The following is a 56,052-nucleotide window of genomic DNA, read 5'->3' on the forward strand; positions in this document are numbered from 1 at the left end:
GTTGTTTTTTTTTTCAGAGCAAAAGCAGTCATCTGGGATGTAGAGAGAGTTGGTGGTGTCGGAAATGTGTATAAGCGCAAGTTGCCGGCGCGCGCCGCGGAGAGGACTTCAGCGGGACGCTGCCCGTCTTCCCCGCCGGGCCGCGTCCCGCTGAAGTCCTCCCCTCGGCGCGCGCCGGCAATCCTTGAGCGTTGTCACTCGAAAGAGCGGTGTTGCGCGTGTGAAGACGCATATCGAACAGGATTTCGATAGCGTGGGGGTCTGAACGTCACGTACCAGGGGGTGCGGCACATGGCCAGGCGCGTCGAAGTCACCGGAGCGGGCGGCCTCCCGCTCACGACGTGGGAGTACGCCGACGGGTCCGCTCCCGGGCCCGCCTCCGAGCCCGAGGAGGCGCCGCGGCCCGCCGTCCTGCTGCTGCACGGCCTGATGGGACGGGCCTCCCAGTGGGCCGGTACCGCCCGACGGCTCGCCGCCCGCCACCGAGTGGTGGCCTTGGACCAGCGCGGCCACGGACGCAGCGCCAAGCCCGAGGGGCCCTACACCCGTGACGCCTACGTGGCCGACGCCGCCGCCGTCGTCGAGCAGCTGGGGCTCGCCCCGGTCACCGTCGTGGGGCACTCGATGGGCGCCCTCACCGCCTGGCAGCTCGCCGTGCGCCGCCCGTCGCTGGTGCGGGCCGTGGTGCTGTGCGACATGCGCGCGGTGGCCCTCGGGGAGGCGAGCCAGCGCTGCTGGGAGGACTGGTTCAGGGCCTGGCCGCTGCCCTTCGCCGGTCCCGACGCGGTGCGCCGGTGGTTCGGCGAGGAGGATCCCTGGCTGGAGGGCTCCCGCCCGGCCCGCGGGGAGTTCTTCGCCGAGGTGATGGAGGAGCACGCCGACGGCTGGCGCCCGGTGTTCGAACGGCGCCACATGCTGCGCTCCCGGGAGTCCTGGATCCACGACGCCCACTGGGACGAGCTGGCCCAGGTGTCCTGCCCCGCCCTCGTCGTGCGCGGCTGGGACGGCGAGCTGGGCCGCGCCGAGGCCCAGGAGATGGTGCGCGTGCTGCCCCGGGGCTCGTACGCGGAGATCCCCGACGCCGGGCACCTCGTCCCCTGGGACCAGCCCGAAGCCTGGTACGCGGCGGTCGAGACCTTCCTGGCGGACGTCGCCGGCGTGCCGGTCTGCCAGGCCTGAGGCCCGTCCGGGCCGGCGCCCCGGCCTGCTCCGGGGGCCGTCGGCCTGGTGTCAGGCGAAGACGACCGTGCGGCGGCCGTTGAGCAGGACGCGGTGCTCGCTGTGCCACTTCACGGCGCGTGCCAGGGCCTGGCACTCCACGTCGCGGCCGATGGCGACCAGCTGCTCCGGGTTGACCCCGTGGCCCACCCGCTCGACCTCCTGCTCGATGATCGGGCCCTCGTCGAGGTCGGCGGTGACGTAGTGCGCCGTCGCGCCGATGAGCTTCACCCCGCGGGCGTGGGCCTGGTGGTAGGGCCGGGCGCCCTTGAAGCTGGGCAGGAAGGAGTGGTGGATGTTGATGATGCGGCCGGCCAGCTCCTTGCAGAGGTGGTCGGACAGGACCTGCATGTAGCGGGCGAGGACGACGAGTTGAACGTTCTCCTTCTCCACCAGGGAGAGCAGCTCCGCCTCGGCCTCGGCTTTGTTCTCCTTCGTCACCGGGATGTGGTGGAAGGGGACGTCGTAGGAGCCCGCCAGCTCCGCGAAGTCGGTGTGGTTGGAGACCACGGCCGCGATCTCCACCGGCAGCGCTCCGATGCTGGTGCGGAAGAGCAGGTCGTTCAGGCAGTGCCCGAACTTGCTGACCATGAGGATGATGCGCATCCGCTCGGCGGAGGGCGTGATCTGCCAGTCCATGGCGTAGGCGTCGGCGACGGCCGCGAAGCTGGCCCGCAGCTTGTCGGCGGTGACCGGGTGGCCCGCGGAGAAGTGCACCCGCATGAAGAACAGCCCCGTGTCGTGGTCGCCGAACTGCTGGCTGTCCTCGATGTTGCACCCGGTCATGAAGAGGTAGCTCGACACGGCGTGCACGATCCCCGCCTTGTCGGGGCACGACAGGGTGAGGATGTACTGCTGGGACTGCGGCGGCGAATCGTCGACGGCGTTCACGGGGCTAGGGTCGCACAAAGTCGCCCCGCCGTTCCAAGGCGTCCGCCAGCCGGGCGACCCTGGTGTCGTCGCAGGTGGCACCCCGCTCGCGTGCCGCGCGCGGACGGCTCAGGCCGTGCGTGTGTAGATCTTGAGGATGTCCAGTGACCGCGGCGGCGTGTCCGGGTCCTCACCGTCCCCGGTGGCCATCCGTACGTGCGCCTCGCGGGCGGCCCGCACGGCCTCGGGCCACGCATGGTGCTCCAGGTACGCGGAGACGGGAGCGTCCGCGCCCACCTGGTGGAGTATCTTCAGCACCCGCAGCACGGCCACGTCAACCAGGGCCGCCTCCTGGGAGTCCCGGAAGACGGTGCCCACGTACTTCTCCGCGGACCAGTTGTCGAGCCAGGTGTCCTCGACCAGGCGGTAGACGGCGTCGGTCACGTCGCCGTAACCCGGTTGCCCGGTGAGCCAGACCTCGCGCTGGAACACCGGGTCGCTGATCATGTGCAGCGCGGAGCGCACGTTCGTGCGCCAGCGCCACCAGGGCATGTCGTTGAGCGGCATGCCCCCCATCGTGGAGGAGCGGGTGCCACGGCGGGAAGACTTCTCCGTACTCTGCACAGTGCACGATCGTACGTGCTCCAGGGTCCACACACTCTGTTCACCCGATGGTGACCCTCCGTTCCCTTGCGTTCACCCTGGTGTTGCGACAAACGCGGAATCTTCCCATTCCATGAGTGATTGGCGTACGCGCAGAGCCGCTCCGTTCGCGTCCGCGATGGCCGGCGTCGCCCTGCTGGCAGGATGCGGCACGCTCCCAGGGGGGACGGGTGGCACCACGGGCCCGGTCGTCGTCATGACATGGGCTCCGGAGAACACCGGCGCGACCAACATGCCCGGCATGCCCGGCATGGCCAAGGCCTTCGCCAAGTACGTCAACGCCCGCGGCGGCATCGCCGGCCGGGAGCTGAAGGTCATCACCTGCAACGACCACAACAGCGCCCTCGGCGTCGGGGACTGTGCCCAGCGCGCCGCCGACGAGGGCGCGGTCGCCGTCGTCGGCTCCTACAGCCAGTTCGGCGCCGCCTTCACCTCCACGCTGGAGGCCGAGGGCATCCCGTACCTCGGCGGCTACGGCATCACCCAGGACGAGTTCGAGAGCCCGCTCTCCTACCCCGTCAACGGCGGCCTGCCCGCGCTGATGGCCGGGGCCGGCCGTCAACTGGCGGGCAAGTGCGACAGGGTGAGCCTCATACGCCCCGACACCGCCGCGGGCGACCTCTTCGCACGCTTCCTCGACGCCGGCCTGCGCGACGAGGGCCGCACCAGCGCCACCGACCTGCGTGCCCCCGAGGACGCCACCGACTACAACGGGATCTCCCGGCGGGCGATCGGCAGCAACAACCCCGGCGACTGCGTGAGCGCCGCGCTCGGCGACAAGACCGCCACCTTCTTCGACGCCTTCCGCCGGACGACCACCACCGACCCGGCCACCGGCCTGGACGACGGCCCCAAGGCCCAGATCGCCTCCGTCCTCGGCAGCGTCCAGCAGTCCACCCTGGACAGCACCGGCGGCAGCAACAGCCCGCTGGAGGGTGCGTTCGTCACCGGCTGGTACCCGCCGGCGTCCGACTCGCGCTGGGCGCTGATGCGGAACACGATCAAGAGGTACGCCTTCGGCGACAACAGCATCGACCCGAACGACCCGGGCGTGCAGACCACGTGGATCGCCTACACGGCCCTCGCCGAGGTCGTCGAGAAGATGGGCAAGGACCAGGCGGTCACGGCCCCGTCGCTGAAGCAGGCGCTGGACGAGGCGCACGACGTCTCCACCGACGGCCTCACGCCCCCGCTCGGCTGGCGCGAGCAGGACACGGCCTCCATCATCGACCAGCCGCGCCTGGTCAACGGCCGGATCACCTTCCAGAAGGTCGAGAAGGGCCGACTGGTCGCCGCGCGCAAGGGCTTCGTGGACGTGACGAAGACGCTGGAGAACGCCCCGGGCTGACGGGCGCCAGGGGTTCCATGGCGCGAGTGGGAGCGGGAGCGGAAGCGCCGACGGCCACGGCCGTCGGCGCTTCATGTCCCCCGGGGCCGGGATCCGTTCCCGGGGGCCCTTCGTCTCAGAGCTGACCGCCCTGGTGCTGCGTCAGCCCGTACTTCTTCGCGATGGGGTTCCACAGCGCCGCCGCGCGCGATTTCGCCTGCGTTGCGGTGCCGCTCTGGGTGTTGCCCGCCGCGTACTGGTCGGTGTGGCGCGCCTGGCCGTGACGGCAGAGCTTCTTGCCGGCCTTGAGCTGGTCGGCCCAGGCCGCGTAGTGGTTGTCGGCGGCCGCGGAGGCCGTCCACGCCTTGTTGAGGGCGTCGGTGAGGTCCTGGTGGTCGGGGAGCTGGTCCACCGGCAGCGACTTCAGTTGCGTCATCAGGTCGTTGCGCTGCTGCGCGGCGGCCCGCAGGTCGGCGGCCGCCCCGTCCAGGTTCCGGCAGCCCTTGATGCCGGCGACCGCGTTGATCACGGAGGTCCGGTTGCTGCCGCTCGTCTTGAGCAGCGCCTCAAGCCCCTTGGCCTGCTCCTCCGCCGCGCCCTCGTCGCCTCCCCCGGAGGAGGCCGGGGACGAGGCGCTCGACGAGGCCGACGGGGACTGGGCCGCGGCGGGGTCGTCGTCCCCGCCGCTCATCAGGGCGCCCGCGAGGAGACCGGCGACGGCGCAGCCGCCGACGACGATGCCGATCAGCGCCGCCGGGGTGAGCTTGCGACGGGCCGGGGCGGGCTGGTCGTAGTCGTAGGACGGCTGCGGCACGTAGGCGGGCTGCTGACCGTAGGCGGGCTGTGCGTAGTCCGGGGACGCCGCGTAGCCGGGCTGCTGCGGGGGCGGGTTGTCCTGGCGGTACAGGTGCCCGAAGTCGTCGTGGGGCTGCTGTGCCGGGAGCATCGCGTCGTGACCCTGGTGACCCTGGTGACCCTGGGGGTCGTGCGGATAGCCGTAGCCGGGGGCCTGCTGCGGGGCCGGCGCGTCCTCGAAGCGCGGCAGGTGCTGGGTCGCGTCCGCGTCGGCCGGGGTGCCCGGGCGTACGCCGTACGGGGCGGCACCGGGCATCGGGTAGGGCGGCAGGACCTGTGTGGCGTCCGCCACGGGGCCGGGCTGGAACTGGGGCGCCGGGGGCTGCTGCGGCTCGTGGGCCGGCATGGGCGGCCGGGCCTGCGGGTACGGCGGGAAGAGCTGCGTCGCGTCGGTGTCCGGGAGGGACTGATGCGGGGGGCCGTACGCCTGGGGCTGCTCGCCCCACGGCTGCCCGGCCGCGGGGCCGGAACCCCAGGCCGCGGTCGCTCCCGGGCCGGGTATGCCCCCGTCCGCGGGCAGCACCACGCCCTCGTGCACCTCCGGATACGCCTCGTCACCGCGTCCGCCGTGCATCACCGGTACCTCTGCCTTCTCCGTCGCTACGGAATCGTCGGCTCACGCTACCGGGTCTGCTTCGGACGTCACCATGCCGCGGTGGGTCCGGCGGGATCCGGGGGGCCGCCCCGTCGCAGAACAGGGTGCCCCTACCGGTGGATTGATGTCGTTCCTGTAACGATTCGCGGGACGGGGGCGTGCGACGCCCCCGCCCCCGTGTCGTCACGCCGCCAGTTCCTCCTCCTCCAGGCGGGCGTCGAACTCCCGGACGGCGCTCTCCGCCGCGTACGGCTGCAGGCGCAGGCGGAGGTCGTCGAGGTACTCCGCGCCGCGGGTGGTGCGCAGCGTGGCCAGCAGTTCGACGGCCTGGGCGCCGGTGTGGCAGGCCTGCTCGACCTCCCGCTGCTGGACCTGGGCCTGGGCGAGCAGGAGCAGGCCGATCGCGCGGCGGCGGGCCTTGTCCGGGGCGTGTCCGGCCAGCGCCTCCTCGGCGCGGCGGACCGCCTGCGGCGCCTGGTTGAGGTCGCGGTGGCAGTGGGCGAGCTCGTCGGCGAGGTAGGCCGGTCCGAAGTGCCGGATCCAGTCGGGGTCGTCGCCCGGTTCGGAGCGCTCCAGCGCCTCCACGGCCTGCCCCGCGACGGCGCCGCAGGCCCGTGCATCACCCATCAGCGCGTGGCCGCGCGCCTCCGCGGCGTAGAACATGGCCTGTGCGGTGGCGGTGACCTGACCGCGGGCGCCCTCCTGGGCGGCGCGGGCGAGTTGGGCGATCTCGCGCGGGGTGCCGAGCTGCGCGGCGAGGTGGCTCATCCCCGCGGCGAGGACGTAGCCCCCGTACGCGCGGTCCCCCGCCGCCTGGGCCAGCCGCAGCGCCTGGATGTAGTAGCGCTGCGCCAGGCCGGGTTGGCCGGTGTCGACGGCCATGTAGCCGGCGAGTTCGGTCAGCCGGGCGACGGCGGAGAAGAGCTGACGGCCCGTCGCCTCCCGGTAGGAGCCGGCGAGGAGCCCGGAGACCACGCTGTTGAGGTAGTGCACCACCACGGGGCGCACATGACCGCTGCCGAAGCGGTGGTCGAGTTCGTTCAGCGCCCGGGTGGTCGCCCGTACCGCCTCGACGTCGGACATGCCGACACGCTGCCCGCCGGCGCGGGCGACCTGGGCGTCGGCCCGGGTGATCAGCCAGTCCCGGCTGGGCTCGACCAGGGCCGAGGCCGCCACGGTGGAGCCGGTGAGGAAGTCCCGGCGGCCGACGTCGCTCCGCCACAGCTCGCAGACCTGCTCGATCGCGCCGAGCACGGTGGGCGAGAAGTGCAGGCCGACACCGGTGGCCAGGTTCTTGCCGTTGGCCATGCCGATCTCGTCGATGGTGACGGTGCGGCCCAGCTTCCGGCCGATGGCCTCGGCGATGATCGCCGGTGCCCTGCCCCGCGGTTGCTGGCCGCGTAGCCAGCGGGCCACGGAGGTCTTGTCGTAACGCAGGTCGAGGCCGTGCTCCGCGCCGCACATGTTGACCCGGCGGGCCAATCCGGCGTTGGAGCAGCCTGCCTCCTGGATCAGTGCCTGCAGCCGTTCGTTCGGCTGGCGTGCGACGAGCGGTCGTGCGGCCATGGGCTCCCCCTCACAGCTGCCGCTTTCGGGACCTCAAGATCCCTTCCCGAAGATCCCTTCCCGGTACGCGCCACTCAAATTCGCCGCAAAGGACATAATTTGCGGTGGGATGCATGCCTACACACCCAAGGGTGACTACCCGGATGCCGGACCTCCCCCTACCGCGCGCCCCCACCAGTGCTCCCGTGCGCCCGGCATGAGCCGCGAGGCCGGGACGTCACTGCCCGTAACCCGCGCTGGGCAGCGCAGTTGTGAAGGTCGTGGAAGACACCGTGGAACACACCATCGCTGCCCCGCCGCGGATCGCCGGCCAACTCCTCGAAGCCGCCGTCGGGTACGCGGAGGAGCGGCACTGGGACGTGCTGCCCGGTGCCTGGCTCGTCGAGGACGACGCCGCGGGCCGCGGCGGCCCGCGCACCCCGCGCTGTTCCTGCGGCGACACCGCCTGCCCGGCGCCCGGGGCGCACCCGACCGGGCCCGGCTGGGTCGGTGAGGCGAGCGGGAGCGGAGCCACGGTACGCAGGATGTGGCTGCGCCAGCCCCATTCGTCGGTCCTGCTCCCCACCGGACGCACCTTCGACGCCATCGAGGTCCCGGAGGACGCCGGTTGCCTCGCGCTGGCCCGCATGGAGCGCATGGAACTGCCGCTCGGCCCGGTGCTCGGGACCCCGTCCCGCCGGATGATCTTCTTCGTACTGCCCGGAGCCGGCGCGAAGGCGCCGGATCTGCTGCGCCGGCTCGGCTGGGCGCCCTCCTCGCTCGACCTGGTGGTGCGCGGCGACGGTCACTGGGTCCCTGCCCCGCCCACGCGGCTCGGCACGGGCGGGGTCGTCCAGTGGGTGCGCCGGCCCACGGCCCTCAACCGGTGGCTGCCGGACACCGAGGAACTGATCTCCCCCCTCGCCTACGCCTGCGGACGCTAGCCGGGCCCCACCCCCGTCGGCATAGGCTGGGCGGATGCCGAATGCATCCGTCGCGCCCGCCGTACGCGTCCATGGACTGTGGAAACGCTTCGGGCAGCAGATCGCCGTCGCCGGGATCGATCTGACCCTGCCCGCGGGGCACTTCGTGGGGATCGTCGGACCCAACGGCGCGGGCAAGACCACGACCCTGTCGATGGTGACGGGCCTGCTGCGGCCCGACGACGGCCTCATCGAGGTCGGCGGTGCCGACGTCTGGCGCGACCCGGTCGCCGTCAAGTCCCGCATCGGCGTCCTGCCCGAGGGGCTGCGGCTCTTCGAGCGGCTCACCGGCCGCGAACTGCTGGCGTACACGGGCCGGCTGCGCGGCATCCCGGGCGCGGAGACCGACCGCCGGGCCGCCCAGCTGCTCGACGTCCTCGATCTGGCCGGCGCCGCCAACAAGCTCGTCGTGGACTACTCGACGGGCATGCGCAAGAAGATCGGCCTGGCCGCGGCGCTGCTGCACAATCCCGAAGTGCTCTTCCTGGACGAGCCCTTCGAGGGGGTCGACCCCGTCTCCGCCCAGGTCATCCGCGGGGTGCTGGAGCGCTACACCGGCTCCGGGGCGACCGTCGTCTTCTCCTCGCACGTCATGGAGCTGGTGGAGAGCCTGTGCGACTGGGTGGCGGTGATGGCCGCCGGCCGGATCGTGGCCCAGGGCCCGCTCGCCGAGGTCCGCGGGCAGGCGCCGACGCTGCAGGACGCCTTCCTGACCCTGGTGGGCGCCCGGGACCGCGGCCCGGGGCAGGACCTGGACTGGCTCGGCGGGGCGAACGCTCCGGCGGCGCGGGGCGCCGGGCAGGGCGGGCACGGCGGAGGCGGCGCGGACGGCGGGGACGGGCCGGCCGGGGCGAGCCGGTCGTGACGGGCACCTTCGTACGGCTCAAGCTGTCGGTCCTCCGCAACGGGTTGCGGCAGTCGACGGGCCGCCGGGTCGGCTGGATCATCGGCAGCCTGGTGTCGCTGCTCTACGCGCTGGGCCTGGGCGTGGGGCTGGTCGCCCTGCGCGGGAACGACTACGCGCCCTCGGCGGCCATCGGCGTGGCGGTCGTGCTCGGGGTCGGCTGGGCCGCCATGCCGTTGTTCGTCTTCGGCGGCGACGACACCCTCGACCCGACCCGGCTGGCGATGCTGCCGTTGCGGCCGCGGCCGCTGATCCGGGCGCTCCTGGTGTCCTCGCTGGTCGGCGTCGGGCCGCTGCTCACGTTCCTGGTGGTGGTCGGCGCGGCGGTGTCCGTCGTGGCGGGGGCCGCCTCGGCGGTGGCGGCGGTGATCGCGGTGCCGCTCACCGTGCTGCTGTGCGTGGCCCTGTCGCGGGCCGTCGCCGCGGCCAACACCCGGTTGCTGACCAGCCGCAAGGGACGCGACCTGGCGGTGCTCAGCGGCCTGCTGGTCGCGGTGGGCGCCCAGTTGGTCAGCCTGGGCGCCAACGCGCTCACCTCCGGGCACGGCCTGGAGCGGATCGACGCCCTCACCTCGGTGCTGCGGTGGCTGCCGCCGGCGTCGGCGCTGGACGCGGTGCGGTCGGCGGGGGAGGGCGCGTACGGGCTGGCGGTCGCCGAACTCGCCTGGACCGGGGCCGTGCTGGGGCTGGTGCTCGTGTGGTGGCACCGCAGTCTGGACCGGCTCATGACCCGCCCGGACGCCTCCACCGTGCAGGCGGGCCCGTCGAGGGTCCGGGAGACCCGGTTCCGGCTGCTCCCCGAGGGGCGCACCGGCACCGTCATGGAGCGCCAGTTCCGCTACGCCTGGCGTGATCCGCGGACCAAGGCCGCCTGGGCCACCGCCCTGGCCCTGGGGCTGCTGCTGCCGCTCGTCTCGGCGGTCCAGCAAGGCAGCGTCTACACCGCCTGCTGGGCGGCCGCACTGCTCGGGCTGCAGATGTACAACCAGTTCGGCATGGACGGCTCCGCCTTCTGGACGGTCGCGGCGACCGTCTCCTCCCGCACGGACGCGTACGCGGAACTGCGCGGGCGGGCCCTGGCGATCGCGGTGGTGGGCGTCCCGTACGTGGCCGTCGTGACCATCGGCGCGGCCTTCCTGCTGGGGCGGGCCGACGCGGCGGCCGAGACGCTCGGGCTCTCCTTCGCGCTGCTGGGGGCGCTGATCGCCACCGGCGCCTGGGCGAGCGTGCGCTTCCCGTACTCCATGCCGCAGGAGAACCGCTTCGGCAGCGCCGCCGCGCCGGGCCAGGGGAGCCTGGCCTGGCTCAGCCTCGCCGGGGGCGCAGCGACGGGCGCGGTGATCACGCTTCCCGTGCTCGGCGTACTGATCTGGCTCCACGTCTCGGGGCGGCACGGCGCGCTGTGGCTCGTCCTGCCGCTGGGCTGCCTCTACGGGGCCGCGTTCGCGTTGCTGGGGGTCCGCACGGCGGCGCCCCGCCTGCTGGGCCGCCTGCCGGAGGTGCTGACGGCGGTGAGCAAGGGGTAGCCGCCGCCCGGCAGGTTCCGTGCGGCCCGGGGCCCAGGAGACACGGCCTAGAGGCGTGACAACGATGCCGTGGCGTGCAGGACGTCCCGGATCGCGGCGTGGTCCCCGTCGCGCCCGGCGGCGACGCGGCCGGGCGCGATGTGGCCCGCGGCCAGCTGGCAGAAGTCGAGCTGGTCGACGGCGATCTCGGCGACCACCGTCTCCGGGGTGCCGATCGCGCCGGGCGAGTCCAGCGAGATGTACCAGTGGCCGCCGCCGGAGCCCTCGACGTGGAGGTCGAGGGTACGGCCGGGCGCACCGGCCCGTACGAGACGGGCGGTGGACTCGGCCCGCCCCGCCTGGCGGAGCGCGGCCAGGGCGGTGGGCAGCATCCGGGCCGCGAGGTCGATCATGCGGTTGAGGTGCGGCGCCGCGGGCGGTCCGTACTCGGGGTAGTCCAGGGCCTGCGCGATGTCCTCGGCGTGGATCCAGCACTCGAAGGCGCGGTCGATCAGGGCGTCCCGCATCGGCACGACGGCGTCGGTGAAGTCCACGGGCAGCCCGCCGGTCGCGGAGCCGGCGAAGGACAGCGTCCGCACGATGTCCCGGGTCTGGGTGCGCCACTTGTTGCGGACGAAGGCGTGCGTGTGGCGGCGGCAGCGCTCCCCGGCGAGTTCGGTGCGCTCCAGTCGTGTGCGGGGCGCACCGGGGCCGAGCGGGTCGTCGAGGCCGAGCGCGGTGGCCACGACCCCGTCCACCGAGCCGAGATGGGCGAGGACGCCGCAGAGCGTCAGCTCGCGCGACCCGCCCGCCCAGACCAGCTTGACGGGCATGTCCCACTCGGGTTCGCCGAGGTCGGCGAGGAGCGCGTCGAGGCGCGCGGTCTCGGCGTCGTACGGCGCGGCCCATCCGGGGACGGGGATACGGGCCGGGCGGCGGCCCAGGCAGCCCTCCAGGACGCGGGCGCGCAGCAGCGGGTCGAGGTCGAGGGACTCCTCCTGGTGCAGCAGGCCCACCGCGCGGCGCAGCCGCACCGCCTCCTCGGCGCAGGGCGCGCAGTCGGTGAGGTGGACCTCGACGGCGCCGGCCTCGTCACGGGAGCAGGCCGACAGTGCCCACGCGCCGAGCAGGGAGCGCAGCACGCGGTGGTCGTACTCCGGGGGTCCGGACCGCACGGGCGCCTTCGCCGCTTCTCGCTCCGGCTCGCGCGCCGTCTTCGCCGCCTCGTGCGCGGGCACGTCCGGCGAGGGCGGGGGCGCGGCGGGCACGGCCTCGGGCAGCGGGCCGTCCTCGGCGGCGCCGCGGGGCATCGGCACACGGGGCAGGTTGGTCCCGGGCGGGGGAGTCTCGCCGTTCTCGGCCGGTCCGTTCACAGGGACCTTCCCTGGGGCGAGGAGTCCTGCGCGGCGGTGGACAGCAGCTGCAGCCCGAGCCGGAGGCGGCGGCGCGCCTCGTCCTCGGTGACCCCGAGGTCGGCGGCGGCCTCGCGGTAGTCCATGCGGCGGCGGTAGGCGAGGTCGAGGGCCAGGCGCAGGGGTTCGGGCATGGAGGTCACGATGTAGTCGGCGCGGGCGGCCGTCGAGGCCTCGCGGACCCTGGCCTCGACCTGCTCCGGGGTGCCGGCGCCGCGGGTCTCCGACTGGCGCAGCCGGTGGACGGCCTGGCGCTGGGTGAGGCCGGCGACCCAGGAGCGCAGCGAACCCTGCTTGGGGTCGTAGGCGTCCGGGTTCTCCCAGATGTAGCCGAAGACCTCACGGGTGATCTGGGCGGCGGCCTCCTCGTCGTCCATGACGCGGTGGGCGAGGCTGTGCACGAGGGAGGCGTAGCGGTCGTACAGCTCGCCGAGCGCGGCCTCCTCGCCGCGCGCGAGCCGCTGTTGCATCTTGCGGTCCCAGCGGGGTGGTGCGGATGCCGCCATCGCGTCTCCCCCTTTGTCACCGTCGTCCTACTACGGTCGCACTGCCTCGGATCGAATGTATCCGCCGATTGCTGCCACGTACGACGCCTTGAGGCAAGCTTCTGCCATAACTGATCGATTCTGGTAATGCGTTATCCGGGTGTGACCGGAAGATTGCGGGGAAGCGGCTCAGGCGGGGCATAGGGTCTGTACGACCGCTGCCGGGAGAAGGGCCAGACAGTGGCATTGCAGGTGGTGCAGGACGAACGGGACGGTTGGGTGGTCCTGACCGTTTCGGGGGAAATGGATCTCGTGACCGCGCCGGTGGTGCGCCAGCACGTGCACGACGCGGTGGCCGACGGGCGCCACAGTGTGGTGCTGGACCTGGCCGGGGTCCACTTCTGCGACTCCAGCGGTGTGGGTGTGCTGATCGCCGCCCGGCGGCTGATGCGGTCCTGTGCCGGGCAACTGCGCCTGATCCTCCCGCGGAACAGCCCCTCCGACGGTGTCGCGCACGTCAACCGGGTGCTGGCCGCGCTCGGCGTGCGCCGGCTCTTCGAGGTCTTCCCCGATCTCGAGGCCGCCACCGACGACACGGCCCGGCCGCTGTCGGCCTAGACCGTCCTTCCGTGCCACCCAGGGGCGCGGGCCCGTCAAGTGCCGTGTGAGCACTCTCACATCCCACGTCCGCTTCGTCCATGAAGGGCCTGTGGGCGCCCGATTGTGAGCTGCCGGGCGAAATCTGCGGAGGATGCACCTTTCGCCGGACCTCCGCCCGGGTTACCTTCGTGCGCAGAAAACGTGTTCAAGGTTCTGTCCGGCGGGTGGGGGCGTTCGTACGGAGGTCTCCACTGCCCATGCTCGATCTCGCGGGTGCCTGGGACCACCTCTCGTGGTCCTTGCGTCATGTGCACTGGTACGGAGTGGCCGTCGGGTCCCTCCTCGCCGTCAAGCTGCTGCTCTCCATCCGCCGGCGCCGCCGTCCTGAGCTCGCGTTCGACAAGCCGGTGACCCGGCTGCGCATCCACGGCGTGATCACGGTCTACAACGAGGCCCCGGCGATGCTGCGCGGCTGCCTGGAGTCGGTCCTCGCGCAGACCCTGCTGCCGCACTCCCTCACCCTGGTCGACGACTGCTCCAAGGACCACTCGGCGCGTGCCCTGGTCGAGGAGATGCGCCCGCAGTTCCAGCGCGCGGGGGTCCGCCTCGACTTCGTCCGCTTCCCCGGCAACCGCGGCAAGCGCCACGGCCTCGCCGCGGGCTTCCGGCAGGAGCCGCTCGCGGACGTGTACCTGTGCATCGACTCCGACACGCTGCTCGACCGGCACGCCGTCGCGGAGCTCGCCCGGCCCTTCGCCAAGCGCCGGGTCCAGTGCGTCACCGGGCTGGTGCTCGCCCACAACCGCGGCACCAACCTGCTGACCCGCCTCATCGACATGCGCTACGTCAACGCCTTCCTCGGCGAGCGGGTCGCCTACTCCCGCCTCGGCTCGGTGCTCTGCGCCTGCGGGTCGCTGGCCATGTACCGCGGGTGGGTCGTCCGCAAGCACCTCGACGACTTCCTCGACCAGCGGTTCCTCGGCCGCCCGGCGACCTTCGGGGACGACCGGCGCCTGACGTACTACTGCCTCACCGAGGGGCTCTCCCTGATCCAGCCGTCGGCCGTCGGCTACACCGACGTCCCCGAGCGCCTCGGCCACTACGTGCGCCAGCAGATCCGCTGGGGCAAGTCGTTCATCCGCGAGGGCTTCCTGCTCCTCGCCAAGTTCCGGCTGCACCGCATGTACTGGTGGCTGAACCTCGTCGAGCTGGTCACCTGGGTCGCCTTCACCGCGGGGCTGCTCGCGGCGCTCGTGGCGGTCCTGATGCACCCGCAGGGCTGGACGCTGCTGGCCGGCTACCTCGCCTACATGTGCGTCATGGCCTGGGTCCGGTCCGTCCACTACCTGCGCGGCGCCGCGCAGGTGAGGATCGTCGACCGGGTGGGGACGTTCCTCGCCGCCCCGCTGTACGCCCTGCTCAACATCGGGTTGCTGCTGCCGCTGCGACTGTGGTCCCTGGCGACGCTGCGGCGCACCAACTGGGGCACCCGGACCCGGATCGAGGTCGGCGGTGCCCACGACGACATCGCCTTCCAGCCCCATCCGCAGCCCCACCTCCCGCGCCAGCGCCGGGAGACGGCCCCACCGGCGGTCGGCGCCGTCGCGCCCGTGCGCGACGCCGCCTCGTAGGCGGCGCCCGCGTTCCGCCGCCGGTCCGACCGGATCCCGCAGACCGCATGGCGTGCCCTCGGCATCGCCCCTCCACCGCGCTAGGAGCTTCCCCGTGGGTTCTGCCCGCCCCTCCGTCCGCCCCTCCGTCCGGTCCGACCGGCTCGTACCCTCGGGGCGCGGGAAGCGGCGCCACCCCGTGTGGAGGGTGGTCGGGTACCTGCTGCTCTCGGTCGCCGTCGGCGCGGGCGTCACGGCGCTGTACCCCGTGTGGCGTGAGGCACATGGGCCGCCCCCGGAGCTCACCGTCCGCTACAAGGCGGGCACGCCGGCGTCGGCCGCCACGGCCCGGCCGTGGCTGGAGGTCGTCAACACCTCGGACCACCGGGTGCGTCTGGCCGACGTGGCGGTCCGGTACTGGTACACGCAGGACGGCGGCTCCCCGTACGCGTTCAACTGCGTCCAGGCCTCGGTGGGCTGCCCGAACGTCGACGGGAGGACCGTCGCCATGGACCGTCCGGCCCCGGCCGCCGACCACTACCTCGAGCTCACCTTCACGAAGGCCGCGGGCACCCTGGCCCCGGGCGCGAAGAGCGGGGCCATCGGGGTGCAGCTGTACCGTCCCGGCGGGAAGGTGGACCAGCGCGACGACCGGTCGTTCAGCCCCGCCCACGACACCTTCCAGGCGTCGAAGCTGGTGACCGGCTACCTGGACGGCAGGCACGTCTGGGGCGACGAGCCCGGCGGCGACGTCACCACGTCCCCCCGGGGCCCGGCCGCAGCCGCGGCACGGCCCGCGCCGCCCTCCGGGATCGTCTTCGACGACTTCCGGTACAGCGGCCCCCGGGACCCTGCGCTGCGCGCCCACGGCTGGCTGGTGCGCACCAGCGGGGGCGGTCCCGGCATCCACGACACGTGGTCGGCGGGAGGCGTCAGCTTCCCCGCGGACGGGGACGCGCTGGGCGGCCAGGTCCTGCAGCTGCGCGCCGCCACTGACGGGACGAAGCGCGGCACCACCCAGGCCGAGGTGCACACCACCGGCACGGAATTCCTGACCGGGACCTTCGCCGCCCGGATCCACTTCGCGGACGAACCGGCGAGCGGCCGCAACGGCGACCACGTCAACGAGACCTTCTACATGATCTCGCCCCACCACCACGCCGAGTACAGCGAGCTCGACAACGAGTACCAGCCGAACGGGGGCTGGGGCGCCCCCGGCCCGAGGCTCGACACGACGACCTGGCGCAGCGCGAGGGAGGGTGACCGGGTCACCCGGGCCACGACGTCCAGCCTCAAGGGGTGGCACACGCTGGTCACCACGGCAGCTCACGGCGTGGTGACCTACAGCCTCGACGGGCACGAGCTGTTCCGGACCGGGGGCAAGTACTACCCGACCCAGAACATGTCCGTGAACTTCAACGCCTGGTTCGTGGACCTTCCGTTCGCGGGCAAGCGCACCTGGGACATGAAGGTCGACTGGTTCTACCACAACGCCAGGAAGGCCCAGTCCCTGGCGGAGGTGGATAAAGCGGTCGACGGCCTCGCCGCGGGCGGCACGGGCTACGTGAACACGGTCCGCAAGCCCTGAGCCGGTACGGCGGCGAGGCCGGCCGGGGTCAGGAGTCGGCCGGAGCCGGGCCCAGCGTGGTGGTGCCGATCGCCGCGCGGTGGCCCAGGCCCGTCCGGTAGGCGTCCAGCGCGGCCTCCACCCGGCCGGACCGGCGCAGCAGGTCGCCCAGCAGCCGGCAGATGTCCGCCAGGTCTCCGGCGGCTCCCGCGCGTTCCAGCAGCGCCAGGGCGGACACGTAGTGCTCCTCCGCGGCCTCCGGGTCACCGCGCTCCTCCGCCAGCAGCCCGAGCAGCCGGTGCGCCCCGCCGGCGTGGACGGCGCCGCGCCACGGGCCCAGCTCGTCCAGCAGCCGGGTCAGCAGCTCCTCGGCCTCGGCGGGTTTCCCGCGCCGCCGGAGCACGTCGGCGAGCTCCACCTCGACCTGCACCGTGAACAGCACGGACCGGCCGGCGGACAGCATGTCGCGGGCGGTGCGCAGCTCGCGCTCGGCCTGCTCCAGGTCGCCGTCCTGGGAGTGGACGTAGCCGCGCATCCAGTGGCAGTGGGCCAGGTCCGTGTGCAGCTCCAGCCGCTGGAACAGCTCCTGCGCCTTTGCCAGGGAGGCCTCGGCCTCGCCGGTACGTCCCGCGACGATCAGGGTGCGGGCGATGCTGCGGTGCATCTGGGCGACCAGGGCCGGATCGCCCGCCCCGGGGGCGAGGTTGAGCGCTTGCTCGGCGGCGTGGGCGGCCCGGGCGTAGGCGCCCAGGTCGGTGTACGGCCCGATGGCCGCGATGTGCAGCATCAGCAGGGCGTCGGGGTCGGGCCGGGCGCCGTCCGACACGGTCTGCCGTTCGAGCCGGGTGATGCCCTCCTCCAGCAGGTGGGAGGCGTACCGCACCTCGCCCGCCAGCAAGTGGGACACGGCCCGGCCGCGCAGTGCCGCGGCGCGCCGGGCGTCGGGGGCCGCGGGGTCCGCGTCGAGCAGCCGCTCGGCGGTCTCGAAGTGGAGCCGGGCCTCGGCGAGTTCGCCCGCGTCGAGGGCGGCGTCTCCCAGCCTGAGCAGTTCGAGGGGATCCTGCGGGCCGTCCTGCGGGCCGCTTTCCGGACCTGTGCCGGGACCTTCGTCCAGGCCGTCCCGCGCCCGGTCCTGGCCGTCCTGTGTGCCCACCGTGAACCTTCCCCTTTGGAACTCTTGCGGAGGAGGGTACGCGGCTTTGCGCCGGACGTGCCTCACGCTTTCGTAAAGCGCTCCCTGAGCTTGTACTTGAGGACCTTGCGCAGGGTCTCGTTCCGGGGCAGCACCTCCACCACCTCGAGCTGTTCGGGCAGTTTGTGGACGGCCAGGCCCGCCTCGCGGAGGAAGGCCGTGACCTCGGCGAGGGTGAGCGGTCCGGCGTCCGGCGGCTGCTCGACGACGGCGCAGACGCGTTCCCCGCGCTGGGGGTCGGGCAGGCCGATCACGGCGGCGTCGGCGACGCCGGGGTGGGCGTAGAGGAGTTCCTCGATCTCCTTGGCCGAGACGTTCTCACCCTTACGGATGATGATGTCCTTGAGGCGCCCGGTGAGGACCAGGTAGCCGTCCGGGGTGAGCCTGCCGACGTCCCCGGTCCGCAGGAAGCCGTCGGCGTCGAAGGCCTGTTTGGTCAGTTCCGGGTCGGTGTAGCCCTGGCACACGGCCTCACCGCGCAGCAGCACCTCGCCGTCGTCGGCGATGCGTATCTCCATGGAGGCGGGCGGGCGGCCCTCGGTGGTGGCGAGCCGGTCGACGGGGTCGCGCGGCGAGCCCATGGTGATCATGGGGGCCTCGGTCATGCCGTAACCGTGCGCGAGGGCGCAGCCGAGGTCGCGGACCACCTCGTGGTAGAGCTCGGGCGGCTTGGGGGCGCCGCCACCGGACAGCAGGCGCAGGGTGGGGATGATCCTGCTCCCCGCGGGCTGCTTGCGCTGCTCGGCGAGGAAGAGGGAGTAGAAGGCGGTGCTGCCGCCCGCCATGGTGACCTCGTGCCTGCGGTAGGCCTCCAGGGACCCAGGGAGCGAGAAGTGCTCCAGCAGCAGGGCCGGGAAGCCGCACAGGAGCAGCATGACCAGGTAGTCGGGGCCGCCGATGTGCGCGTACGGGAAGGCGACGGAGCCGACGTCGTCCGGGCCGAGCTCCAGGGCGAGGGCGAGGCAGGAACCGCCGGCGATGAGGCTGCGGTCGGTGTGCAGCACGCCCTTGGGCTCGGAGGTGGTGCCGGAGGTCCAGTAGATCCAGCGGACCTGCGTGCCGTCGGAGGGCGGGGCGGGGAGGGAGTCCGGGTCGCCGTCGGGCAGGGAGTCGTAGGCCTCCAGGACGTCGCGCGCGCCGAGGCGGCGCGCCATCGCGGTGTGGTCGAAGCCGCGCCATACGCCGGGGACGGCGAAGAGGCCGGGGCCTGTCTGGCGCAGGATGTGGCCGACCTCGTGGTCGCGGTAGAAGGGCATGACCGGGGTCTGCACGGTGCCCAGCCGGGCGAGGGCCGCCGACAGGACCACCGTCTCGATCCGGGTCGGCAGCTGCCAGGCCACCGCGGTGCCGGGCCGGATGCCGCGGGCCTGCAGCCCGGCGGCGACCCGTTCTGCGCGATCGCGCAGCTGCCCGAAGGTCAGCCGGCGGTCGTCGGTGTCGAGCAGCGCCGGGGCGTCGGGGGTCAGGGCGGCCCGCCCTTCGATGAGCGCCCAGAGGGTCGGCGAGTCGCCCAGGCTTCGCATCTCTTCTCCTCCCGGTCAGTGATCTGACGTCACGTCAGATCCAGTCGCCCGGAGCGTAGGCGCCCGGCCGGGTGTGGTCCAGGGTCCGCGCGTCGCCGATGGACGCTCCGGGGCGGCGGGCGTACTGTGAATCTGACGGTCCATCAGATTCAAGGAAGGGCGGGGAGCGATGGAACTGCCCCGGATCATCAGCGTCGACGACCACGTGATCGAACCCGCACACCTCTTCGAGACCTGGCTGCCGGCGAAGTACCGGGACCGCGGGCCCCAGCCGCTGACCGCCGGGATCGGGGAGCTCGCCTACATCGGCGGGAAGTACCAGATCACGATGGACCCGGACGGCCCGCCGACCGACTGGTGGATCTACGAGGACCTGAAGTTCCCCTACAAGAGGAACATCGCCGCCGTCGGCTTCGACCGGGACGAGATGACCCTGGAGGGCATCACCCGCGAGGAGATGCGGCGTGGCTGCTGGGACCCCAAGGCCCGGCTCGCCGACATGGACCTCAACCACGTCGAGGGCTCGCTCTGCTTCCCCACCTTCCCGCGCTTCTGCGGTCAGACCTTCGCCGAGGCCAAGGACAAGGAGGTCGCCCTCGCCTGCGTCCGCGCCTACAACGACTGGATGGTCGAGGAGTGGTGCGGGGACAGCGGCGGCCGGCTGATCCCGCTCTGCCTGATCCCGCTGTGGGACGTCGGCCTGGCCGTCGCCGAGATCCGCCGCAACGCGGACCGCGGGGTGCGGGCCGTCACCTTCAGCGAGATCCCGACCCACCTCGGTCTGCCCAGCATCCACTCGGGGTACTGGGACCCCTTCTTCGCCGTCTGCGAGGAGACCGGGACGGTGGTGAACATGCACATCGGCTCGTCCTCGCAGATGCCGGCCGCCTCCCCGGACGCGCCGCCCGCCGTGCAGGCCTCGCTCTCCTTCAACAACGCGATGGCCTCGATGATGGACTTCCTCTTCAGCGGGGTGCTGGTGCGCCACCCCCGGCTCAAGCTCGCCTACAGCGAGGGGCAGATGGGCTGGATCCCCTACGCCCTGGAGCGGGCCGACGACGTCTGGGAGGAGCACCGGGCGTGGGGCGGCGTGCGTGACGTGATCCCCGAGCCGCCCTCCACCTACTACTACCGGCAGATCTTCTGCTGCTTCTTCCGCGACAAGCACGGCGTCGCCTCGATCGACGTCGTCGGCCGCGACAACGCGACCTTCGAGACCGACTACCCGCACGTCGACTCGACCTTCCCGCACACCAAGGAGGTCGCCCTCGACCATGTGAAGGGCCTCGACGACGAGACGGTGTACAAGCTCATGCGCGGCAACGCCATCCGCATGCTGGGGCTGGAGCCGGACCGGTGGACCTGACGTACACCGAGGCGGAGCAGGCGTACCGGGGCGAGCTGCGGGCCTGGCTCGCCCGGACGCTGCCCACGCTGCCGTCCGCGCCGGACCCCGCCGACTGGCCCGCCCGGCGGGCGTACGACACCGGCTGGCAGCGGCGCCTGTACGAGGCGGGGTACGCTGACGTCCACTGGAACGCCGACCCGACCCGACGGCTGATCTTCCTGGAGGAGACCGAGCTGGCCGGGGCGCCCTACGTCGGCGCGAACTTCGTCGGTCTGCTGCACGCCGGGCCCACCATCGCGGCCGAGGGGACGGCCGGCCAGCGTGAACGCTGGCTGCCCCCGGTGCTGCGCGGGGACGAGGTGTGGTGCCAGGGTTTCAGCGAGCCGGGGGCGGGCTCGGACCTGGCGTCCCTGCGGACGCGGGCGGTGCGCGACGGCGACGCCTACGTGGTCACCGGTTCGAAGATCTGGACCTCGCATGCCGAGGTCGCCGACTGGTGCGAACTGCTGGTGCGCACCGATCCCGACGCACCGCGGCACCGCGGCATCAGCTGGCTGGCGATGCCGATGGACGTGCCGGGCGTGACGGTGCGGCCGCTGCGGACCCTGGCCGGGACGACGGAGTTCGCCGAGGTCTTCCTGGACGAGGTGCGCGTGCCGGTCGCCAACCGGGTCGGAGCGGAGAACGACGGCTGGCGGGTCACGATGGTGACCCTCTCCTTCGAGCGCGGCACCGCTTTCGCGGGTGAGGTCGTCGCCTGCCGGCGGACCCTGCGTGAACTGGCACGGACCGCCCGGGAGACGGGAGCCTGGGACGACCCCGTGCTGCGGCGCCGACTGGGCCGTCTGGTGGCGGAGTTCGGCGTCCTGTGGCGGCTGGTCCAGTGGAACGTCAGCGCCGGCGCCCCGGGCGTCGGGGGCTCGGTCCTCAAGTTGCGCTACTCGCATGCGCGCCAGGAGCTCTACGACACCGCCGCCGAGGTCCTCGGCCCGTCCGGGGCGCTGGACGCGGACCGCCCGTGGACGGCGGACCGGCTCTCCTCGCTCTCGTACACCATCGCGGCGGGCACGTCGCAGATCCAGCGGAACATCGTCGCCGAGCGGATCCTCGGCCTGCCGAAGGGGGCGTGAGCGGCCGTGGACTTCCGCCTCACCGAGGACCAACGGGCGCTCGCCGACGGGACCCGTGGACTGCTGGCGCGGCTCTACCCGGCGGAGCGCCTGCGGGAGGACGCCGCCGGGGCGGCCGCGGGGCCCCCGGTGACCCTCGACCGGCAGATGTGGCGGGCGCTGGGGGAGGCGGGGTTCTTCGCACTGCGGCTGCCGGAGGAGCGGGGCGGGCTCGGCCTCGGCCTCCCGGAGGCCGTGCTCGTCTTCGAGGAGGCCGGACGGGCGCTGCTGCCGGGTCCGCTGGTGACGACGCACCTGGCGGCCGGACGCGTGCTGGGGGCGGCGGAGGGCGCCACGGTGGTCACCGCGGTCGACGGCGAGCTGGCCGAGTGGCTGGAGGCGTCCGACCACGTGCTGGGCTCCTTCGACAAGGCCGAGCCGATACGTTCGGTGGACCCGCTCACTCCGCTGCACCGGATGGTGGGCGGCGAACCGGCCGGCGGCGGCGGGGGAGCCGGCGAACTGCTGACCTCCGCGCAGCAGACCGGCAGCGCGGCGCGCACCCTGGAGCTCGCCGTGCGGTACGCCGGGACACGGGAGCAGTTCGGGCGGCCCGTCGGCTCCTTCCAGGCGGTCAAGCACCTGTGCGCCGAGATGCTGGTCCGGGTCGAGATGGCACGCACGGCGGTGCGTGCGGCGGCGGTCTCCGGGGATCCGGGCGAGACGGCGGCCGCACGGCTGCTGGCGGACGAGGCGGCCGTCCGCAACGCCCGTGACTGCCTGCAGGTGTTCGGCGGTATGGGTTTCACCTGGGAGGCGGAGGTGCATCTCCACGTCAAGCGGTCGTGGATCCTGCGGAGCCGGGGCCGTTCCGTGGCGGAGTGTGAGGAGCAGCTCGCGGAGAGACTCCTCGACGAGACTCTTCGCTGGGTTTAGGTAGTTATGGCCGATTCGTCACGGATAAGGAGTCCCCGAGCGTCGATATCGGGTTGTGTCCGAGGTGTGACTCGTCACGCCGTGGAGTCGGAGCCTGCCTCGGGTACGCTCCATCGGGTGCGTGTGGTGGTGAAACGCGACGGATGTGGCAGTGGCGGGGTCTCGGTACCCGGCGGGCTGCCTGTACCGGGCTGTTCGATTTCGCCCCGTAATGGGCCTCGCACAGTATGCAGCACTCGTGCCCCCTTGCGCTGGAATATGCCCGAAGCGCTTGTTGCGGTCACTGCGGGTCAATCATGCTGGGTTGCGAAGAGGTCACGTACGGTGACCCTGCCGAGGCGCGAGGCGACGTGTCCGCCGGTTCGGATGGTGTGAGCGGTGCAGGTGCTCCAGGTTCAGCTTGAGGTCGGCCCCGACCCCGCGGAGGTGGGCCGGGCCCGCCGGTGGGCCCGCTCGCGTCTCGCGGGCTCCGGCATAGGAGCCGACGAGCCGGTCGCCGAGACGCTGATCCTGCTCATCTCCGAACTGGTCACCAACGCCGTCGTGCACACCGGCTGTCCGGCCGTGCTGCGGATGCTCTTCCGCTCCTCCGGCGCCGCGCAGAGCGGCGAACGGGAGACCGTGCGCGTCGAGGTGGCCGACACCAGCGACGCGCCGCCACGGCCGCGGCACGCCGACAACGACGAGACCGGCGGCCGGGGACTGGAACTCGTGGACGGCCTCGCGGACCGCTGGGGCTGGCAGCGTGAAGGTGCCGGCAAGCAGATCTGGTGCGAGATCGACCGCAGCGAGCGCCCCGCGATCGTCCCCGCGCAGTCCATGGGCGGGCTGATCCGCCGCCCCGCCTTCTGACCGTACGGACCGCCCTCAGAGCACCGCCACCGGCGCGACCGGACTGCCGACCCCGCCCACGAAGGGCTGCGGGGTGGCGTCCAGCAGGAACGCGTACCGCCCCTCCTCGGCGCAGGCCTCCGACAGCGCCTCGAGATTCCAGTTCTGGCCCTGGGGCATGCCCATCTCCACCAGGTCCAGGGCGTGCACGGCGAGCCACAGGTCCTCGATCTCCGGCGGGAAGATCTCGAAGGTCAGCGTGTCGTTGGCGACCGCCGCGACGTCGCGGGCGTGGAACCACTCGGGAGTGCGCACCGACAACCCCGGTGAGGGGAAGGCGTAGGCGTGCTTGTCGCCCGCCAGGTACAGCCGCATCTGACCGGTGCGGACGAGCACGACGTCCCCGGCGCGGACGGTGGTCCGGGCCAGTTCCTCGGCCGCGTCGAGGTCGTCGGGGGTGACCGCGTGGTCGCCGGGCAGCCGGTCGGTGCCGCGGGCGCGGGCCACGTCGAGCAGGACGCCGCGGGAGAGCAGCGTCGTGATCTTCTCTATGCCGCTGAAGGCGGCGCCGCCGTGGGCGGTGATGGAGCCGGCCGGGCGGCCGTTGTAGATCCGTCCCGAGTGCGAGACATGGGTCAGGGCGTCCCAGTGGGTCGCCGCCTGCAGCCCCATGGTGACGATGTCGTCGCTGGTGGCGACGGTGCCCGGGCCGAACATCTCGTGGTTGAGCATCACCATGGTGCGCAGGGGGTTGACCCGGCCCGGGATCATTCCCGTCTGCACCCCGTCCTGCTGCAGGGGCAGCGCGAGCGGCACGCGGCGTCCGCTGCGCACGGTGCCGGCCGCCGCGCGGACGACCTCGTCGGTGACCAGGTTGAGGGTGCCGGTCTCGTCGTCCTCACCCCAGCGGCCCCAGTTGTTGACGCGCTTGGCGATGTCGTGGAACTCGGCGGGGAACGCCATCGCTGCCTCCTGGTCTCAGGGCTTGTGCTGGGGTGCGTCCGTGCTCCTAAAATCTAACGGTCCGTCAGAAACTCTGAGAAGGGGCGGGACCGGACGTGGGCAACTTCCTGAACGGAAAGGTCGTCGCGGTCACCGGGGCCGGGCGCGGCATAGGGCGGGCCGTCGCCCTCGCGTGCGCGGCCGAGGGCGCCAAGGTCGTCGTCAACGACTACGGTGTCGCGGTCGACGGCAGCGGACCGACCGGTGAGGTCGCGGCCGCCGTCGTCAAGGAGATCGAGGCGGCCGGCGGCGAGGCCACCGCGGTGACCGACGACGTCTCGTCGATGGCGGGCGGCGAACGGATCGTCACCACGGCCGTGCAGACCTACGGCCGCGTCGACGGAGTGGTCTGCGTCGCCGGGATCCTGCGCGAACGCATGCTCTTCAACATGGGCGAGGACGAGTGGGACCCGGTCCTCGCCACCCATCTCAAGGGCACCTTCACCGTCTTCCGCGCCGCCTCGGCCGTGATGCGACGGCAGGGCTCGGGCACCCTCGTCGGCTTCACCAGCGGCAACCACCAGGGCAGCGTCTCCCAGGCCAACTACTCCGCGGCGAAGGGCGGGATCATCTCGCTGGTGCGCAGCGCCGCACTCGGACTGCACCGCTACGGCGTGACCGCCAACTGCGTCGCCCCCGTGGCACGCACCCGCATGTCCGCCAACGTGCCCATGGAGCTCGCCGAGATCGGCGAGCCCGAGGACGTCGCCGCCATGGTCGTCTTCCTGCTCAGCGATCACGCCCGCGACGTCACCGGACAGGTCTACACGGTCGCCGGACCCAAGATCGCGGTCTGGGCGCAGCCCCGTGAACTGCGCGCCGCCTACGCGGACGGCGGGGGATGGACACCGCAGCGCATCGCCGCGGCCCTGCCCGGCTCCGTCGGCACCGACCCCATGCCGATGCTCGCCCAGCTCGAGGCCATGCGCGCCGCCGCGGCCGCCTCCCGAGGGCAGTGACGGCCCCGCACCGAGGAGAGGGCGGACCATGGACTTCACCTTCGGCCCGGAGACGGAGGCCTTCCGCGCGCAGGCCCGGGAGTGGCTGGCGGCGCACCCGGACCGCGCACCCGGCCGGGAGTGGGAGCGGGAACTCGGCGCCGCCGGCTGGATCGGCCTCGGCTGGCGCGGCGACTACGGCAACCGGCGTGCCACCCTGCCCCAGCAGGTCGCCTGGGGCGAGGAGTACGCCCGCGCCGAGGCGCCCGCCCGGTCCGGGCACATCGGCGAGAACCTGCTGGCCCCCACCCTGGAGGCGCACGGCACGCCCGACCAGCGCGACCGCTTCCTGCCGCCGGTCGCACGCGGCGAGGAACTGTGGTGCCAGGGGTACAGCGAGCCCGGGGCGGGCTCCGACCTCGCCGGCGTCCGCACCGCGGCCGCCTCGGACCACGACGCCGGCGGTCCCTGCTACCGCGTGACCGGCCAGAAGATCTGGACCTCCCTCGCCCAGGACGCCGACTGGTGCTTCGTCCTGGCGCGCACCGAACCCGACTCGCGCCGGCACCACGGACTGAGCTTCCTGCTGGTCCCCATGGACCAGCCCGGCAGGGTCGAGGTCCGCCCCATCCGCCAGCTCACCGGGACGGCCGAGTTCAACGAGGTCTTCTTCGATGGGGCCCGCGCCGATGCCGCCCACGTCGTCGGCGGGGAGGGCAACGGCTGGCAGGTCGCCATGTCCCTCTTGGGCGTCGAGCGCGGGGTCTCCACCCTCGTGCAGCAGATCGGCTTCGAACGCGAACTGCGGCAGGTTGTCGACCGCGCCGTCGCCACCGGGGCGGTGACCGATCCCGTGCTGCGGGACCGGCTGGTGCGCCAGTGGGCCGAGTTGCGCACCATGCGCTGGAACGCCCTGCGCACGCTGGGCACCGCCGACCCGGCCGCCCCGAGCGTCGCCAAGCTGCTGTGGGGCGGCTGGCACCAGCGGCTCGGCGAACTGGCCGTCGCCGTCCGCGGCGCCCCCGCCGCGACCGGCCCAGCGCCGTGGGAGCCGGAGCGGCCGTACGAACTCGACCAGGCCCAGCGCATGTTCCTCTTCAGCCGCGCCGACACCATCTACGGCGGCTCGGACGAGATCCAGCGCACGATCATCGCCGAGCGGGTGCTCGGCCTCCCGAAGGAGCCTCGCGGATGAACAGCGACGGGACGTACGGCCATTGGATCGGCGGCCGGTGGCACGAACCGGCCGGAGCGCACTATCCAGTTGTCAATCCGGCCACGGAGGAGACCGTCGGGCACGCCCCCCAAGCGGGCCCTGCGGACGTGGACGCCGCGGTGCGCGCTGCCCGGGAGGCGTACGAGGGCTGGTCCCGTACGAGCCCGGCGGAGCGCGCCGCGATCCTGGAGCGGATCGCGGACGTCCTCGCCTCGCGGTCGGCGGATCTCGTACCGCTGCTCCAGCAGGAGACGGGAGCGACGATCCGTGTCGCGTCGAGCATGCAGATTCCTACGGCGGTGGACCGCTTCCGGCGCTACGCGCGGGGCGCGCTGGAGCCGGACACGATCCCCTTCGCGCCGCAGCCCGTGAAGGCCTCGCCGCTCGCCCCCGGCGGGCTGGTCAACGCGGCGGCGGCACGGCGTCCGGTGGGCGTCGTCGCCTGCATCACCTCCTACAACTTCCCCCTGGTCAACCTGGCCGGCAAGGTCGCCCCCGCCCTGGCCGTGGGCAACACCGTCGTCGCCAAGCCCGCGCCCCAGGACCCGCTGACCTGCCTGCTGCTGGGCGGGATCATGCGGGAGGCGGGCCTGCCCGACGGGGTGTTCAACGTCATCACCGGCTCGGGCGCCGCGGCCGGTGAGGCACTGGTCGCGCACCCCGGCGTCGACATGATCAGCTTCACCGGCTCGACGGCGGTCGGGCAGGCGATCGCCCGCGTCGCGGGCGCGTCGATGAAGCGGACCCTGATGGAACTGGGCGGCAAGGGCGCGGCGATCGTCCTCGAGGACGCCGCACCGGGCGTCCTCAGATCAGCGGTATCTGCTGTCGGTTCAACATGGGCATTCCATTCAGGTCAGATCTGCACGGCGCCGACCCGTGTGCTCGTCCCCCGCGGGCGGTACGAGCAGGTGATCACCGCCCTCGAACAGTACGCCCGTTCGCTGACCGTCGGGGACCCTGTGGATAACTCCACCGTCGTCGGCCCGCTGATCACCGCCGCCCAGCGCGACCGCGTCGAGGCGTACGTCGCCGGCGCCCGCGAACAGGGCGCCCGCGTCGTCACCGGCGGCGCGCGCCCCGACCTCAAACCCGGCTACTACGCGGCCCCCACCCTCCTCGCGGACGTCACGCCCGCCATGACGGTCGCCCGCGAGGAGATCTTCGGCCCGGTCGTCGCCGCCCTCCCCTACGACACCGAGGACGAGGCCGTCGAGATCGCCAACGGCACCCCGTACGGCCTGTACGACTACGTCTTCGGCAGCGACACCGCGCGCGCCTGGGCCCTGGCCGCCCGCCTGCGCAGCGGCAACGTCGGCATCAACACCGTGCAGCGTCATCCCGAGACGCCCTTCGGCGGCTTCAAGCACAGCGGGATCGGCCGCGACGGCGGCTCCTTCGGACTGCACGCGTACAGCGAGCTCCAGGCGGTGGTGTGGTGATGAGAGGCGTGATCTTCGACGGGACGCAGCCCGCGGTCGTCGACGACCTGGAGGTCCGGGACCCGGGCCCCGGCGAGGTGCTGGTCCGCATCCACGCGGCCGGGCTGTGCCACAGCGACCTGTCCGTCGTCGACGGGGTCATCCCCTTCCCCGTACCGGTCGTGCTCGGCCACGAAGGGGCGGGCGTCGTCGAGGCGACCGGCGCCGGCGTCTCGCACGTCTCGCAGGGCGACCGCGTGGCCCTGTCCACCCTCGCCAACTGCGGCACCTGCCCGGACTGCGACCGGGGGCGCCCGACGATGTGCCGCAAGGCCATCGGCCGTCCCGGCAGGCCCTTCAGCCGTCAGGGCGAGCCGCTGTTCAACTTCGCCTCCAACTCGGCCTTCGCCGAACTGACCGTCGTCAAGGCCGTCCAGGCCGTCCCCCTCCCCCGGGACATCCCCCTCACCTCGGCCGCGCTCATCGGCTGTGGGGTGCTGACCGGGGTCGGCGCCGCCCTCAACCGCGCCCGGGTCGACCGCGGCGACACGGTCGTGGTCATCGGCACCGGCGGCATCGGCCTGAACGTGCTGCAGGGCGCGCGCATCGCGGGCGCCTCCCGGATCGTCGCCGTCGACACCAACCCGGCGAAGGAGGAACCCGCCAGGCTGTTCGGCGCCACCGAGTTCGTGGACTCGGCGGAGGCGGCGCGCGCGCTGCTGCCGACCGGCGCCGACCACGTCTTCGAGTGCGTCGGCCACGTCGGGCTCATCCGCCAGGCCGTCGACCTCCTGGACCGCCACGGCCAGGCCGTCCTGCTGGGCGTGCCGCCGGCCGACGCCGAGGCGTCCTTCCTGGTGTCCTCCATGTACCTCGACAAGTCCATCCTGGGCTGCCGCTACGGCTCGTCACGGCCGCAGCGCGACATCGCGCTCTACGCCGACCTCTACCGGCAGGGCCGGCTCCTGCTGGACGAACTCGTCACCCGTACCTACCCGGTGGAGAACTTCGCGAAGGCGGCGGAGGACGCCCGGGGCGGCCGCGTGGCGCGGGGCGTGCTGACCTTCTGAGGCGGTTCAGAACGCCGCCGTCGCCCGGAAGGTCCGCCGGTAGGCGCTGGGCGAGACGCCGAGGACGGCCTGCAGGTGCTGCCGCATGGAGGCCGCCGTGCCGAACCCTGCCTGCGAGGCGACCTGGTCGACCGACAGGTCGCTGGACTCCAGCAGGTGCCGGGCGCGTTCGACGCGCTGCTGCGTCAGCCACTGCCCGGGGCTGGTGCCCACCTCCTCCCGGAAGCGGCGGGTGAAGGTGCGCACGCTCATCGCCTCGCGCTCGGCCAGCTCGCGCAGCGTCAGCGGCTGGTCGAGCCGGTCCAGCGCCCAGGAGCGCGCCGCGGCCGTGGTGGCCTGCTGGGGCTCGGGGACGGGCCGTTGGATGTACTGGGCCTGTCCGCCCTCCCGGTGCGGCGGCACGACCGTACGGCGCGCGCTGGCGTTGGCCACGGCCGTGCCGTGGTCACGGCGGACGAGGTGCAGGCACAGGTCGATGCCCGAGGCGACGCCCGCGGAGGTGAGGATGTCGCCGTTGTCGACGTACAGGACGTCCGGCTCGACCCGCACACGGGGGAAGAGCCTTTGGAAGTGGTCCGTGCTCGACCAGTGCGTGGTGGCGCGCAGGCCGTCCAGGTGGCCGGCCGCGGCGAGGAAGTACGAGCCGGTGCAGATGGAGACGAGCCGGGCGCCGGGACGGATGCGGGCGAAAGCCGCCGCCATCTCCTCGGGCAGCCGGCCCTCGGTGTGCGCGACGGAGCGCTCATGGGCGGCGGGGACGATGACGGTGCCCGCCGTCTCCAGGACCTCGGGGCCGTGGGCGACGTGGATCTCGAAGTCGGCGTCGGCGCGCACCGGTCCCGGACCGTGCGGGGAGCACGTCACCACCTCGTACAGATCGACCCCGTCGGAGTCCCTCGCGCCGCCGAAGATGCGGTGCGGGATGCCCACTTCGAAGGGGATCACACCGTGCTGCACCAGGACGACGACCCGGTGGCGCACCGGTGTGCGCGGAGGTGCGGTCGGCGAAGGCGTCTCCATGGATTCGGCCATGGCCCGATCCTTGCACAACATGGCCATCCGGCCACTCGTTCCGTGAAAGAGGATGCCGGATGCTGACCTGGTGACGCAGACTCCCGAGCTTCCCGTGCAGCCCCTGGCCGACAGGGGCCCCGACGTTCCCCGGCCGTTCCGCACGCCCCGGATCCACCGCGCGTGGTCGGTGGCGGCCGCCGCCTTCGTCACGCTCATCGGCGCCGCCGGCTTCGCCTCCCTGCCCGGACTGCTGATCGAGCCGCTGCACGGCGAGTTCGGGTGGTCGCGGGGCATGATCGGCCTGGCCGTCTCGGTCAACCTCGCGCTCTACGGCGTGACGGCGCCGTTCGCCGCCGCGCTCATGGACCGCTTCGGCATCCGCCGGGTCGTCGCGGCGGCGCTCGTCACCATCGCGACCGGTGCGAGCCTGACCGTCTTCATGACCGCGAGCTGGCAGCTCGTGCTCCTGTGGGGCGTGCTCGTCGGGCTGGGCAGCGGCTCCATGGCCCTGGCCTTCGCGACCACCGTCACCAACCGCTGGTTCGAGGACCGGCGCGGCCTGGTCACGGGCATCCTGACGGCGGCCGGCGCGGCGGGACAGCTGATCTTCCTCCCCCTGCTCTCCGTCATCATCGAGCACGCGGGCTGGCGCGCCGCGGCCCTCACCGTGGCGGGCGCCGCGGTCGTCGTCGCGCCCCTGGTCTACCTGCTGCTGCGGGACCACCCCGCCGACGTGGGCCTGGCCCCGTACGGTGCCGCGGAGTTCGTGCCGAAGCCGCCGCCGGTGACGGGGGCGGCCAAGCGGGCGGTCAAGGCGCTGTTCAACGCAGCCCGCGGTGGCCCGTTCTGGCTGCTGGCGGGGACCTTCGCGATCTGCGGGGCCTCGACGAACGGCCTGGTCAAGACGCACTTCGTGCCCGCGGCCCACGACCACGGGATGCCGGTGACGGCCGCCGCGTCACTGCTCGCCGTGATCGGCATCTTCGACATCGCGGGCACGGTGGCCTCCGGCTGGTTCACCGACCGCTTCAGCCCGCGGCGGCTGCTGGCCACCTACTACGGGCTGCGCGGACTGTCGCTGATGTTCCTGCCCGTGCTCCTGAACGATGCCGTGCACCCGCCCATGGTGCTGTTCATCGTCTTCTACGGCCTGGACTGGGTCGCCACCGTGCCGCCCACCATCGCCCTGTGCCGCGAGTTCTACGGCGCCGACAGCGCCATCGTCTTCGGCTGGGTACTCGCCTCCCACCAGTTGGGCGCCGCCCTGGTGGCGTTCCTCGGCGGCGCGGCGCGCGACGCCTTCGGCTCCTACGACGTGGTCTGGTACTCCTCCGGGGCGCTGTGCGCGGTGGCGGCGCTCATGGCGCTGGTGATCCGGCGACGGGCGACCCCGGGCGCCGGGGCGCTCCCGCTCGCGGCGTAGCCGGCCGGCCCCGGCGCTGCCGGGTCCCGCGGCTGCCCTGGTGGCGGTACGGGAACCGCGTGCGGCGCCGGGGCGTCCGTCCTGTGCGTGAGGGAAGCGACCAAGGGCCTCACCGCCCTTCTTGTGGCGGGCCTGGGTGCGGCGTCCGCGCTGCTGGCCTGGGCACCGCTCGCCAGGGTCAACGTCGAGGGCGGCTTCGAAGGGCAGCGCCGGGACTTGAGCGTCCTCTACGTCGACCTTCCGCTCATCGCCGCGGGCGGCGCCTTGGTGCCGCTCGCCTTCTGGCTGCTCATGCTGCGCGGGTCGCGCCGCCCCGGGCTCGCGGCCCTGGTGGCGGTGGCCGTGGCCGCCCTCGGGATCTGGGCGCTGACCAGTTGGTGGGCGCCCCACCAGGCGCCGGAGTTCACGGGCTGAGGCGCGTACGCGGCCGCGGTCAGGGCGCGAGCCGGCCGAAGCGGCCGCGGTGGAAGAGCAGCGGCTCGCCGCCTTCCGCCCCGTGGCCCAGATCCCGGACCCGGCCGATGACGACGAGGTGGTCGCCGCCGGTGTGCACGGCGTGGATCGCGCAGTCGATCCACGCGGCCACGCCGCGCAGCCGGGGCGAGCCCGTCACCGGCGCCGGATCCCACTCCACGCCCGCGAACTTGTCCCCGCCGCTCACGGCGAAGGAGCGGCACAGCTCCTGCTGGTCCGCGCCGAGCACGTTCACGCAGAACACCCCGGCCCGCGCGATGCGCGGCCAGCTGGTGGACGTGCGCGCCACCATGAAGGCGACCAGCGGCGGATCGAGCGACAGCGACGCGAACGACTGGCAGGCGAACCCGGCGGGTCCGCCCTGCGCGTCGTCCCCGGGCGCCGCGATCACCGTCACGCCGCTCGCGAAGTTCCCCAGTACCTTCCGGAATTCGGCCTGGTCCACCGGGGCGCGCTCGTCCGGCCGCACGGCCCGCAGTTCGGGCGGCGGCAGCGGGTCCACCCGCCCGGCCGTCGTCACCGCCCCGGCCGACCGGAGGTAGCGGACGACGGCGACCGCCATGCCTGCTTGTCCCATCACGCGGTCCATTGAAACTGACGGACCGTCAGAAGTGAAGGCCTGTGGGAAGGACGGCCGAAGCCCGCGCGTACCGTGCCTGTCATGGGATGGGGTACGGGGTGGGGGTTCCCGGCGCGGCCCGCGGTCGACCCGTGGGGCGATGCCGGACGCGCGGCGGCGGTCACGACGTACTGCGCGGTGGGGGTGATCGCGGCAACGGTCCGTATGGTCGTCCTTCCGTCCCTGAAGTCCGCGGACGGTGCCTTCGAGGAGCCGCTCGCCCTCTGCGTGCTGCCGCTGGCCCTGATCCCCCTGTGGGCCTTCGCGGTGGCCGCCTCGCTCCTGCACGCCCTGCCGGCGACGGTCCCGGGACTGCGGCTCGCGGGGCGCACCGGGCGACGCCCCCGCTGGCTCTGCCTGCTGGCGGCGGAGGCCGCGACGGCCGCCGTCCTCGCGGTGCCGGTGGTGTGGCTCGGCGGTCCGTACCTGCTTGCGTGGTTGTGCCTCGCGGGTGCCGGTGCGGCGCCGGTGCTGGTCACCTCGTTCTACGCGGGGCGCCGGGACCCGGAGGGCAGGACCGGGTGGGCGCGGCAGCGGCAGGTCGCCTTCCGGATCTCCGTCGTGACGATCGCGGTGATCGGGCTCGTCTTCGCGGGTGCTTTGCTGGCGTACGGCACCGGACTGCTGGAGGAGTACCGGCCCCCGCCCGGGGTCGCGGCGCCCGAGGGGTGAGCCCGGTGTCACCGGCCACGGAAGTCCGGTGGGCGGCGTTCGAGGAAGGCGTGCAGTCCCTCCTGGGCGTCGGCGGTGGTCATGTTCTGCTCCTGTGCGGCCGCCTCTGCGGCGAAGGCCGTCGCGCGGTCGGAGTCCAGGGACGCGTTGACGAGTTGCTTGGTCAGGGCGAGGGCGCGGGTGGGGCCGGAGGCGAGTCGCCGGGCGAGGGTGTCGGCGGCCGCGTCGAGCTCGTCCGCGGGGACGACGCGGTTGACCAGCCCGAGGCGTTCGGCGGCGGCGGCGGGGAGGTCGTCGCCGAGGAGGAGGAGTTCCTTCGCGCGGTGCGGGCCTATCAGGCGGGGGAGGAGGTAGGCGCCCCCGCCGTCGGGGACGAGGCCGCGGCGGACGAAGACCTCGATCAACTTCGCCGTGTCGGCGGCCAGGACGAGGTCGCAGGCGAGGGCGAGATGGGCACCGAGACCGGCGGCCGTGCCGTTCACGGCGGCGACCACGGGTTTCTCGCAGTCGAGGACGGCGGCGATGAGGCGTTGGGCCCCGGATCGGATCGTCCGGGCCACGTCGCCCGCGACCCGGTCCGCGGCGGCCGGACCGCCGCGCAGGTCGGCCCCCGCGCAGAACGCCCGGCGGCCGGCGCCGGTCAGGACGACGGCTCGCACGGCCGGGTCCGCAGAGGCCTCCAGAAATTTCTGGATGAGGCGTTCGCGCAGGTCAGGGGTGATGGCGTTCATCGCCTGGGGGCGGTTGAGGGTGAGCCGGGAGACCCCGTTGTCGGTGACGTGGAGTACAACGGATTCCACGGAGTCATCACGCTCCGTGACCACTCCACGGGGGGAGTCAGTCATGTGTGTTCTCCTGACGGCAGACGGCCAGGGCGTCCAGGGCGCAGGCGCCCTGCCCGCGCGGCAGCACCATCAGCGGATTGATGTCGAGTTCGGCGAGGCCGTCGCCGAGTTCCAGGGCCATGCGCTGCACGCGGAGGATGACGTCGACGAGCGCGTCCGCGTCGGCGGGTGGCGCCCCGCGCACGCCGTCGAGCAGGCGGGCGCCGCGCAGTTCCCGCAGCATGTCCCGCGCGGTCCCGGCGTCGAAGGGCGGTACGCGGACGGCCGTATCCCGCAGGACCTCGACGAGGACCCCGCCGAGGCCGGCGGTGACGGTGGGCCCGAAGAGCGGGTCGTGGCTCATGCCGACGACCATCTCCACGCCTCGCTCCACCATCTGGCAGACGAGGACGCCGTCGAGCTCCAGGTCCTCGCAGCGGGCGATGTCGGCGAGTTCGCGGTAGGCGTCGCGGACCTGGCTGGCGGAGGTGAGGCCGATCTTGACCAGGCCGAGTTCGGTCTTGTGCGCGAGCCGGTCGGCGGACGCCTTCATCACCACGGGGTAGCCGACCTGGGCCGCCGCCCGGACGGCACCGGCGGCGCTGGTGACCAGTTGCTCGCGCGGGACGCGGATGCCGTACGCCCGGAGCAGTTGCTTGGCGGCGTGCTCGCTCAGCCGGCGGCCGGGGTGCAGCAGGGCGCGCGCCTTCCGCGCGGAGGAGGAGGGCGTGCGCGGCGCGTCGTCGAAGGGGGAGCGGTAGCCGGCGGCGAAGCGGTGGTGGTCCAGCCAGGCCCGTACGGCGGTCACGCAGTTGCCGAAGGTGCGGAAGGTGGCGAGCCGGGAGGAGCCGAGCAGGGTGGTCCGGTAGGCCTCCTCGGTGCCCACGGGGGAGCCCCAGATCACGCACACCAGTTTGTCGGTGGCCTCGGCGGCCTCGGCGAGGTCCCGGGCCAGCCGGTCGCTCATCGGCGGGAAGGGGCCGGTGATCGGGCAGACGAGGACGCCGACCGCGGGATCGGCGAGGATCGCGTCGATGATCTTCCGGCCGCGCCAGTCACCGACGGGATGGCCCCCGCTGTCCACGGGGTTGGAGACGTTCAGGTACTCCGGTATCCACTGGTGGAGTTCGGCCTGCTTCGGCTCCGGGAGGGTGGGCAGCGGCAGCCCGGCGGCGGTGGCCAGGTCCGCGAAGTGCGCCCCGGTGCCGCCGGAGATCGAGTAGACGACCACGCCCTCGGCGGCCGGTGGCCGGGCCCGGGCCAGCAGGGCGGCGGTGTCCTGGAGTTCGTCCAGCGCGTCGACGCGGATCACGCCGAACTGGCGGAAGGCGGCGTCGGCGACCGCGTCGGATCCGGTGAGCTTGCCGGTGTGGGTGGCGGCGGCACGGGTGCCCGTCTCGGTACGGCCCACCTTGACCATGACCACCGGCACCTTGTTGCGGGCCGCGCGGTCGGCGGCGAGGGCGAACGAGCGGCCGTCCTTGAGGCCTTCGGCGTAGACCGCGATCGCGCCGACCTCGGGCCGCCCGGCGAAGTAGGAGAGGAAGTCGGCGGTCTCCAGGTCGGCCTCGTTGCCGGTCGGCGCCCAGTGGCTGAGCCGGATGCCGAGCTCCTGCAGGGCGTAGACCGGACGGCCCTGGTGGCCGGACTGGGTGATCAGGGCGATCGCCGGCCCGGGGAGGTCCTCACGGAACGCCTGGAAGGCGTTGAGGTTGGTGTTCGGCCCCAGCAGCCGCAGTCCGCTGCCCGCGACGGCCCGGCCGAGCCGCTCCTGGGCGGCGGCGCCCGCCTCCCCGGTCTCGGCGAAGCCGGAGGCGAAGACGACCGCGAACCGGGCCTTGGCCCCGGTGAGCTGCTCGAGGACGGGGAGGGGGTCGGCGACGAGCAGGACGGCAAGGTCGACCGGCTCGGGGAGATCCGCGACGGATGCGTGGCAGGGCAGACCGAACACGGTGCCGCGGCCGGGGTTGACCGGGTGGAGCCGGGCGCCGACCCGCTCGGCCCAGGTGACGAGTTGCCGGGTGATGCCGGCGTTGGGGCGGCCCTCGGCGTCCGAGGCGCCCACCACGGCCAGGGACTCGGGCCGGAAGAAGCGGTCGAGGTCGGGCACGCGGGCGTGCAGCGGGCGCCCGCTGACGTCCACGTCGTCCGTGCCGTGGCCCGGGCCGCCGGCGTCCGCCGCGGGATCGGTGCCGCGCGTGCTGAAGGTCGATCCAAGCATGTGTCTCGCCCGTCCCGCTCGAAGGTCCAGAGAACTGACGCAATGTCAGATTACTGAACTGACGATCCGTCAGGAACGGGGAGGATGCGAGAAACCTGTGCGCCCCGCGGGAAGGCGGTCCGGCCGGCCGAGGGGGAGCGGGCCGGCCGGTCCGCCGGACCGGGATGGAGCGGGAGCGGTACGGGGGCGGTGCGGGGGCGCGCAGGGGTGGTACGGAGGCGGTGCGTGCGGCGCGGGTGCTCGTCCGTACCCCCTCGGTACCCACCGCGCGCGTTCGCTACCGCCGCGCCACCGCTTTGGCGATCCGGCGCGCGTCGATGGCCATTTCACGGAACATGCCGCTGATGGGATTGGTGAAGCCGGTGAAGTACAGGCCGGGAGCGTTGTTCGGGCTGCGGCCGCCGTGCCGCACGGGCCGGCCCCGCTCGTCCAGGACGTCGAGATGACCGACGAGCGGTTCCAGGCCGCGCCGGTAGCCGGTGGCCGCGACCACCGCGTCGGGGGTGATCCGCGTGCCGTCGGCGAGCAGCACCTCGCGCCCGTCGAAGCCCTCGACGGCGGCGACGGGTTCGACCTTCCCCGACCGGACGGCGTCGATGATGCCGACGTCCTGGACGGGGACGGAGCCCTCCCGCACCCGCGAGTAGAGCCCGTTGTCCGGGCGGGGCAGCCCGTACGCGGACAGGTCCGGCACGGAGACGCGCTCCACGTAGGGCGCGATCTTGTCGACCAGCTTCGTGGGGAGTCGGCGGACCATGATCCCGGTGCGCTGCGCGGGCCACCCCGCGGTGGAGCGGCGCATGATGTGCGGGGGCGTCCGCACCGCCAGCCGGACGCGGGCCGCGCCGGACTCGGCGAGGTCGACGGCGATCTCAGCGCCGGTGTTGCCCACGCCCACGACCAGGACGTCCCGGCCCTCGTAGGGCCGGCCGTTGCGGTAGCGGGAGGCGTGCAGCAGCTCTCCGTCGAAGGTGTCGCGCCCGGGCCAGTCCGGAAGGTGCGGCGTGTGGTTGTAGCCGGTGGCGACGACGACGCTCCGCGCGGTCAGCCGGCGCCCGCCGGTGGCCGGGAGCACCCAGCCCGCAGCCGGGTCCCCGGCGGGCTCGATCCGCCCCACCTCTATGCCGGTGGCGACGTCCAGCCCGTGGAACTCGGCGTACTGCTCCAGGTAGCGCACGACGTCGTCGCGGCCCACCCAGCGGCCGTACGGCCGGGGTATCCCGAGGCCCGGGAGCGCGGACAGGCGTCTGGTCGTGTGCAGCCGCAGCCGGTCGTAGTGGCCGCGCCAGGAGGCGCCCACCGCGTCCGACCGCTCGACGACCAGGGTGCGCACGCCCCGGTGCCGCAGCGACGCCGCGACGGCGAGGCCGCCGGGACCGGCGCCGACGACGATGGCGTCCGGCGCCGCCGTGTTCGGTAGGGGGGTGGCGGCGGATGCGGAGGTGCCGGCGGATGCCGAGGTGTCGGTCATGGCTGCTCCCGTGCCTGCAGGGTGAGGGTCACTCCGGAAGGTAGCGCGCTTTCGCCCCGGCACCTTGCGGAGGTGCGACCGCATCCGGTCAACTGACATACCGTCAGATTCCTTGCCCCGGGGAGGCACACGATGCAGACGATCTGGCTGACCGGCGCCGAATGGCTCGCCGTCCTGCGCATCGGCCTCGGGCTGTGGTGGCTGGAGAGCTGGCGGCACAAGGACAAGAAGGGCTGGTTCGAGCGGGGCACCGGCATCACCTGGGCCGCCGACGTCGCCGCGAAGCACCGCTGGACCTTCGTCCGGGGCGGATTCACCGCGGTCGTCGCGCCCCGCCCCAAGGTGATGGCCTACGTCGTCGTCCACGCCGAACTGGCCGTCGGGCTCGGTCTCACCGCCGGGCTGCTGACACCGGTCGCGCTGGCCGGCGGCATCGTCCTCAACCTGCTCTACCTCGTCCTCATGATCCACGACTGGGCGGAGCAGGGGCAGAACGCCATGATGATCCTCGCCTCCGTCGTCCTCCTCTTCGCCATGGGCTGGCAGACCTGGTCCCTCGACAGCGTCTGGGGGCTCTTCCTGTGACCGGTCTGCCCGAGCCCGACGCCTTCACGCGCACCTACTGGAGCGCCGCCGCCGAGGGCCGGCTGCTGATCCGCCGGTGCCTGGCCGCGGGCTGCGGCGCCGCCCACCACTACCCCCGGGAGTTCTGCCCGCACTGCTGGAGCGAGGAGGTCGTCTGGGAGCAGGCCGCGGGCCACGCCACCCTCTACACCTGGTCCGTGGTGCACGCCAACGACCTCCGGCCGTTCGCCGGACGCGTCCCCTACGTCGCCGCCGTCGTCGACCTCGCCGAGGGGCCGCGCATGATGACGGAGGTCGTCGGCTGCGCCCACGACGCGCTGCGCGTCGGGATGGACCTGCGCGTCTGCTTCCGCCCCGCGGCCGCAGGTGGGGAGATCGCGATCCCCGTCTTCCGTCCGGCCAGGGCGGCCACCGCCTCCTTTGCTTGAATGAGGACGTGCTGAGGCCGGTGGAGTTGGAAGCGTACGGACTGCTGCTCAGGCCCTGGGAGGAGACGTCCGGCGACCTCGACGCGGCACTGCGCGGCCTCGCGGACCCGGACTTCCGCCGCTGGAACACCGCGCACGCCCCCGAGCCCGACGAAGCCGGCGTGCGGGCGTTCCTGCGGCGCCGGCGCGACGGCTGGGGGGCCGGCGACCTCGCGTCGTTCGCCGTCACCGAGGCCGGTGTGGTGCTCGGCCAGGCCGGGATAGGGATGATCGACCACGCCATGCGCGGCGCACGCGTCAGCTACTGGACGCTCCCCGAGGCCCGTGGGCGCGGCGTCGCCTCCCGGGCCCTGGAGGCGGTCACCCGGTGGGCCTTCCGCGATCTCGGCCTGCACCGGCTGGAACTGGGCCACGCCGTCGGCAATGAGCCCTCCTGCGGTGTCGCGCGGCGCTGCGGTTACGTCCTCGAAGGGGTCCTGCGCGAGGCGGTCGTCGACCTGTCCGGCGCCCTTCGGGACGTCCACCTGCACAGCCGCCTGGCGACCGACCCACGTCCCTGACCCCGGCAACCCCACCGAGATTTGCCGCGCCTTGGGGGAATCTTGTGCCGATCGGGACAAGTGCTTTCCCGATCGCCGTGTGCGGGTTGGCTAAGGTGCGATCCGCCCCTCGCGCGCCGCGGACCCGTACGCCGGTGCTTCCGCGCGCGCCGCACAGCCGCCGCACGCGTGCCGCGCGCCGTGCCGGGGGCCTCAGCAGTCCTGCCAGGCGCACCCGGTGCGGTGCGTCCCGTGTCGCGAATGGGGTGGGGATGTCCGGTCACCGGATGTCGAAGAAGCGTCGTTACATCGCCTGGGCGGTGGCGGCGGCCGCGGTGCTCGTGGGCGGTGGTGTCGCGGCGGGGGCCTCGATGGCCACCACGGTGTCGCGCCCGGCCCCGAAGGTCTACACGGGGCGGGCGTTCGACACCTGCACGGCGCCCTCCGCGTCGGCGATGAAGGCGTGGCACAACGGGTTCTACGGTGCGGCGGCGGTGTACGTCGGCGGCAAGAACCGGGGGTGCGCGCAGCCGAACCTGACCGCGTCCTGGGTCAAGTCGGTCAGCGCCACGGGCTGGAAGCTGATCCCGCTCTACGTGGGCGCGCAGCCGCCGTGCCAGACCAGCCGCAACCCGGAGAAGCTGACCGCCTCCACCGCGGCCTCGCTGGGCGCGGCGGACGGCGCGGACGCGGTGGCCAAGTCGTCGGCGCTGGGGATGAAGGCCGGCAGCCCGGTGTACCTGGACATGGAGTCGTACGACGTCACCAACACCTCGTGCAACAACGCGGTGCTCGCGTACGTCCGGGCGTGGGACAAGGCCGTGCACGCCAAGGGCTACTGGGCCGGCTTCTACGGCTTCCGCAGCTCCAGCGCGAAGGCCGTCGCCACGGCGGCCAACCGCACCGACCTGCCGGACGTCCTGTGGTACGCGCTGTGGGACGAGCACAAGACCACGACCACGGACTGGCCGTTCTCCACGTCGCTGTGGACCGGGCACCGCCGCGGCCACCAGTACATGGTCAACAGCAAGGAGACCCGCGGCGGTTACACCATCACCGTGGACCGCAGCGACTGGGACGCCCCGGTCGCCGTCACCGGCTGACGTCCGAGGGGGCGGTGGAGCCCCGGCGGGGCGGGACTGAGGGTCCGTGACCCTCAGTCCCGCCCCAGCACCACCGTCCCCGAAGAGCAGAACCAGCCGCCCGTCCCCGAGGCCACGGCCAGCTCCGGCAGCGCCCCACCGGGCTTGCGCACCTGGCGCTCGCCCGCCTCCCCCCGCAGCTGCCGGACCGCCTCGACGAGCAGGAACAGCCCCCGCATGCCGGGATGGCAGGCGGACAGCCCGCCGCCGTCGGTGTTGACCGGCAGGGGCGACGCGGCGACGAAGGGCCCGCCCTCGCCCTTGGCGCAGAAGCCGAGGTCCTCCAGCGTGACCAGGGTCATGTAGGTGAAGGCGTCGTAGATCTCGGCGAGGTCCATCTCGTCGGGGGTGACGCCCGAGCGGGAGAAGGCCAGCCGTCCCGAGACCGCGGCGGGGGAGACCGTGAAGTCGTCCCACTGCGACATCGTGGCGTGCGAGACGGCGGTGCCGGAGCCGAGCACCCACACCGGGGGCGGCGCGGCGTCCCGCGCGTACTCCGCGGCGGCCAGGAGCACCGCGCAGCCGCCGTCGGAGCGGATGCAGCAGTGCAGTTTGGTGAACGGGTCGGCGATCATCGGCCCGGACAGGACGTCGTCGACGGTGATCGGCGTGCGGTACATCGCGTCGGGGTTGCGGGCCGCGTTCGCCCGGGCCCGGACGGCGACGGTGGCGAGCTGCTCGGCGGTGGTGCCGTACCGGTGCATGTGGCGGCGGGCGGCCATCGCGTACTTGGCGATCAGCGTGTGCCCGTACGGGGCCTCGAACTGCAGGGGCCCCCGCGCCCCGAAGGACAGGTTGGCGGTGCGCCGCCCGGCCTTGAGGTCGGCACGGGCGGTGGATCCGTAGACCAGGAGCACGACGTCGGCGTGCCCGGCGGCGATCGCGTCGGCGGCGTGCGCGGCCATGACCTCCCAGGTCGCGCCCCCGACGGAGGTCGAGTCGACCCAGCGCGGCCGCAGTCCGAGGTACTCGGCGACCTCGACCGGCGCGAGCGTGCCGAGTCCGGCCGAGGCGAAGCCGTCGACGGCCGACCGCGGCAGCCCGCTGTCGGCGAGCGCGCGGCGCGCCGCCTGGGCGTGGAGCGCGTAGGGCGTGGCGTCGTCGACCCTGCCGCAGTCGGACAACGCGACACCGAGGACGGCGACTTCACGGCCGTTGCGAGTACCCTGACCCTGAGCCATGAATCTGACGGTACATCAGGTTCGGGGTTTCCGGACGCCGCCGGATCCCCCGAGGTGGGAGGAGAGCTCGCCGTGGACGCCGCCTTCACCGAGGAGCAGGAAGAGATCCGCCGCACCCTGCGCGAACTGCTCCGCAAACGCTGCGGACCGGACGAGGTGAAGTCCGCCGCCCGCACCCCCGAGGGCCACGACGGCGCCCTGTGGCGGCTGCTGGCGCGGTCGCTGGGCCTGCCCGGCCTCGCCCTGCCCGCCGCGTACGGGGGCGCCGGCTGCGGCCCGGCGGAACTGGTGCTGGCCTGCGAGGAGACCGGCCGGGCGCTGCTGCCCTCACCGCTGCTGGGCACGACCGTGCTCACCGCCCCCCTGGTCGAGGCGCTCGGCACCGACGCCCAGCGCCGAGCCCTGCTCCCGCGCCTCGCCTCCGGGGAGCCCGCGGCCCTTGCCGCACCCCCGGTCGCCCTCGGCCTCACCGGGCCCAACAGCGGTGACTGGGCGGGCGGCGGCCGCGCGGGGGGCGTACAGGCCCGCCGGGTGGACGGGGTCTGGCGGCTGTACGGGCAGGCGGAACAGGTGCTCGGGGGTCCCGGCGCAGGGCTGCTGCTGGTGGCCGCCCATACGGGTGGCTACGCCCGCAGCCGGATCCGGCTCTTCCTCGTCCCCGGCGACGCCCCGGGCCTGGTCCGCAGGCGGCTGACCGCCCTGGACGAGACCCGCCCGCAGGCCCGCGTCGAACTGCGCGACGTCCCCGCCGAGCCCCTGGGCGGGGAGGAGGCGGGCGATCCGCGCCCCGCGCTCGCCCGTACGGGTGTCCTGGCCGCCGCCGCACTGGCCGCGGAAGCCGTCGGGGCGGCCTCCCAGGCGCTCGCGGGGACGTTGGAGTACGTCGGGGCCAGGGAGCAGTTCGGACGGCCCGTGGGCTCCTTCCAGGCCGTCAAGCACCGTCTCGCCGACCTGTACGTCCAGGTCCAGGCCGCCCGCTCGGCCGCCTACTACGCCGCCTGGGCCGTCGGGAGCCCCCCGGAGCAGGCACCGGACGCCGCGGTGGCGGCACCGCTCGCGCTCGCCCAGGGCCTGGAGGCGCTGCGCGCCACCGCGGGCCAGGCGGTCCAGTTGCACGGCGGCATCGGCTTCACGTGGGAGCACCACGCGCACCTGTACGTGAAGCGGGCCGCCTCCGACGAGTTGCTCTTCGGCCCCGTGCACGCGCTGCGGGCCCACGCGGCCGAGCGGGCGGGCCTCTTCACACCCACGCCCACGACTGCGTCCCCACCGACGCCCACGCCCACAACTGCGCCCGCCACCACGACCACGACCAAGGGGAGGGCGGCGGCATGAGCGTGCTGCGGACCGCCGTGCAGAAGGTGTCGTCGACCCGGGCGTTCGCCAGGGTCGGGCCGCATGTCGTCCCGGCGGTGGACCGGTTCGTGCACCGGGCGACCCGCGGCAAGGTGCTGCTCAGCGCGCGGATGCTGCCCGGGCTGGTGCTCACCGCCACCGGCGCGCGCAGCGGGCTGCCCCGGCGCACCCCGCTGGCCTGCATGCCCGAGGAGGGCGGGACCTTCGTGCTGGTCGGCAGCAACTTCGGGCGCACGGACCACCCGGCGTGGACGGGGAACCTGCTGAAGCACCCCGACGCGGAGGTCAGCTGGCGCGGCCGGGACGTCCCGGTCCGGGCGGAGTTGCTGACGGGCGGGGAGCGCGAGGCGGTGTGGGCGGCGCTGCTGGAGTTCTGGCCGCCGTACGCGACCTACGCGCGGCGCGTGGACCGGCGGATCCGGTTGTTCCGGCTCGTCCCCAGGGAGCCGGGCGGTGGCGGCGGGGCCGTGGAGCCGTAGAGCCGTGGAGCCGTGGAGCCGTCGAGCCGTGGGACGGAGCCCCCGGAAAGGACAACGCGGGCGCCTGGGCCGGCAACCTCCCCCGAGGACCGGTCGGCGCCCGCGTCGTTGCAGGCAGGACTTCGACGTGAACGTAGATCAACAATGCCGCCGGAGGCGGGCGTCAGCGCCGCGGCGTCACCGCGTCGGCTTCTTGCCCGTCACACCGAGGTGCACCAGCAGCGAGAGGTTCGGCTTCAGCTCGGCCTGCTTGACGCCCCAGCTCTGGAAGCCCTTCTGGTGCGCGGCGACCGCGGCGAGCATGGCCACGAGGGATCCGGCGACGGCTGCCGGGCTGACATCCTTGTCGACGCGGCCCTTGCCCTGGAGCTCCTTGATCGAGTCGGAAAGGGAGTTGGTGAGGGGGTTGAGGATCTTCATACGGATCTTGTAGAACCGCTTGTCCCCTTCGGCCGCGCCCAGGTCGACGACGCGCAGGATGGCGTCGTGCTTGCGCCAGAAGGAGAGGAAGCCCTCGACCAGTTCCTCCGCCGCCGTGGCGCCGGACTTGCCGGCCCAGGAGCGGCCGGCGACGAGGTCCGTCAGCGCGGCCCCCTCCTTGGCCATCTCCTCGGCGAGCTCGAGGACGGCGCCCTCGACGTCGGGGAAGTATTGGTAGAACGTTGCGGGGGAGGTACCCGCCATCCGGGCGACGTCGATGACCTTGACGTCCCGGTACGGCGACGTGCTGAGCATTTCGCCGAGGCAGTCGAGCAGCTTCTGCCGCGTCGCCTGTCCCCGGCGCCCTGCCACACGGCCGTCGACGGTGCGAACTTGTCCTGTCATGCCGTCAGTTTACGGGCTGGTGATCAGCGCGCGATTCGGTGCCTGCAAATGGGGAAGGCCATGTGTTCGATTTCTCCTCGGGCGCGGCGGGGGATCCGCCGATAACGTGTCAAGTCAGACACTCCGTCGATCCACGCGAATCCCCACGTGAATCGGGATCGCCAGCCGCATCACCGGACGAATCGAGGACGAGATGGCCGTGCACCCCGACGGCACCCCCTGCTGGGCCGACGCCATGCTCAACGACCTGGAGGCCGGCAAGCGCTTCTACGGCGGACTGCTCGGCTGGACCTTCGGGCAGGGTGAGGAGCAGTACGGCCAGTACACCCAGGCGTACGGCCCGGACGGGAGGAACGTCGCGGCCCTCTCCCCCAAGCCGGACGGCCGGATGCCGACGGTGTGGAACCTCTACCTCGCCTCCTCCGACATCCGGGCCACCGCGGGCAGGATCCGTGACTCGGGCGGTCAACTCATCATGGAGCCCATGCCCGTTGGGCCCTTCGGCACGATGCTCATGGCGGCAGACCCGGGCGGCGCGGTGTTCGGGGTGTGGCAGGCCGGCACGCACGGCGGCTTCGAGGTGACCGGCGTCCCGGGCTCCTACATCTGGACCGAGGTCTACACGCGCGAGACCGAGCGGACCGACCCCTTCTACGAGGAGGTCTTCGGTTTCGGCAGCAAGCGGATCGAGGACGAGGCCATCGACTTCCGGATCTTCGTCCCCGAGGGCGAGGAGGTCACCCCCGACAAGGCCGTCCTCGGCCGCTTCCGGATGGGGGAGGGCTTCCCGCAGGAACTGCCCGCCCACTTCGTCGTCTACTTCGCCGTCTCCGACGCCGACCGCGCCGCGGAGGCGGTCGCGCGGCTCGGGGGCCGGGTCACGATGGGTCCGATGGATTCGCCTTTCGGCCGTTTCCTCCTGGCGAGCGACGACCAGGGTGCCCATTTCGCCCTGATCGATCCCGGTACCACGGTCGGTGAGAAGCCGTCCTGAACGCACGCGGATCCGCAACCGAATCAAAGGTAATCGCGTGTCGACACCGCCCCGGGTTCGCAACTGATACTCATCCCAGGAAGAATCAGGGACGGACCCCGGGATGGGGGGAACCCACGGGGAGGTGGCAGGGCAGTGGTGCAGCAGCTGACGCAGCACGATCCGAGACGGATCGGCCCTTTCGAGGTGCTGGGCAGGCTGGGCGCCGGCGGCATGGGCCTGGTCTATCTCGCCCGCTCGGCGTCCGGCCGGCGCGTGGCGATCAAGACCGTACGGGCGGAGCTCGCCGAGGACCAGTTGTTCCGCGTGCGCTTCGCCCGTGAGGTGGAGGCGGCCCGCGCGGTCAGCGGCTTCTACACGGCGGCGGTCGTCGACGCCGATCCCAGGGCCGCCGTGCCCTGGCTGGCGACGGCCTTCGTGCCGGCGCCCTCGCTCGAGGAGATCGTCAACGAGTCCGGGCCGCTGCCCGTGCAGGCCGTGCGGTGGCTGGCGGCCGGGGTCGCGGAGGCGCTCCAGTCGATCCACGGTGCGGGGCTGGTCCACCGGGACCTGAAGCCCTCGAACGTGCTCGTCGTGGAGGACGGCCCGCGGGTGATCGACTTCGGCATCGCGAGCGGGGTGTCCAACACGCGGCTGACGATGACGAACGTCGCCGTCGGCACGCCCGCGTACATGTCGCCCGAGCAGGCCAAGGACTCGCGCAGCGTCACCGGCTCCAGCGACGTGTTCTCGCTGGGCTCGACGCTGGTCTTCGCCGCGACCGGGCACGCGCCCTTCCACGGGGCGAACCCCGTGGAGACGGTCTTCATGCTGCTCCGGGAGGGCCCGGACCTGTCGGGTCTGCCCGGCGACCTGCGGCCGCTCATCGAGGCGTGCATGCGCATGGAGGCGGACCGCCGGCCGAGTCCGGCGGATCTGCAGGCGCAGTTGGCGCCGCATCTGTTCTCCTCCGCGGGTGACGACACCGGTACGGCCTCCGCATGGCTGCCGCCCGCGGCGGTGGGCCTGATAGAGGAACGGCGCAGTGGCGGGCGCCCCGGCGCCGGGCCTGGCGCCCCCGGCGGTGGCGCGGGCGCCGGAGCGGCCGGTGGCGGCGGTGCGGGTGCCCCCGTGCCCCCGATGCCCGCACAGCCTCCCGCGCCCCCCGTGGTGCGCCCTCCGGCCGCCGCCGAGGGCCCGGGCGGACCGGTGCAGCTCGCCGGTTCGGCACCGATAGGACCCGGGATGCGGCTCGCCGAGCGCAAGAACCAGGCCGCGGCCACCGCCGCCGCCGGGGACGGGCTCGGCTGGGCCGGCCGCGGCGGCGCGGCCGGGGGCCCGCCGGCGGCGGTGCCGGGCCAGGGCAACGCCCAGGGCACGCCCCAGGGCGCCCCGCAGGCACCCGCGGTCCCGCCGGGCGAATGGCGGCCGTGGCGGTTCCGCATGTCGAACGACGTGTGGGGCACGCCGGTCGTGTCCTCGGGACGGCTCTACGTGACCTCCTTCGAGGTGCACGCGCTGGACGTGGCCACCGGGCGGCGGCAGTTCAAGACCCGTGACGTGGCGTGGACGATGGCGGTCTCGGGCGGCCGGATCCACGGCTCCGACGGGCCGAGCCTGTACGCGCTGGACGCCGCGGACGGCTCCGAGCACTGGCGCACCGGTGTGGACGGCTGGATCTACTCGCTCCGTGCGGACGCCGGGACCGTGGTCACCGGCACCCGCGGCGGCGGCGTGCAGGTCTGGGACGCCGCGGCCGGACGGCTGCGCTGGGAACGCGGCGGGGCGCAGACGGAGTTCGAGACGCCCGAGTCGGGCCCGAGCGTGGTGGACGGGGTCGTGTACTTCCACGGCGGCGGCCGGCTGCACGCCCTGGACGCGACGAGCGGCGCGGAGCACTGGTCGTACCCGACCGGGGAGGGCGGCGCCATGCCGACCCGTCCGGTCGTCGCCGACGGCGCGGTCTACGTGACCGTGGGGAACCGCGTGCTGGCGCTGGACGCCCGCAGCGGCGCCGAGCGGTGGCGCTTCGACGCCCCCGCGGTGATGTTCGCGCCGCCCGCCTACGTGCCGGGACCGGGTGTCACGGGCGGCGGCGTCTACGTCGCCGACTACCTGGGCACCGTGTACGCCCTGGACCCGGCGGACGGGCGCGACCGCTGGCGGGTCGCGACGGAGCAGCGGCAGAGCGTGGAGCCGGTGCTCGTCGCGGGCGGCTCGGTGATGCTGGGCGCGGGCGGCGCGCTGTACACGCTCGACGCGGTCTCCGGCACCCCGAAGTGGCGCTTCGCCGCGCAGGGCGAGATCGTCGGCTCCCCGGTGGTGGCCGACGGGCGGGTGCACTTCGGCTCGAAGGACCACTGCCTCTACACGGTCGACGCGAGCGGTGGCCAGTTGCGCTGGAAGCTGGAGACCGGCGGGGAGATCACCGGTTCGCCGGTCGTCTCGGAAGGCGTGGTCTACGCGAGCAGCAAGGACCGCTGCGTGTACGCCCTCAACGCCGTGAAGGGCACCGAGGCGGCCACCCGGCGCGCGTGACGTGCCCGGCTGACGGCCGTCGTGCCACACACGGAAGGGGCTGACGACGGCCGCCGCCGGCCAACTTACGCGGGGGGAGGCCGGGGCGCCACACGAGGGGCGTCAGGGTGACCCTCGTTCACCGCGTTCCGGCCACGGGAACGCGATGACCGCCGGCCGTACAGCGCGGCCACCCGGTGTCCGCCGAACCGGCCCGCGGCCCGGGACACCGTCACCGCACCCGGTGCTCCCGGGCGCGGTGCGCGAACAGCCGGGCCTGGTGTTCGGGCGGGAGGTTGCCGAGGGCGATGAGGTGCGGCGCGTGCGCGAAGGCCTGGGCCCGCGCGGCCTCGTGGGCCGACCAGACGGCGCGGACGGTGCCCTGCACGGCCTCGGTGGGGTGGGCCGCCAGGACCGCCGCCGCGCGCAGGGCCGCGTCGAGCAGCAGCGGGCCGGGCACGACCTCCGAGACCAGCCCGGTCTCGTGGGCCCGCCGGGCGCCGATCCGCTCCGCGGTGCCCATCAGGGCCATGCGCATCACCTCGCCGTAGGGCATGCGCTGCGCCATGGCGATGGCCTCGTACGCGCTGACCATGCCGTAGCTGGTGTGCGGGTCGAAGAAGGTGGCGTGCTCGGCGGCGATGACGAACTCGCACTCGCCGAGCAGGTAGAAGGCGCCGCCGCAGGCCATGCCGTTGACGGCGGCGATGACCGGCTTCCACAGGTCGTTGGCCTTGGGCCCGATTGTCAGCAGCGGGTCGTCGAGGGCGTAGGGCGACGGCGGCTGCGGGACCTGCACCGCGCGGTCCAGGCCGGTGCAGAAGGCGCGGTCGCCGGCTCCGGTGAGGACGACGGCGCGGACCTCGTTGCCGGCGCGGAACTCCCGCCAGAGCGCGCTCAGCCCCGTGGCCGTGGCGAGGTCGATCGCGTTGTGCCGTTCCGGCCGGTCGAGGGTGACGACGGCGACGCCGTCCTTCGTCTCACAGCGCAAGCCAGCGGGGGATGCCGTCATGGAAGACCGCCTTCACGGGGGCGCCGATGCGGATGCGGGCGGGGTCGAAGGAGTCCAGCCGGGCGTCCGGTGCCGTGACCAGGTTGCCCACCAGCCGGATCCGGGGGTCCTCGGCGAGTTCGACGAGGACCACGTTGTACGGGGCCTGTTCGGCGTAGCCGGACAGCAGCGGGGGATGGGGGACGACGTACGACCAGACGCGTCCGCGGCCGCTCACCGGCCGCCACTCGCAGGCGAAGGAGTGGCAGTACGGGCAGCACGGGCGCGGCGGGAAGCGCAGCCGCCCGCAGTCCGCGCAGGCCTGGACGCGCAGTTCGCCGACGCGGGCGTACTCCCAGAAGGGGGCGCCGTCGTCGTCGGTGACGGGGCTCAGCATGTCAGCTCCTCAGGATCAGGGCGGAGGTCGGGACGCCCTCGCCCGCCGTGACCAGGCAGGTCCGCGCGCCGGGCACCTGGGCGGTGGAGGTGCCGCGCAACTGCCGCACGCCTTCGGTGATGAGGTTGAAGCCGTGGACGTACGCCTCGCTCAGCCCGCCCCCGGAGGTGTTCAGCGGCAGCCGGCCGCCGATCTCCAGGGCGCCGCCCTCGGTGAAGGCGCTCCCCTCCCCGCGGGCGCAGAAGCCGTAGCCCTCCAGGGAGAGCGGGACCAGGGCGGTGAAGGCGTCGTAGATCTGGGCGACGTCGATGTCCTGCGGGGTGAGGTCGGCGTGCTTCCACAGATGGCGGGCGGCGGTCCAGGCCGGGCCCGTCAGGGGGTCGTCGGTCCAGTAGTTGACCATGCCGTGGTGCTGGGCCGGCAGGCCCTGGGCGACGGAGTGGACGTAGACGGGGCGCTGCCGGCCGTCGCGGGCGCGGTCGGCGGAGACCACGACGCAGGCCAGGGCGCCGTCGGTCTCCAGGCAGTTGTCGTAGAGGCAGAGCGGTTCGCTGATCCAGCGCGAGGTCATGTACATCTCGCGGGTCAGCGGGCGTTCGTACATGATCGCGGCCGGGTTCTGGTTGGCGCGGTTGCGGCAGGCCAGGGCGACGTTGAAGAGGTGGTCGCGGGTGGCGCCGTACTCGTGCAGGTAGCGGCGGGTCAGCATGCCGATCTCGTCGGCGGGCCGCAGCAGGCCGAAGGGCCGGGTCCACTGGGCGGGGGTGGGCAGTTGGACGGTGGTGTTCGTCCACGGGCGCGGGCCGCTGCCGCGCTTGCGGGACCGCCAGGCGACGCCCACGGTGGCCTGGCCGGTGGCGACGGCGGCGGCGAGGTGGGCGACGGTGGCGCAGGAACCGCCGCCGCCGAAGCCGGCCTTGGAGAAGAAGGTGAGGTCGCCGAGGCCGACGGCCTTCGCCAGCTCGACCTCGTCGGTCTCCTCCATCGTGTACGACGCGAGGCCGTCGACCTCGCGCGGCTCGATCCCGGCGTCGTCGAGGGCCGCCAGGATGGCGCGGCAGGCGAGGGCCTTCTCCGACTCGGGGAGGTGCTTGGCGAAGGGGGTCGCACCTATGCCGACGATCGCGGTGGCGTCCTTCAATGCTGACATTCCGTCAGGCTATCGCTAATCTGACGGATAGTCAGCTCATGGGGAGGTGCTCGGCGCATGCGCGGTGACCTGGAGTGGGGCAGCGTCCCACGGCTCGTGCGGGAGGCCGCGCGACGCTGGGGGGAGCGCGAGGCGGTCGTGGACGGCCGGACCCGCGTCACGTACGCGGAGCTCGGTGCCAGGGTCGAGCGCGCCGCCGCGGCGGCCGTCGCCTCCGGGATCGCCCCGGGGGACCGGGTCGCCGTCTGGGCGCCCAACACGCTCGACTGGATCATCGCCGCCCTGGGCTCGGTCACCGCCGGCGGGGTGCTCGTCCCGCTCAACACCCGCTTCAAGGGCGCGGAGGCGGCCTACGTGCTGCGCCGCACCCGCGCCAAGCTGCTCTTCGTCACGGGCACCTTCCTCGGCACCTCGTACGTCGCCTCGCTGCGGCGCGCGACGCAGGAGCACCCGCTGCCGGACCTGGAACAGGTCGTCGTCCTCTCCGACGCGGCCCCGCAAGGCCACGGCTACCGGCGCTGGAAGGACTTCCTGGCCGCGGGCGACCCCGTCACCGGTGCGGCGGTACGGGCCCGTTCCGACGCGATCGACGGCTCCGCGCCCTCGGACATCACCTTCACCTCCGGGACGACCGGCCACCCCAAGGGCGCGGTCGTCACCCACGCCCAGACCCTGCGCGTCTACGACGTCTGGGCGGACCTGGCCGGGCTGGAGGAGGGCGACCGCTACCTGATCGTCAACCCGTTCTTCCACACCTTCGGCTACAAGGCCGGGATCATCGCGTGCCTGATGCGCGGCGCGACGATGATCCCGCAGCCGGTGTTCGACGTGGGCACCGTCCTGGCCAACATCGCCGCCGAGCGCGTCACTGTGCTGCCGGGGCCGCCCACCCTCCACCAGTCGATCCTCGACCACCCCGAACGGGCCCAGTACGACCTGAGCTCGCTGCGGCTGGTCGTGACGGGCGCGTCCGTGATCCCGCTGCAACTGGTGGAACGGCTGCGCAGCGAGCTGAAGATCGCCACGGTGCTGACCGCCTACGGGCTGACGGAGGCGAGCGGCACCGTGACGATGTGCCGGCGCGGCGACCCCGCGGAGGTGGTGGCCGCGACCTCCGGGCGGGCCATCCCCGACACGGAGGTGCGGGTGCTCTCCGAGGGGCCGGGCCGTCCCGGCGAGGTCCTGGTGCGCGGCTACCACGTCATGTCCGGCTACTGGGAGGACCCCGGGGCCACGGCCGAGGCCGTCGACGCGGACGGCTGGCTGCACACGGGGGACGTGGGCGTGATGGACGCCGACGGCAACCTGCGCATCACCGACCGCATCAAGGACATGTTCATCGTCGGCGGGTTCAACGCGTACCCCGCGGAGATCGAGCAGGCGCTCGCCCGCCACCCCGACGTGGTGGAGGCGGCGGTGGTGGGCGTCCCCGACCCGCGGCTCGGCGAGGTCGGCCGCGCGTACGTCGTGCGGCGGGACGGTGCCGTGGTCACCGCGGACGACCTGATCGCCTGGTCCCGGCGGGAGATGGCCAACTACAAGGTGCCGCGCGAGGTCGAGTTCCTGGCGGAACTGCCGCGCAACGCGAGCGGGAAGGTGCTCAAGACGCAGTTGCGGGGACGGGGACGATGAGGAGCGTGCCCGGATGTCAGGGGGGTGTGGAAGTCGTCGGAGAGACGATCGTCTGGTGCCGGTTGTCCGCGCCGTCCGCGGCGGCGAGGAGCCCGGCCGGTGGACTTCGGCGCGATCCGGGGCATGACAAAGACCGACTGCGGCGCCCCCTCCGCGCCGCAGTCGGTCCATGGATCCCTTGTGCCGTCCCCCGCTCCTTGAGGCGCTCCCCCCTTGGTGCGCCCTCAGGCCGCGCTGCTTCCCCCGTGGTGGTGCTGTCCCCCGTGCCCCCTCGGGCCGGCCGTCCGCCGATCAGGCACCGGTCAGGGCGAGTGCCAGTTGTCAGGCTTGACCGTGGTGTCGTCGCCCTTGACCTTGGGCTCCTCGATCTCCTCGGTCTCGACGACTTCCGGCTCTTCCTCGACGGTGGAGCCGGACTCGGGTGCCGTCTCGCTCATGGTGCCTCCCCTTGTGGTGGGACTGGGCCGATACGAAGCCCGCCTGGCAACGACCCCCGTGCGCTACCAGGCGGGCAGCTCTTGCAGTGATGGAATCGTGGCAGGCCTCGATAATCAACCGATAAACGGAACTGTTGATGTCCTGTATCAGCGGTGTTGCGTGGTGCGGAACCGCTACACGGCGATCGCCGGGGCGGCCGGACCGTGGAGCAGGAGCCGGACCTCGGCGGCGTCGGGGGAGCCCAGCGCGACGAAGGACGCCAGGGCGTCCCGCCAGCAGGCGCGGGCACGGTCCACCTGGCCCACCTCGGCGAGCGCGCGCCCGAGGACGGTGAGCACCTTTGCGTGATAGAGCTCGCCCCCCAGATCGCGCAGCGCGTTCAGCGACTGCTCGGCCAGCGAGGCCGATTGACGGTGGGCACCGGAGGACAGATGCACCTCCGCCATACGGAAGAGGCACATGGCCTCCCAGAACTGCTGTCGCGCCGCTCTGAAGACGGGGAGCGCCTCGGAGAGCGACGCCAGGGCCTCCTCGCGGCGACCGGCCGCCGTCAGCGCGATGGCGAACGCGTACAGGCCGTTGCCGAGACGGAACCCGGCCCGCAGCTCGCGGTAGATCGACAGGGCCTGCCCCGCCGAGGCCACGGCGGCAGAGACGTCCCCGAGTTCGATCTGGGCGCGTGACAGGTTGCTCAGCGCGGCGGCGCCGCCATGGCGGTTGCCGTCGGCCACGAAGGCCTCCAGGGCCTGGGAATGATGGTCAGCGCAGTCCTGGAAGCGCCGCGACGCGAGGGCGACCATCCCGCGCAGGTTGGGGGCGTAACTGCTGGTCAGAGGGTCGTCGACGGCACGCCCGAGCGCGAGGCTGCGTTCGGCCTCCCGGTCGGCCTCCTCCAGTCGTCCGGCCAGGACGTACTGCTGGCCCAGCAGCACGCGGGCCCGGCCCTCCACGAGCGGCTCGCCGCAGGCGTCGGCCGTCGCGACGAGGGAGCGCGTCGCGTGCTCGTATTGGCGCGCGTAGATCCCGGACTCCATCAGGTCCTGGCTCACGAGCAGCAGGTCGACGGCCCGCCGCATCGGGCCCTCGCAACCGCCGGCGGCAGCCTGCCGGACGGCGGCGAGGAGACTGGGCGCCTCGGTGAACAGCCAGTCCAGGCCCTCCTCGCGGGAGCCGAAGGGCATTCCGGCGCGGCCCACGGGGGCCAGGTGCGCGAGCAGGCGGTCGCCGGGGTTCTCCAGCTCGTAGGCGCACATCGCCGACGCGAGGTAGAAGTCCAGCAGCCGGGACACCGCCGCGCAGCGGGCGTCGTCCCCTTCGTGGCGCTCGGCGCAGTCGCGGGCGTACAGGCGGACCAGGTCGTGGTAACGGTAGCGGGCGGGTGCGGCGGACTCGATCAGGCTGATGTCGACCAGCGTCTCGAGCAGTTCCTCGGCGTCGTAGACGTCCAGGTCGAGGACGGCCGCCGCCGCCTCCAACGAGATGTCCGGGCCGTCGGCGAGGGCCAGCAGGCGGAAGGCACGGGCCTGCTGCGCGGTGAGCTGGCCGTAGCCGAGTTCGAAGGTGGCCTTGACGGCGAGGTCGCCGGCCTTGAGTTCGTCCAGGCGGCGCCGTTCGTCGCTGAGCTTGCGGGCGAGGAAGGAGACCGTCCAGGTGCGGCGGGTGGCCAGGCGGGAGGCGGCGATGCGGATGGCGAGCGGCAGGAAGCCGCAGGCGGCGACGACGTCGAGGGCGGCCTGGCGTTCGGCGGCGACGCGTTCCTCCCCGACGATGCGGGTGAAGAGCAGCAGCGCCTCTTCCGGGCTCATGACGTCGAGATCGACCAGATGCGCACCGGCCAGGTCGACCATGCGGGCCCGGCTGGTGATCAGCGCGGCGCAGCCGGGGGTGCCCGGCAGGAGGTGGCGGACCTGGGCGGCGTCGTGGGCGTTGTCCAGCAGGGTCAGGATCCGGCGGCCCGCGAGGGTGGAGCGGTAGAGCGCCGCGCGGTCGGCGAGGGACTCGGGTATCGCGGAGTCGGTGACACCGAGGGAGCGCAGGAAGGAGGCGAGCACCGTCTCGGGTTCGGCGGGCCGCGCGGCGGTGCCCTGGAGGTCGACGTAGAGCTGGCCGTCGGGGAAGGTGCCCGCGACGGCGTGGGCGACGTGGACGGCGAGGGTCGTCTTGCCGACTCCGCCGATGCCGGCGACGGCGGAGACCGACATGACGCCGCCCTCCGCCGAGGACGCGGCCAGGCGCTCGCCGAGCTCGCGGACGAAGGCGACGCGGCCCGTGAAGTCGGCCACGGTGGCGGGCAGCTGGGCCGGACGCACCGGCTCCGCGACGGCCTCGGCCTGCGGGACGGGCGGCGGCAGCAGCGACGGGTCGGCCTCCAGCACGCGCTGGTGCAGCTCGGCGAGCTCCGCGCCCGGGTCGACGCCCAGCTCGTCGTCGAGGAGACGGCGGGTGTCGGCGTAGACGCCCAGCGCCTCGGCCTGCCGCCCGCTGCGGTACAGGGCGAGCATCAGCAGGGCACGCGGGCGTTCGCGCAGCGGGTGCTCCGCGGACAGGACGGTGAGTTCGGAGACGACCTCGGCGTGGCAGCCGGCCTGCAGGTCCAGGTCGAGGCAGGTCTCGGTGAGCTGCAGCCGCCATTCCAGCAGGCGGGTGCGCTGGGTCTCGGCGTACGGGCCGGGGAGCCCGGCCAGGGGCTCGCCGTCGAAGAGGGCCAGCGCGCCGCGCAGTTCCTCGCGGGCGGTGGCCAGGTCGCCCGCCGCGCGGGCCTTCTCGGCCGCGGCCTGGTGCCGTTCGGCGAGGAACAGGTCGAAGCCGTCGCCCGGGTGCAGCACGTAGCCGCCGTCGACGGTGGCCAGGGCGTCGGCGCCGAGGGCCTTGCGGAGGCGGAAGGCGTAACTGCGCAGCGCCGCGAGCGCGGTGGGCGGTGGGTCCTCGCCCCAGACGGCGTCCAGCAGTTCCTGCGCGGTGGCCGTGCGGCCGCCGCGCAGCAGCAGCGCGCCGAGCAGTGCCTTCTGCTGTGGCGACCCGGCGGAGATCGGCTCCGTGCCGCGCCAGGCCCGCACCGGGCCGAGGACCGCGAAGCGCAGCGCTCCGCCTTGGTCCTTACCGCTTGCCATGCCTGCCCCCAGGTGCCGCCGTACCTTCGCGACGAGCGCGTATATCGATCGTTCATCACGAGCCGGAACAGTCTTCACGGACGGCGGGACCATCCCGATCGGTTCCGCCGCTTGTGCCAGTTTGCCGCCTCAACCTGTACGCGGTCACCTATGGGTGGCTTTCGGGAGGGGCGTTCCAGGGAGTAGCGGGGAATGTTCGGTCCAGTTTCATGTGAAGTGCGGGCATATGCCGTCGGTCTGACGGGTGTTCCGTCCGGGGAGGTGGAGAGCCGCCCATGTGCTCGCGTTGTGTGCCGCAGGCCGTGAGCGGACCGCGGAGCCGCAGCGGCGGTGCGCCGGCGCCGTCGGTGTACCGGTTGCCCGGTCCCGCCTTGCGCCGCCGGGCCGTCCGGCATCCGGAGGGGCGACCGTACGCGCCGTACGACTGCGACTTCGCCGCGCTGGACCGGCGTGCCCGCGCGGTCGCGGCGCGGCTGGGACGGCTGGTGCCGCCGGGCAGCCGGGTGCTGCTCGCCTATCCGCAGGGCGCGGACCTCGCCGGGGCGTTCTACGGCTGCCTGTACGCCGGGATGGCGGCGGTGCCGCTGGTCGACGGCGGCCCGGACGGGGCGGCGACGGTCGCGGAGGCCGTCGACCGCTGCCGCCCCTCGATGGTGCTCACCGGTGCCGACGCGTGGACCGCGCTCTCGGTGGACCGCTCGCGCACCCAGGTCGTGGAGGCCGACGGGCGCCGGGTCGGCGGCGAGCCGGTCGACCGCCTGGCGCAGGAGTGGCGTCCGGTCGGCGTCCTGCGCACGGCGCCCGGCTACGAGCGGTACGTCGCCGACGGGCTGGGCGGGGGCCGCATGGAGCCCGCGCTGCGGCAC

50 protein-coding genes (1 of these 50 only partly in view) are annotated in these 56,052 nt (G+C 73.3%); 29 read left to right on the plus strand and 21 right to left on the minus strand.

Going from position 1 to position 56,052, the window contains the following annotated elements; genetic code table 11:
• Nucleotides 1-291: 291 nt before the first annotated feature.
• The gene (locus PV350_RS03440) at nucleotides 292-1,179 is read left to right on the plus strand and encodes an alpha/beta fold hydrolase (protein WP_500332778.1); all 888 of its coding nucleotides are present in this window, start codon (nucleotides 292-294) and stop codon (nucleotides 1,177-1,179) included.
• Nucleotides 1,180-1,230: 51 nt separating this feature from the next.
• Here the strand turns inward: PV350_RS03440 and purU are convergent, their stop codons facing one another.
• A complete protein-coding gene (gene purU / locus PV350_RS03445; RefSeq protein ID WP_499512450.1) occupies nucleotides 1,231-2,109 on the minus strand; it encodes a formyltetrahydrofolate deformylase in 879 nt (292 codons plus the stop codon).
• Between the two features lie 108 nt (nucleotides 2,110-2,217).
• Nucleotides 2,218-2,664 (minus strand): SCO4402 family protein, encoded by a 447-nt coding sequence (locus PV350_RS03450; RefSeq protein WP_499516865.1) that lies wholly within the window; start codon nucleotides 2,662-2,664, stop codon nucleotides 2,218-2,220.
• 160 nt (nucleotides 2,665-2,824) lie between these two features.
• On the opposite strand from PV350_RS03450, the gene PV350_RS03455 reads away from it, so the two are divergent.
• The gene (locus PV350_RS03455) at nucleotides 2,825-4,099 is read left to right on the plus strand and encodes an ABC transporter substrate-binding protein (protein WP_500332779.1); all 1,275 of its coding nucleotides are present in this window, start codon (nucleotides 2,825-2,827) and stop codon (nucleotides 4,097-4,099) included.
• A gap of 115 nt (nucleotides 4,100-4,214) precedes the next feature.
• Here PV350_RS03455 and PV350_RS03460 read toward each other — a convergent pair whose 3' ends face one another.
• Entirely contained in the window at nucleotides 4,215-5,507 is a 1,293-nt protein-coding gene (locus PV350_RS03460; RefSeq protein ID WP_500332781.1) for a hypothetical protein, read from the minus strand.
• 204 nt (nucleotides 5,508-5,711) lie between these two features.
• Nucleotides 5,712-7,094 carry an NsdA family TPR-like regulatory protein gene (locus PV350_RS03465; protein ID WP_500332782.1) on the minus strand — a complete coding sequence of 461 codons (1,383 nt, stop codon included), beginning with the start codon at nucleotides 7,092-7,094 and terminating at the stop codon, nucleotides 5,712-5,714.
• A 260-nt stretch (nucleotides 7,095-7,354) separates the two neighbouring features.
• Between PV350_RS03465 and PV350_RS03470 the strand changes: the two genes are divergently transcribed.
• From PV350_RS03470 to PV350_RS03480, 3 genes are read left to right on the plus strand one after another with little or no spacing between them, the layout of a single operon-like run.
• Complete coding sequence (locus tag PV350_RS03470; RefSeq protein WP_500332783.1) at nucleotides 7,355-8,017, plus strand: bifunctional DNA primase/polymerase; 663 nt, start codon at nucleotides 7,355-7,357, stop codon at nucleotides 8,015-8,017.
• A gap of 34 nt (nucleotides 8,018-8,051) precedes the next feature.
• Complete coding sequence (locus PV350_RS03475) at nucleotides 8,052-8,921, plus strand: ABC transporter ATP-binding protein (RefSeq protein ID WP_499512445.1); 870 nt, start codon at nucleotides 8,052-8,054, stop codon at nucleotides 8,919-8,921.
• Nucleotides 8,918-10,486: a transporter gene (locus PV350_RS03480; RefSeq protein WP_500332784.1), complete on the plus strand. Its 1,569-nt coding sequence runs from the start codon at nucleotides 8,918-8,920 to the stop codon at nucleotides 10,484-10,486. The genes PV350_RS03475 and PV350_RS03480 overlap by 4 nt, the downstream gene beginning before the upstream one ends.
• A 47-nt stretch (nucleotides 10,487-10,533) precedes the next feature.
• Here the strand turns inward: PV350_RS03480 and PV350_RS03485 are convergent, their stop codons facing one another.
• Together PV350_RS03485 and PV350_RS03490 are read right to left on the minus strand one after the other, a co-directional pair.
• Complete coding sequence (locus PV350_RS03485; protein WP_500332785.1) at nucleotides 10,534-11,838, minus strand: maleylpyruvate isomerase N-terminal domain-containing protein; 1,305 nt, start codon at nucleotides 11,836-11,838, stop codon at nucleotides 10,534-10,536.
• Entirely contained in the window at nucleotides 11,835-12,383 is a 549-nt protein-coding gene (locus PV350_RS03490; protein ID WP_499512442.1) for a sigma-70 family RNA polymerase sigma factor, read from the minus strand. The genes PV350_RS03485 and PV350_RS03490 overlap by 4 nt, the downstream gene beginning before the upstream one ends.
• 219 nt (nucleotides 12,384-12,602) lie before the next feature.
• Between PV350_RS03490 and PV350_RS03495 the strand changes: the two genes are divergently transcribed.
• The 3 genes from PV350_RS03495 (at nucleotide 12,603) to PV350_RS03505 (ending at nucleotide 16,160) form a co-directional block, all read left to right on the plus strand.
• Nucleotides 12,603-12,980: an STAS domain-containing protein gene (locus tag PV350_RS03495; protein WP_499512441.1), complete on the plus strand. Its 378-nt coding sequence runs from the start codon at nucleotides 12,603-12,605 to the stop codon at nucleotides 12,978-12,980.
• Nucleotides 12,981-13,219: 239 nt separating this feature from the next.
• On the plus strand, nucleotides 13,220-14,593 hold the full coding sequence (locus PV350_RS03500; protein ID WP_499512440.1) for a glycosyltransferase family 2 protein: 1,374 nt from the start codon (nucleotides 13,220-13,222) through the stop codon (nucleotides 14,591-14,593).
• 94 nt (nucleotides 14,594-14,687) lie between these two features.
• The gene (locus PV350_RS03505; protein ID WP_500332786.1) at nucleotides 14,688-16,160 is read left to right on the plus strand and encodes a cellulose binding domain-containing protein; all 1,473 of its coding nucleotides are present in this window, start codon (nucleotides 14,688-14,690) and stop codon (nucleotides 16,158-16,160) included.
• A gap of 28 nt (nucleotides 16,161-16,188) precedes the next feature.
• Here PV350_RS03505 and PV350_RS03510 read toward each other — a convergent pair whose 3' ends face one another.
• Both PV350_RS03510 and PV350_RS03515 read right to left on the minus strand, forming a co-directional pair.
• A complete protein-coding gene (locus tag PV350_RS03510) occupies nucleotides 16,189-17,292 on the minus strand; it encodes a tetratricopeptide repeat protein (RefSeq protein ID WP_499512438.1) in 1,104 nt (367 codons plus the stop codon).
• Between the two features lie 62 nt (nucleotides 17,293-17,354).
• Entirely contained in the window at nucleotides 17,355-18,854 is a 1,500-nt protein-coding gene (locus PV350_RS03515; protein WP_500332787.1) for a class I adenylate-forming enzyme family protein, read from the minus strand.
• Nucleotides 18,855-19,023: 169 nt separating this feature from the next.
• Here PV350_RS03515 and PV350_RS03520 point away from each other — a divergent pair, with 169 nt between their 5' ends.
• The 4 genes from PV350_RS03520 to PV350_RS03535 all read left to right on the plus strand — a co-directional run bounded on the left by PV350_RS03520 (nucleotide 19,024) and on the right by PV350_RS03535 (nucleotide 23,099).
• Entirely contained in the window at nucleotides 19,024-20,220 is a 1,197-nt protein-coding gene (locus PV350_RS03520; protein ID WP_500332788.1) for an amidohydrolase family protein, read from the plus strand.
• Nucleotides 20,211-21,332 (plus strand): acyl-CoA dehydrogenase family protein, encoded by a 1,122-nt coding sequence (locus PV350_RS03525; protein ID WP_499512435.1) that lies wholly within the window; start codon nucleotides 20,211-20,213, stop codon nucleotides 21,330-21,332. Before PV350_RS03520 ends, PV350_RS03525 begins: the two co-directional genes overlap by 10 nt.
• 6 nt (nucleotides 21,333-21,338) lie before the next feature.
• Complete coding sequence (locus PV350_RS03530) at nucleotides 21,339-22,247, plus strand: acyl-CoA dehydrogenase family protein (protein WP_500332789.1); 909 nt, start codon at nucleotides 21,339-21,341, stop codon at nucleotides 22,245-22,247.
• A gap of 378 nt (nucleotides 22,248-22,625) precedes the next feature.
• Nucleotides 22,626-23,099 (plus strand): ATP-binding protein, encoded by a 474-nt coding sequence (locus tag PV350_RS03535; RefSeq protein ID WP_499512433.1) that lies wholly within the window; start codon nucleotides 22,626-22,628, stop codon nucleotides 23,097-23,099.
• 15 nt (nucleotides 23,100-23,114) lie between these two features.
• Here the strand turns inward: PV350_RS03535 and PV350_RS03540 are convergent, their stop codons facing one another.
• Complete coding sequence (locus tag PV350_RS03540; RefSeq protein ID WP_500332790.1) at nucleotides 23,115-24,041, minus strand: cyclase family protein; 927 nt, start codon at nucleotides 24,039-24,041, stop codon at nucleotides 23,115-23,117.
• Nucleotides 24,042-24,136: 95 nt separating this feature from the next.
• Between PV350_RS03540 and PV350_RS03545 the strand changes: the two genes are divergently transcribed.
• From PV350_RS03545 to PV350_RS03560, 4 genes are read left to right on the plus strand one after another with little or no spacing between them, the layout of a single operon-like run.
• On the plus strand, nucleotides 24,137-25,039 hold the full coding sequence (locus tag PV350_RS03545; RefSeq protein WP_500332791.1) for an SDR family oxidoreductase: 903 nt from the start codon (nucleotides 24,137-24,139) through the stop codon (nucleotides 25,037-25,039).
• Nucleotides 25,040-25,067: 28 nt separating this feature from the next.
• Nucleotides 25,068-26,213, plus strand: a complete 1,146-nt coding sequence (locus tag PV350_RS03550; RefSeq protein ID WP_500332792.1) for an acyl-CoA dehydrogenase family protein — start codon at nucleotides 25,068-25,070, stop codon at nucleotides 26,211-26,213.
• A complete protein-coding gene (locus PV350_RS03555) occupies nucleotides 26,210-27,676 on the plus strand; it encodes an aldehyde dehydrogenase family protein (RefSeq protein WP_500332793.1) in 1,467 nt (488 codons plus the stop codon). The genes PV350_RS03550 and PV350_RS03555 overlap by 4 nt, the downstream gene beginning before the upstream one ends.
• The gene (locus PV350_RS03560) at nucleotides 27,676-28,725 is read left to right on the plus strand and encodes a Zn-dependent alcohol dehydrogenase (RefSeq protein ID WP_500332794.1); all 1,050 of its coding nucleotides are present in this window, start codon (nucleotides 27,676-27,678) and stop codon (nucleotides 28,723-28,725) included. The genes PV350_RS03555 and PV350_RS03560 overlap by 1 nt, the downstream gene beginning before the upstream one ends.
• Before the next feature lie 6 nt (nucleotides 28,726-28,731).
• Here the strand turns inward: PV350_RS03560 and PV350_RS03565 are convergent, their stop codons facing one another.
• A complete protein-coding gene (locus PV350_RS03565; RefSeq protein ID WP_499512427.1) occupies nucleotides 28,732-29,757 on the minus strand; it encodes a GlxA family transcriptional regulator in 1,026 nt (341 codons plus the stop codon).
• Nucleotides 29,758-29,827: 70 nt separating this feature from the next.
• Between PV350_RS03565 and PV350_RS03570 the strand changes: the two genes are divergently transcribed.
• Together PV350_RS03570 and PV350_RS03575 are read left to right on the plus strand one after the other, a co-directional pair.
• A complete protein-coding gene (locus PV350_RS03570; protein WP_499512426.1) occupies nucleotides 29,828-31,162 on the plus strand; it encodes an MFS transporter in 1,335 nt (444 codons plus the stop codon).
• Between the two features lie 87 nt (nucleotides 31,163-31,249).
• Nucleotides 31,250-31,576 carry a hypothetical protein gene (locus PV350_RS03575; RefSeq protein ID WP_499512425.1) on the plus strand — a complete coding sequence of 109 codons (327 nt, stop codon included), beginning with the start codon at nucleotides 31,250-31,252 and terminating at the stop codon, nucleotides 31,574-31,576.
• Nucleotides 31,577-31,595: 19 nt separating this feature from the next.
• On the opposite strand, the gene PV350_RS03580 is transcribed toward PV350_RS03575, so the two are convergent.
• Nucleotides 31,596-32,213 carry a flavin reductase family protein gene (locus PV350_RS03580; RefSeq protein WP_499512424.1) on the minus strand — a complete coding sequence of 206 codons (618 nt, stop codon included), beginning with the start codon at nucleotides 32,211-32,213 and terminating at the stop codon, nucleotides 31,596-31,598.
• An 84-nt stretch (nucleotides 32,214-32,297) separates the two neighbouring features.
• On the opposite strand from PV350_RS03580, the gene PV350_RS03585 reads away from it, so the two are divergent.
• Nucleotides 32,298-32,927 (plus strand): hypothetical protein, encoded by a 630-nt coding sequence (locus PV350_RS03585; RefSeq protein ID WP_499512423.1) that lies wholly within the window; start codon nucleotides 32,298-32,300, stop codon nucleotides 32,925-32,927.
• 8 nt (nucleotides 32,928-32,935) lie between these two features.
• Here PV350_RS03585 and PV350_RS03590 read toward each other — a convergent pair whose 3' ends face one another.
• From PV350_RS03590 to PV350_RS03600, 3 genes are all read right to left on the minus strand, one after another.
• Nucleotides 32,936-33,772 carry an enoyl-CoA hydratase/isomerase family protein gene (locus tag PV350_RS03590; protein WP_500332795.1) on the minus strand — a complete coding sequence of 279 codons (837 nt, stop codon included), beginning with the start codon at nucleotides 33,770-33,772 and terminating at the stop codon, nucleotides 32,936-32,938.
• Entirely contained in the window at nucleotides 33,765-35,972 is a 2,208-nt protein-coding gene (locus PV350_RS03595) for an acetate--CoA ligase family protein (protein WP_500332796.1), read from the minus strand. The genes PV350_RS03590 and PV350_RS03595 overlap by 8 nt, the downstream gene beginning before the upstream one ends.
• A 277-nt stretch (nucleotides 35,973-36,249) precedes the next feature.
• Nucleotides 36,250-37,443: a flavin-containing monooxygenase gene (locus tag PV350_RS03600; protein WP_500332797.1), complete on the minus strand. Its 1,194-nt coding sequence runs from the start codon at nucleotides 37,441-37,443 to the stop codon at nucleotides 36,250-36,252.
• Between the two features lie 132 nt (nucleotides 37,444-37,575).
• On the opposite strand from PV350_RS03600, the gene PV350_RS03605 reads away from it, so the two are divergent.
• From PV350_RS03605 to PV350_RS03620, 4 genes are all read left to right on the plus strand, one after another.
• Complete coding sequence (locus PV350_RS03605) at nucleotides 37,576-38,028, plus strand: DoxX family protein (protein WP_499512419.1); 453 nt, start codon at nucleotides 37,576-37,578, stop codon at nucleotides 38,026-38,028.
• Nucleotides 38,025-38,456, plus strand: coding sequence for a Zn-ribbon domain-containing OB-fold protein (locus PV350_RS03610; RefSeq protein WP_499512418.1), 432 nt, complete (start codon nucleotides 38,025-38,027; stop codon nucleotides 38,454-38,456). Before PV350_RS03605 ends, PV350_RS03610 begins: the two co-directional genes overlap by 4 nt.
• Before the next feature lie 8 nt (nucleotides 38,457-38,464).
• Complete coding sequence (locus PV350_RS03615; RefSeq protein ID WP_500332798.1) at nucleotides 38,465-39,016, plus strand: GNAT family N-acetyltransferase; 552 nt, start codon at nucleotides 38,465-38,467, stop codon at nucleotides 39,014-39,016.
• A 251-nt stretch (nucleotides 39,017-39,267) separates the two neighbouring features.
• Nucleotides 39,268-40,098 (plus strand): glycoside hydrolase domain-containing protein, encoded by an 831-nt coding sequence (locus PV350_RS03620; protein ID WP_500332799.1) that lies wholly within the window; start codon nucleotides 39,268-39,270, stop codon nucleotides 40,096-40,098.
• 53 nt (nucleotides 40,099-40,151) lie between these two features.
• On the opposite strand, the gene PV350_RS03625 is transcribed toward PV350_RS03620, so the two are convergent.
• Nucleotides 40,152-41,318, minus strand: a complete 1,167-nt coding sequence (locus PV350_RS03625; protein WP_500332800.1) for a thiolase C-terminal domain-containing protein — start codon at nucleotides 41,316-41,318, stop codon at nucleotides 40,152-40,154.
• A 72-nt stretch (nucleotides 41,319-41,390) separates the two neighbouring features.
• On the opposite strand from PV350_RS03625, the gene PV350_RS03630 reads away from it, so the two are divergent.
• Entirely contained in the window at nucleotides 41,391-42,653 is a 1,263-nt protein-coding gene (locus PV350_RS03630) for an acyl-CoA dehydrogenase family protein (RefSeq protein ID WP_500332801.1), read from the plus strand.
• The gene (locus tag PV350_RS03635; RefSeq protein WP_500332802.1) at nucleotides 42,650-43,153 is read left to right on the plus strand and encodes a nitroreductase/quinone reductase family protein; all 504 of its coding nucleotides are present in this window, start codon (nucleotides 42,650-42,652) and stop codon (nucleotides 43,151-43,153) included. The genes PV350_RS03630 and PV350_RS03635 overlap by 4 nt, the downstream gene beginning before the upstream one ends.
• Before the next feature lie 177 nt (nucleotides 43,154-43,330).
• On the opposite strand, the gene PV350_RS03640 is transcribed toward PV350_RS03635, so the two are convergent.
• Nucleotides 43,331-43,978 (minus strand): TetR/AcrR family transcriptional regulator, encoded by a 648-nt coding sequence (locus PV350_RS03640; RefSeq protein WP_499512412.1) that lies wholly within the window; start codon nucleotides 43,976-43,978, stop codon nucleotides 43,331-43,333.
• A 193-nt stretch (nucleotides 43,979-44,171) separates the two neighbouring features.
• Between PV350_RS03640 and PV350_RS03645 the strand changes: the two genes are divergently transcribed.
• Both PV350_RS03645 and afsK read left to right on the plus strand, forming a co-directional pair.
• Nucleotides 44,172-44,972, plus strand: a complete 801-nt coding sequence (locus tag PV350_RS03645; RefSeq protein WP_500332803.1) for a VOC family protein — start codon at nucleotides 44,172-44,174, stop codon at nucleotides 44,970-44,972.
• A 135-nt stretch (nucleotides 44,973-45,107) separates the two neighbouring features.
• Nucleotides 45,108-47,489, plus strand: coding sequence for a protein serine/threonine kinase AfsK (gene afsK / locus PV350_RS03650; RefSeq protein ID WP_499512410.1), 2,382 nt, complete (start codon nucleotides 45,108-45,110; stop codon nucleotides 47,487-47,489).
• Nucleotides 47,490-47,700: 211 nt separating this feature from the next.
• Here the strand turns inward: afsK and PV350_RS03655 are convergent, their stop codons facing one another.
• From PV350_RS03655 to PV350_RS03665, 3 genes are read right to left on the minus strand one after another with little or no spacing between them, the layout of a single operon-like run.
• Nucleotides 47,701-48,480, minus strand: a complete 780-nt coding sequence (locus tag PV350_RS03655) for an enoyl-CoA hydratase/isomerase family protein (protein WP_500332804.1) — start codon at nucleotides 48,478-48,480, stop codon at nucleotides 47,701-47,703.
• Nucleotides 48,449-48,856 carry a Zn-ribbon domain-containing OB-fold protein gene (locus PV350_RS03660; RefSeq protein ID WP_500332805.1) on the minus strand — a complete coding sequence of 136 codons (408 nt, stop codon included), beginning with the start codon at nucleotides 48,854-48,856 and terminating at the stop codon, nucleotides 48,449-48,451. The genes PV350_RS03655 and PV350_RS03660 overlap by 32 nt, the downstream gene beginning before the upstream one ends.
• 1 nt (nucleotide 48,857) lies before the next feature.
• A complete protein-coding gene (locus PV350_RS03665; protein ID WP_500332806.1) occupies nucleotides 48,858-50,006 on the minus strand; it encodes a lipid-transfer protein in 1,149 nt (382 codons plus the stop codon).
• A 57-nt stretch (nucleotides 50,007-50,063) separates the two neighbouring features.
• Between PV350_RS03665 and PV350_RS03670 the strand changes: the two genes are divergently transcribed.
• A complete protein-coding gene (locus PV350_RS03670; protein ID WP_500332807.1) occupies nucleotides 50,064-51,638 on the plus strand; it encodes a FadD3 family acyl-CoA ligase in 1,575 nt (524 codons plus the stop codon).
• Nucleotides 51,639-51,940: 302 nt separating this feature from the next.
• On the opposite strand, the gene PV350_RS03675 is transcribed toward PV350_RS03670, so the two are convergent.
• On the minus strand, nucleotides 51,941-52,075 hold the full coding sequence (locus PV350_RS03675; RefSeq protein ID WP_018559962.1) for a hypothetical protein: 135 nt from the start codon (nucleotides 52,073-52,075) through the stop codon (nucleotides 51,941-51,943).
• 174 nt (nucleotides 52,076-52,249) lie between these two features.
• The gene (gene afsR, locus PV350_RS03680; protein ID WP_499512405.1) at nucleotides 52,250-55,186 is read right to left on the minus strand and encodes an SARP-family global regulator AfsR; all 2,937 of its coding nucleotides are present in this window, start codon (nucleotides 55,184-55,186) and stop codon (nucleotides 52,250-52,252) included.
• A gap of 302 nt (nucleotides 55,187-55,488) precedes the next feature.
• Between afsR and PV350_RS03685 the strand changes: the two genes are divergently transcribed.
• Nucleotides 55,489-56,052 carry the 5' portion of an AMP-binding protein gene (locus PV350_RS03685; RefSeq protein WP_500332808.1) on the plus strand. The gene runs 150 nt beyond the window's last position, so 564 of the gene's 714 nt are visible here — the first part of the coding sequence; its start codon is at nucleotides 55,489-55,491; its stop codon lies beyond the right edge, outside the window.

It is taken from the genome of Streptomyces sp. PA03-6a, assembly GCF_033792765.1.
In the GTDB taxonomy this organism is placed as follows: domain Bacteria; phylum Actinomycetota; class Actinomycetes; order Streptomycetales; family Streptomycetaceae; genus Actinacidiphila.

What these genes read in the sequence shown, in the direction of transcription:
- PV350_RS03440 (WP_500332778.1), top strand. Translation starts at nt 292, where the DNA reads ATGGCCAGGCGCGTCGAAGTCACCGGAGCGGGCGGCCTCCCGCTCACG.
- PV350_RS03450 (WP_499516865.1), bottom strand. Translation starts at nt 2,664, where the DNA reads ATGGGGGGCATGCCGCTCAACGACATGCCCTGGTGGCGCTGGCGCACG.
- PV350_RS03455 (WP_500332779.1), top strand. Translation starts at nt 2,825, where the DNA reads ATGAGTGATTGGCGTACGCGCAGAGCCGCTCCGTTCGCGTCCGCGATG.
- PV350_RS03460 (WP_500332781.1), bottom strand. Translation starts at nt 5,507, where the DNA reads ATGCACGGCGGACGCGGTGACGAGGCGTATCCGGAGGTGCACGAGGGC.
- PV350_RS03465 (WP_500332782.1), bottom strand. Translation starts at nt 7,094, where the DNA reads ATGGCCGCACGACCGCTCGTCGCACGCCAGCCGAACGAACGGCTGCAG.
- PV350_RS03475 (WP_499512445.1), top strand. Translation starts at nt 8,052, where the DNA reads ATGCCGAATGCATCCGTCGCGCCCGCCGTACGCGTCCATGGACTGTGG.
- PV350_RS03490 (WP_499512442.1), bottom strand. Translation starts at nt 12,383, where the DNA reads ATGGCGGCATCCGCACCACCCCGCTGGGACCGCAAGATGCAACAGCGG.
- PV350_RS03500 (WP_499512440.1), top strand. Translation starts at nt 13,220, where the DNA reads ATGCTCGATCTCGCGGGTGCCTGGGACCACCTCTCGTGGTCCTTGCGT.
- PV350_RS03515 (WP_500332787.1), bottom strand. Translation starts at nt 18,854, where the DNA reads ATGCGAAGCCTGGGCGACTCGCCGACCCTCTGGGCGCTCATCGAAGGG.
- PV350_RS03520 (WP_500332788.1), top strand. Translation starts at nt 19,024, where the DNA reads ATGGAACTGCCCCGGATCATCAGCGTCGACGACCACGTGATCGAACCC.
- PV350_RS03540 (WP_500332790.1), bottom strand. Translation starts at nt 24,041, where the DNA reads ATGGCGTTCCCCGCCGAGTTCCACGACATCGCCAAGCGCGTCAACAAC.
- PV350_RS03550 (WP_500332792.1), top strand. Translation starts at nt 25,068, where the DNA reads ATGGACTTCACCTTCGGCCCGGAGACGGAGGCCTTCCGCGCGCAGGCC.
- PV350_RS03555 (WP_500332793.1), top strand. Translation starts at nt 26,210, where the DNA reads ATGAACAGCGACGGGACGTACGGCCATTGGATCGGCGGCCGGTGGCAC.
- PV350_RS03560 (WP_500332794.1), top strand. Translation starts at nt 27,676, where the DNA reads ATGAGAGGCGTGATCTTCGACGGGACGCAGCCCGCGGTCGTCGACGAC.
- PV350_RS03565 (WP_499512427.1), bottom strand. Translation starts at nt 29,757, where the DNA reads ATGGCCGAATCCATGGAGACGCCTTCGCCGACCGCACCTCCGCGCACA.
- PV350_RS03580 (WP_499512424.1), bottom strand. Translation starts at nt 32,213, where the DNA reads ATGGGACAAGCAGGCATGGCGGTCGCCGTCGTCCGCTACCTCCGGTCG.
- PV350_RS03585 (WP_499512423.1), top strand. Translation starts at nt 32,298, where the DNA reads ATGGGATGGGGTACGGGGTGGGGGTTCCCGGCGCGGCCCGCGGTCGAC.
- PV350_RS03590 (WP_500332795.1), bottom strand. Translation starts at nt 33,772, where the DNA reads ATGACTGACTCCCCCCGTGGAGTGGTCACGGAGCGTGATGACTCCGTG.
- PV350_RS03595 (WP_500332796.1), bottom strand. Translation starts at nt 35,972, where the DNA reads ATGCTTGGATCGACCTTCAGCACGCGCGGCACCGATCCCGCGGCGGAC.
- PV350_RS03600 (WP_500332797.1), bottom strand. Translation starts at nt 37,443, where the DNA reads ATGACCGACACCTCGGCATCCGCCGGCACCTCCGCATCCGCCGCCACC.
- PV350_RS03605 (WP_499512419.1), top strand. Translation starts at nt 37,576, where the DNA reads ATGCAGACGATCTGGCTGACCGGCGCCGAATGGCTCGCCGTCCTGCGC.
- PV350_RS03620 (WP_500332799.1), top strand. Translation starts at nt 39,268, where the DNA reads ATGTCCGGTCACCGGATGTCGAAGAAGCGTCGTTACATCGCCTGGGCG.
- PV350_RS03625 (WP_500332800.1), bottom strand. Translation starts at nt 41,318, where the DNA reads ATGGCTCAGGGTCAGGGTACTCGCAACGGCCGTGAAGTCGCCGTCCTC.
- PV350_RS03635 (WP_500332802.1), top strand. Translation starts at nt 42,650, where the DNA reads ATGAGCGTGCTGCGGACCGCCGTGCAGAAGGTGTCGTCGACCCGGGCG.
- PV350_RS03640 (WP_499512412.1), bottom strand. Translation starts at nt 43,978, where the DNA reads ATGACAGGACAAGTTCGCACCGTCGACGGCCGTGTGGCAGGGCGCCGG.
- PV350_RS03645 (WP_500332803.1), top strand. Translation starts at nt 44,172, where the DNA reads ATGGCCGTGCACCCCGACGGCACCCCCTGCTGGGCCGACGCCATGCTC.
- PV350_RS03655 (WP_500332804.1), bottom strand. Translation starts at nt 48,480, where the DNA reads ATGACGGCATCCCCCGCTGGCTTGCGCTGTGAGACGAAGGACGGCGTC.
- PV350_RS03660 (WP_500332805.1), bottom strand. Translation starts at nt 48,856, where the DNA reads ATGCTGAGCCCCGTCACCGACGACGACGGCGCCCCCTTCTGGGAGTAC.
- PV350_RS03665 (WP_500332806.1), bottom strand. Translation starts at nt 50,006, where the DNA reads ATGTCAGCATTGAAGGACGCCACCGCGATCGTCGGCATAGGTGCGACC.
- PV350_RS03670 (WP_500332807.1), top strand. Translation starts at nt 50,064, where the DNA reads ATGCGCGGTGACCTGGAGTGGGGCAGCGTCCCACGGCTCGTGCGGGAG.
- PV350_RS03675 (WP_018559962.1), bottom strand. Translation starts at nt 52,075, where the DNA reads ATGAGCGAGACGGCACCCGAGTCCGGCTCCACCGTCGAGGAAGAGCCG.
- afsR (WP_499512405.1), bottom strand. Translation starts at nt 55,186, where the DNA reads ATGGCAAGCGGTAAGGACCAAGGCGGAGCGCTGCGCTTCGCGGTCCTC.